This is a genomic window from Kitasatospora phosalacinea (assembly GCF_030268885.1).
In the GTDB taxonomy this organism is placed as follows: Bacteria; Actinomycetota; Actinomycetes; order Streptomycetales; family Streptomycetaceae; genus Kitasatospora; species Kitasatospora phosalacinea_C.
Genome location: NZ_BSSA01000014.1, coordinates 168608 through 211445, shown reverse-complemented (window position 1 = coordinate 211445; position 42838 = coordinate 168608). Strand labels below are relative to the sequence as shown.

At 73.8% G+C, this 42838-nt stretch carries 46 protein-coding genes (1 of these 46 only partly in view); 37 read left to right on the top strand and 9 right to left on the bottom strand.

Annotated elements, in window-relative coordinates; all coding sequences use genetic code 11:
- The 3 genes from QSK52_RS21535 to QSK52_RS21525 form a co-directional block, all read left to right on the top strand.
- Positions 1-311, top strand: a 311-nt coding sequence (locus tag QSK52_RS21535; RefSeq protein ID WP_285737751.1) for a vitamin B12 dependent-methionine synthase activation domain-containing protein, incomplete at its 5' end; no start/stop codon positions are given.
- A 168-nt stretch (positions 312-479) separates the two neighbouring features.
- Positions 480-1184: an HAD family hydrolase gene (locus QSK52_RS21530; protein WP_285737750.1), complete on the top strand. Its 705-nt coding sequence runs from the start codon at positions 480-482 to the stop codon at positions 1182-1184.
- Positions 1185-1530: 346 nt separating this feature from the next.
- Entirely contained in the window at positions 1531-3123 is a 1593-nt protein-coding gene (locus QSK52_RS21525) for an ABC transporter substrate-binding protein (RefSeq protein ID WP_285737749.1), read from the top strand.
- Positions 3124-3190: 67 nt separating this feature from the next.
- Here QSK52_RS21525 and QSK52_RS21520 read toward each other — a convergent pair whose 3' ends face one another.
- Both QSK52_RS21520 and QSK52_RS21515 read right to left on the bottom strand, forming a co-directional pair.
- The gene (locus QSK52_RS21520; RefSeq protein ID WP_285737748.1) at positions 3191-3862 is read right to left on the bottom strand and encodes a response regulator; all 672 of its coding nucleotides are present in this window, start codon (positions 3860-3862) and stop codon (positions 3191-3193) included.
- Between the two features lies 1 nt (position 3863).
- On the bottom strand, positions 3864-4730 hold the full coding sequence (locus QSK52_RS21515) for a RecB family exonuclease (protein ID WP_285737747.1): 867 nt from the start codon (positions 4728-4730) through the stop codon (positions 3864-3866).
- Positions 4731-4881: 151 nt separating this feature from the next.
- On the opposite strand from QSK52_RS21515, the gene QSK52_RS21510 reads away from it, so the two are divergent.
- The 3 genes from QSK52_RS21510 to QSK52_RS21500 all read left to right on the top strand — a co-directional run bounded on the left by QSK52_RS21510 (position 4882) and on the right by QSK52_RS21500 (position 7844).
- Complete coding sequence (locus QSK52_RS21510) at positions 4882-6078, top strand: site-2 protease family protein (RefSeq protein ID WP_285737746.1); 1197 nt, start codon at positions 4882-4884, stop codon at positions 6076-6078.
- A gap of 45 nt (positions 6079-6123) precedes the next feature.
- Positions 6124-7092 carry a tRNA (adenine-N1)-methyltransferase gene (locus QSK52_RS21505; protein WP_285737745.1) on the top strand — a complete coding sequence of 323 codons (969 nt, stop codon included), beginning with the start codon at positions 6124-6126 and terminating at the stop codon, positions 7090-7092.
- A gap of 179 nt (positions 7093-7271) precedes the next feature.
- Positions 7272-7844, top strand: a complete 573-nt coding sequence (locus QSK52_RS21500) for a hypothetical protein (RefSeq protein ID WP_285737744.1) — start codon at positions 7272-7274, stop codon at positions 7842-7844.
- A gap of 34 nt (positions 7845-7878) precedes the next feature.
- On the opposite strand, the gene QSK52_RS21495 is transcribed toward QSK52_RS21500, so the two are convergent.
- A complete protein-coding gene (locus tag QSK52_RS21495; RefSeq protein WP_285737743.1) occupies positions 7879-8166 on the bottom strand; it encodes a ferredoxin in 288 nt (95 codons plus the stop codon).
- Positions 8167-8398: 232 nt separating this feature from the next.
- On the opposite strand from QSK52_RS21495, the gene arc reads away from it, so the two are divergent.
- From arc to QSK52_RS21375, 24 genes are all read left to right on the top strand, one after another.
- Positions 8399-10165, top strand: a complete 1767-nt coding sequence (gene arc / locus QSK52_RS21490) for a proteasome ATPase (RefSeq protein WP_285737742.1) — start codon at positions 8399-8401, stop codon at positions 10163-10165.
- A gap of 115 nt (positions 10166-10280) precedes the next feature.
- Positions 10281-11792, top strand: coding sequence for a depupylase/deamidase Dop (dop, locus tag QSK52_RS21485; protein WP_285737741.1), 1512 nt, complete (start codon positions 10281-10283; stop codon positions 11790-11792).
- Between the two features lie 97 nt (positions 11793-11889).
- Positions 11890-12108, top strand: a complete 219-nt coding sequence (locus QSK52_RS21480) for a ubiquitin-like protein Pup (RefSeq protein ID WP_285737740.1) — start codon at positions 11890-11892, stop codon at positions 12106-12108.
- 178 nt (positions 12109-12286) lie between these two features.
- The gene (gene prcB, locus QSK52_RS21475; RefSeq protein ID WP_285737739.1) at positions 12287-13132 is read left to right on the top strand and encodes a proteasome subunit beta; all 846 of its coding nucleotides are present in this window, start codon (positions 12287-12289) and stop codon (positions 13130-13132) included.
- A gap of 32 nt (positions 13133-13164) precedes the next feature.
- Positions 13165-13917 carry a proteasome subunit alpha gene (gene prcA, locus QSK52_RS21470; protein ID WP_285737738.1) on the top strand — a complete coding sequence of 251 codons (753 nt, stop codon included), beginning with the start codon at positions 13165-13167 and terminating at the stop codon, positions 13915-13917.
- 97 nt (positions 13918-14014) lie between these two features.
- The gene (gene pafA, locus QSK52_RS21465) at positions 14015-15376 is read left to right on the top strand and encodes a Pup--protein ligase (protein WP_285737737.1); all 1362 of its coding nucleotides are present in this window, start codon (positions 14015-14017) and stop codon (positions 15374-15376) included.
- Between the two features lie 79 nt (positions 15377-15455).
- Positions 15456-16451: an FKBP-type peptidyl-prolyl cis-trans isomerase gene (locus QSK52_RS21460; protein WP_285737736.1), complete on the top strand. Its 996-nt coding sequence runs from the start codon at positions 15456-15458 to the stop codon at positions 16449-16451.
- A 113-nt stretch (positions 16452-16564) separates the two neighbouring features.
- Complete coding sequence (locus QSK52_RS21455) at positions 16565-17851, top strand: FKBP-type peptidyl-prolyl cis-trans isomerase (RefSeq protein WP_285737735.1); 1287 nt, start codon at positions 16565-16567, stop codon at positions 17849-17851.
- 59 nt (positions 17852-17910) lie between these two features.
- Entirely contained in the window at positions 17911-18282 is a 372-nt protein-coding gene (locus QSK52_RS21450) for an FKBP-type peptidyl-prolyl cis-trans isomerase (protein WP_285737734.1), read from the top strand.
- A gap of 117 nt (positions 18283-18399) precedes the next feature.
- Positions 18400-19374, top strand: coding sequence for a helix-turn-helix transcriptional regulator (locus QSK52_RS21445; protein ID WP_285737733.1), 975 nt, complete (start codon positions 18400-18402; stop codon positions 19372-19374).
- On the top strand, positions 19371-20327 hold the full coding sequence (locus QSK52_RS21440; protein WP_285737732.1) for a helix-turn-helix transcriptional regulator: 957 nt from the start codon (positions 19371-19373) through the stop codon (positions 20325-20327). Before QSK52_RS21445 ends, QSK52_RS21440 begins: the two co-directional genes overlap by 4 nt.
- Before the next feature lie 5 nt (positions 20328-20332).
- Positions 20333-20563, top strand: a complete 231-nt coding sequence (locus QSK52_RS21435) for a hypothetical protein (RefSeq protein ID WP_285737731.1) — start codon at positions 20333-20335, stop codon at positions 20561-20563.
- 14 nt (positions 20564-20577) lie between these two features.
- Positions 20578-20733 carry a hypothetical protein gene (locus QSK52_RS21430; RefSeq protein WP_285737730.1) on the top strand — a complete coding sequence of 52 codons (156 nt, stop codon included), beginning with the start codon at positions 20578-20580 and terminating at the stop codon, positions 20731-20733.
- A 132-nt stretch (positions 20734-20865) separates the two neighbouring features.
- The gene (locus QSK52_RS21425; protein ID WP_285737729.1) at positions 20866-21135 is read left to right on the top strand and encodes a twin-arginine translocase TatA/TatE family subunit; all 270 of its coding nucleotides are present in this window, start codon (positions 20866-20868) and stop codon (positions 21133-21135) included.
- A gap of 103 nt (positions 21136-21238) precedes the next feature.
- On the top strand, positions 21239-22135 hold the full coding sequence (gene tatC, locus QSK52_RS21420; RefSeq protein ID WP_435053312.1) for a twin-arginine translocase subunit TatC: 897 nt from the start codon (positions 21239-21241) through the stop codon (positions 22133-22135).
- Between the two features lie 131 nt (positions 22136-22266).
- Entirely contained in the window at positions 22267-23442 is a 1176-nt protein-coding gene (locus QSK52_RS21415; RefSeq protein ID WP_285737727.1) for an NAD(P)/FAD-dependent oxidoreductase, read from the top strand.
- Between the two features lie 67 nt (positions 23443-23509).
- Positions 23510-23818: a (2Fe-2S)-binding protein gene (locus QSK52_RS21410; protein ID WP_285737726.1), complete on the top strand. Its 309-nt coding sequence runs from the start codon at positions 23510-23512 to the stop codon at positions 23816-23818.
- Positions 23799-25235 (top strand): NAD(P)/FAD-dependent oxidoreductase, encoded by a 1437-nt coding sequence (locus QSK52_RS21405; protein WP_285737725.1) that lies wholly within the window; start codon positions 23799-23801, stop codon positions 25233-25235. Before QSK52_RS21410 ends, QSK52_RS21405 begins: the two co-directional genes overlap by 20 nt.
- 194 nt (positions 25236-25429) lie before the next feature.
- The gene (locus QSK52_RS21400) at positions 25430-26338 is read left to right on the top strand and encodes a dihydrodipicolinate synthase family protein (protein WP_285737724.1); all 909 of its coding nucleotides are present in this window, start codon (positions 25430-25432) and stop codon (positions 26336-26338) included.
- Between the two features lie 98 nt (positions 26339-26436).
- Positions 26437-27444 carry a proline racemase family protein gene (locus tag QSK52_RS21395; RefSeq protein ID WP_285737723.1) on the top strand — a complete coding sequence of 336 codons (1008 nt, stop codon included), beginning with the start codon at positions 26437-26439 and terminating at the stop codon, positions 27442-27444.
- Between the two features lie 49 nt (positions 27445-27493).
- Entirely contained in the window at positions 27494-28873 is a 1380-nt protein-coding gene (locus QSK52_RS21390) for an aldehyde dehydrogenase family protein (protein WP_285737722.1), read from the top strand.
- On the top strand, positions 28873-29883 hold the full coding sequence (locus QSK52_RS21385; RefSeq protein WP_285737721.1) for a proline racemase family protein: 1011 nt from the start codon (positions 28873-28875) through the stop codon (positions 29881-29883). Before QSK52_RS21390 ends, QSK52_RS21385 begins: the two co-directional genes overlap by 1 nt.
- Complete coding sequence (locus QSK52_RS21380; protein ID WP_285737720.1) at positions 29880-30776, top strand: ornithine cyclodeaminase family protein; 897 nt, start codon at positions 29880-29882, stop codon at positions 30774-30776. Before QSK52_RS21385 ends, QSK52_RS21380 begins: the two co-directional genes overlap by 4 nt.
- A 105-nt stretch (positions 30777-30881) precedes the next feature.
- Positions 30882-31565: a GntR family transcriptional regulator gene (locus QSK52_RS21375; RefSeq protein WP_285737719.1), complete on the top strand. Its 684-nt coding sequence runs from the start codon at positions 30882-30884 to the stop codon at positions 31563-31565.
- Between the two features lie 38 nt (positions 31566-31603).
- Here QSK52_RS21375 and QSK52_RS21370 read toward each other — a convergent pair whose 3' ends face one another.
- Positions 31604-32173 carry a TetR/AcrR family transcriptional regulator gene (locus tag QSK52_RS21370; RefSeq protein WP_285737718.1) on the bottom strand — a complete coding sequence of 190 codons (570 nt, stop codon included), beginning with the start codon at positions 32171-32173 and terminating at the stop codon, positions 31604-31606.
- A 102-nt stretch (positions 32174-32275) separates the two neighbouring features.
- Between QSK52_RS21370 and QSK52_RS21365 the strand changes: the two genes are divergently transcribed.
- A complete protein-coding gene (locus QSK52_RS21365) occupies positions 32276-33202 on the top strand; it encodes an alpha/beta hydrolase family protein (protein WP_285737717.1) in 927 nt (308 codons plus the stop codon).
- An 82-nt stretch (positions 33203-33284) separates the two neighbouring features.
- Here QSK52_RS21365 and QSK52_RS21360 read toward each other — a convergent pair whose 3' ends face one another.
- A complete protein-coding gene (locus QSK52_RS21360) occupies positions 33285-33998 on the bottom strand; it encodes an ABC transporter ATP-binding protein (protein WP_435053309.1) in 714 nt (237 codons plus the stop codon).
- Between the two features lie 29 nt (positions 33999-34027).
- Positions 34028-35080, bottom strand: coding sequence for an FtsX-like permease family protein (locus QSK52_RS21355; protein WP_285737716.1), 1053 nt, complete (start codon positions 35078-35080; stop codon positions 34028-34030).
- A 180-nt stretch (positions 35081-35260) separates the two neighbouring features.
- Between QSK52_RS21355 and QSK52_RS21350 the strand changes: the two genes are divergently transcribed.
- The 5 genes from QSK52_RS21350 to QSK52_RS21330 all read left to right on the top strand — a co-directional run bounded on the left by QSK52_RS21350 (position 35261) and on the right by QSK52_RS21330 (position 39134).
- Positions 35261-36502 carry a sensor histidine kinase gene (locus QSK52_RS21350; protein WP_285737715.1) on the top strand — a complete coding sequence of 414 codons (1242 nt, stop codon included), beginning with the start codon at positions 35261-35263 and terminating at the stop codon, positions 36500-36502.
- Positions 36499-37143, top strand: a complete 645-nt coding sequence (locus tag QSK52_RS21345; protein WP_285737714.1) for a response regulator — start codon at positions 36499-36501, stop codon at positions 37141-37143. Before QSK52_RS21350 ends, QSK52_RS21345 begins: the two co-directional genes overlap by 4 nt.
- A 13-nt stretch (positions 37144-37156) precedes the next feature.
- The gene (locus QSK52_RS21340; RefSeq protein WP_285737713.1) at positions 37157-37279 is read left to right on the top strand and encodes a hypothetical protein; all 123 of its coding nucleotides are present in this window, start codon (positions 37157-37159) and stop codon (positions 37277-37279) included.
- A gap of 141 nt (positions 37280-37420) precedes the next feature.
- Positions 37421-38359 carry an AraC family transcriptional regulator gene (locus QSK52_RS21335; protein WP_285737712.1) on the top strand — a complete coding sequence of 313 codons (939 nt, stop codon included), beginning with the start codon at positions 37421-37423 and terminating at the stop codon, positions 38357-38359.
- A gap of 70 nt (positions 38360-38429) precedes the next feature.
- Positions 38430-39134, top strand: a complete 705-nt coding sequence (locus tag QSK52_RS21330; RefSeq protein ID WP_285737711.1) for a TetR/AcrR family transcriptional regulator — start codon at positions 38430-38432, stop codon at positions 39132-39134.
- 75 nt (positions 39135-39209) lie between these two features.
- On the opposite strand, the gene QSK52_RS21325 is transcribed toward QSK52_RS21330, so the two are convergent.
- Both QSK52_RS21325 and QSK52_RS21320 read right to left on the bottom strand, forming a co-directional pair.
- On the bottom strand, positions 39210-39683 hold the full coding sequence (locus QSK52_RS21325; RefSeq protein WP_285737710.1) for a carboxymuconolactone decarboxylase family protein: 474 nt from the start codon (positions 39681-39683) through the stop codon (positions 39210-39212).
- A 244-nt stretch (positions 39684-39927) separates the two neighbouring features.
- Positions 39928-40434, bottom strand: coding sequence for a hypothetical protein (locus QSK52_RS21320; RefSeq protein WP_285737709.1), 507 nt, complete (start codon positions 40432-40434; stop codon positions 39928-39930).
- Between the two features lie 134 nt (positions 40435-40568).
- On the opposite strand from QSK52_RS21320, the gene QSK52_RS21315 reads away from it, so the two are divergent.
- Positions 40569-41591: a nitronate monooxygenase gene (locus QSK52_RS21315; RefSeq protein ID WP_285737708.1), complete on the top strand. Its 1023-nt coding sequence runs from the start codon at positions 40569-40571 to the stop codon at positions 41589-41591.
- Positions 41592-41727: 136 nt separating this feature from the next.
- On the opposite strand, the gene QSK52_RS21310 is transcribed toward QSK52_RS21315, so the two are convergent.
- Positions 41728-42838, bottom strand: partial view of an aminopeptidase P family protein gene (locus QSK52_RS21310; RefSeq protein WP_285737707.1) — the 3' portion only. It continues 335 nt past the right edge of the window; the window shows 1111 of its 1446 coding nt (coding positions 336-1446); its start codon lies beyond the right edge, outside the window — the gene reads right to left on this strand; it ends in the stop codon at positions 41728-41730.

The following is a 42838-nucleotide window of genomic DNA, read 5'->3' as shown; positions in this document are numbered from 1 at the left end:
ACGGCCTGTCCGTCCAGCTCGCCGAGGCGCTGGCCGAGTTCTGGCACGCCCGGGTCCGCTACGAGCTCGGCTTCGGCGACGAGGACCCGCAGGACGTCCGGGACATGTTCGCGCTCAAGTACCGCGGTGCGCGCTTCTCGCTCGGCTACGGCGCCTGCCCCGAGCTGGAGGACCGGGCCAAGATCGCCGAGCTGCTCAAGCCCGAGCGGGTCGGCGTGATCCTCTCCGAGGAGTACCAGCTGCACCCCGAGCAGTCGACCGACGCCATCGTGGTCCACCACCCCGAGGCGAAGTACTTCAACGCCAGGTAGACCTTCAACCGGGGATCATCCGTTCGCCGCACCGCCGCCCGGTGCAATTCCACCGGGCGGGCGTATTCTTGATGATCCTGAAACGGGCCGGTCCGCTGACCAGCGGGCCGGCCCGTGCCATCCCCGGACGCACCCGCGCCCGGGCAGTCCAACAGGAAGGCGGCGCGCATGACGACGGTCTCGACCCCGGTCCGCATCGGCGGGGACGGCGAGGACAGCGGCCTGCACGCCGTCCTGCTCGACATGGACGGCACCCTGGTGGACACCGAGGACTTCTGGTGGCAGGCCGAGGTCGACCTGTTCGCCGAGCTCGGCCACCGGCTCACCGCCGAGGACCGCACCCACGTGGTCGGCGGCCCGATGACCCGGGTGATCGACTACCTGATCACCCGCACCGGCGTCACCCTCAGCCCCGCCGAGCTGACCGTCCTGATCAACCAGCGCTTCGTCGACCTGCTGGCCGGGGGCGTCCCGCTGATGCCCGGCGCCGAGCGGCTGCTCAACACCCTGGGCGCGCACGGCGTCCCGGCCGCGCTGGTGTCCGCCTCGCACCGGCACATCATCGACATCGTGCTGCGCAGCCTGGGCGCCCAGCACTTCGCCTTCACCGTCGCGGGCGACGAGGTCGCCCGGACCAAGCCGCACCCCGACCCCTACCTGACCGCCGCCGCCCGGCTCGGCGCCGACCCGGCCCGCTGCGTGGTCGTCGAGGACACCCCCACCGGCGTCGCCGCCGCGGAGGCCGCGGGCTGCCCGGTCATCGCCGTCCCGTCCATCGCCGCGATCGACCCCGCCCCCGGCCGCCTGGTGCTGCCCTCGCTGGAGCACGTCGACCTGGACCTGCTGCGCACCCTGGCCGCCGCCCGGGTGTGAGCTTCGTCTCCCTCGCACCCTTTGCCGGTTTCGTTCCGCGTCCGGTGGTACGCGGAACGTGTCCGCCGGTGCGGGTGAAAACGGGCATTGGCTGACAACTCGTCGACTGCCGGGGCAAGATCCTCCGAACCCGCCGGGACCACCGTCCGAACCCTCGGTGACCCCCCGGAGGCGATATGGCACGCTAAGGCGCGTTCGAGTCCCCGTGCCGTGCCGCCGCCCACCCCGGAAACCCGGGAGGACGGGCGTGCGCGGCCGTAGCAGTCCCGCGGCCCCGCCCCACCCCGGCGCCGGGCGGCGGGCACCGGCGACAGCCGGCCGCACGCAGTGAGGAAGACCACCCCGCATGACCACCCCCAACCGCCTGGCCGCGCTCAGCTGCGCCGCTCTCGTCGCCACCACGGCGGCGGGCTGCGCCTCCGTCGAGAAGGCCGCCGGCGGCGGCGGTGACGGCACCATCACCATGGGCACCACCAACGTGACCAGCGTGCTGGACCCGGCCGGTGCGTACGACGCGGGCTCCTGGCTGGTCCTCAACAACGCCTTCCAGTCGCTGCTGAGCTTCCCCTCCGGCGCGACCGTCCCGCAGCCCGACGCCGCCGAGTCCTGCCAGTTCACCGGCGCCGACGCGCTCACCTACACCTGCACGCTGCGCAGCGGCCTGAAGTTCTCCAACGGGCACCCGCTGACCGCCCAGGACGTCAAGTTCTCCATCGACCGGGTCAAGAAGATCGCCGACCCGTCCGGCCCCGGCCCGCTGCTGTCCACCATCGCCTCGGTGGACGTCTCCGGCGACCGCCAGGTCACCTTCCACCTGGAGAGCCCCGACGCGGTGCTCCCGGCCAAGCTGGCCTCCGCGGCCGGCGCCATCGTCGACCACCAGGTCTTCCCGGCCGACAAGCTGCTCGGCAACACCTCCCTGGTCGGCTCCGGCCCGTACAAGATCGACTCGGTCGAGATGAACGGCAAGGCCCCGAGCAAGATCCAGCTCAGCGCCAACACCGGCTACCAGGGCACCGCCGAGCGCAAGAACGACAAGTTCACGGTGCGCTACTTCGACAAGCCCGAGCAGCTGAAGTCGGCCCTCGACAGCGGCGCCGTCGACCTCACCGACAACAGCCTCGACCCCTCCGTGGCCGCCAAGATCAAGTCCGACGACATGGCCGGCACCGGCACCCTCCGGGTCGCCGAGGGCGCCTCCGGCGAGACCCGCTACCTGGTGTTCAACACCAAGGACGAGACCGGCGGCAACCAGGCCGTCCGGCAGGCCGCCGCCCAGCTGATCGACCGCAAGGCGATCTCCCAGGACGTGTACGCGGGCACCGTGCAGCCGCTGTACTCGGTCGTCCCGGCGGGCCTGGCCGGCCACAACACCGCCTTCTTCGACAAGTACGGCGAGCCCGACCCGGCCAAGGCCAAGCGCATCCTGAACAACGCGCACGTCACCACCCCGGTCAAGCTCACCCTGACCTGGTCCCGCGCCCGGGCCGGCGCCGCCGAGCTGGAGGCCGTCAAGCAGGAGCTGGAGAACGGCGGCCTGTTCCAGGTCACCGTCCAGCAGGAGCCCGACTGGACCGCCTACCAGGCCGGCTGGAAGAACGGCAGCTACCAGGCGTACACCGTCGGCTGGACCCCCGACTACGCCGACGCCGACGACTACATCAGCCCGCTGGTGGTCGACGGCGGCGCCTACCACAACGGCTGGAACAACCCCCAGATCAGCGACAAGCTGGTCCCGGAGTCGATCAAGCTCACCGACCGCTCCGGCGGCGGCGCCTACGACCAGATCCAGAAGATCCTGGCCGACGCCGTCCCGATGGTGCCGCTGTTCCAGAACAAGTCCTTCTACGTCTACCGCCCCGGCGTCACCGGCGTGGACAGCACCATGGACAACACCGGCGTGTTCCGGTTCTGGGAGATCGGCCGCACCGCGAAGTGACCCCCGCGGACGCGGAACGGCCCGCCACCCCCTCGGGGGCGGCGGGCCGTTCCGCGTCCGCGGCGGGCTACAGCGAGCCCGGGCGCACCAGGCCGCTCTCGTAGGCGTACACCGCCGCCTGCACCCGGTCGCGCAGCTGCAGCTTGGTCAGCACGTGGCCGACGTGCGTCTTCACCGTGGTCTCCGAGACGAACAGCTCGGCGGCGATCTCCGCGTTCGACAGGCCCCGCGCCACTAGCCGCAGCACCTCCACCTCGCGCTCGGTCAGCACCGTCAGCGCCTGCGGCGGCGTCTCGTCGCCCGAGGGCAGCTTGGTGGCGTACATGTCCAGCAGGCGGCGGGTCACCGACGGGGCCAGCATCGCCGCGCCGTCCGCCACCACCCGGATCGCCTGCACCAGCTCCTCGGCCGGCACGTCCTTCAGCAGGAAGCCGCTGGCGCCCGCGCGCAGCGCCTCCACCACGTACTCGTCCAGGTCGAAGGTGGTCAGCACCAGCACCTTGGCCGGGCCGTCCCGGTCCGGACCGGCGATCCGCCGGGTGGCCTCCACGCCGTCCATCCGCGGCATCCGGATGTCCATCAGCACCACGTCCGGCTGCAGGGCGCGGACCTGGTCCAGCGCCTGCTGCCCGTCGCCCGCCTCGCCGACCACCGCCAGGTCGGGCTCGGCCTCCAGGATCATCCGGAAACCGGTACGCAGCAGCGGCTGGTCGTCCACCAGCAGCACACGGATCGTCAACCTACGACTCCTTGCCGGGATTGGTCACAGTGGTCAGTGGCAGCGGGTACGGCGGGGGAGTGCCGCCGAACTCCGGGCAGGACGCCTGGTGGTCGCACCAGTCGCACAGCCGGTTGCGCGTCGCCGGGAAGTCACCGGTGGCCACCGCCGCCGAGATCGCCTCCCACAGCGCCTCCAGCTTCCGCTCCACCGAGAGCAGGTCCGCCTCGTCCGGGTCGTACGTCACCACGTCCCCGCCGCCGCCCAGGTAGACCAGCTGCAGGCGCTTGGGGACCACGCCCTTCCAGCGCCACACCACCAGGGCGTAGAACTTCATCTGGAACATCGCCTTGCCCTCGAAGTCCCGCGAGGGCGCCCGGCCGGTCTTGTAGTCCACCAGCCGCACCTCGCCGGACGGGGCGACGTCCACCCGGTCGATGTACCCGCGCAGCAGCAGGCCCGAGGGCAGCGCCGTCTCCACGTACAGCTCCCGCTCCACCGGGTGCAGCCGGGTCGGGTCCTCCAGCCGGAACCACTTCTCCACCAGCTTCTCGGCGTCCCCCAGCCAGCCGGCCAACTTCTCCGGCTCGCCCGGGAACAGCTCCGCCAGCTCCGGCCGTTCCCCCAGCAACCGCTCCCACTGCGGGCCCAGCAGCCCGAGCGCCCGCTCCGGCGTCCGCTCGGCCGGCGGGTGGTCGAACAGCCGCTCCAGCACCGCGTGCACCAGCGTGCCCCTGGTCGCGGCCGCGGACGGCGGCTCCGGCAGCCGGTCGATCACCCGCAGCCGGTACAGCAGCGGGCAGGTCATGAAGTCACCCGCCCGCGACGGCGACAGCCCGGTCGGCCGGGCGGCCGGACGCGGGGCGGGCGAGGGGTCGGTCTGCTGCATGCCACGACCCTATTGCACCGGACCGACACCGGAGGCGAACGGGTCGGAGCCGCTGGGTATAGGAGAAGGGAGGGCGGGGTGCGCCGCCGTTCCCGGGGCGAGATCACGTAGCGTACGAGGCACCAGCGGACGGCGGGACGGAAGGAGCACGGTGAACGACACCGAGGGGCGGGCACCGGAGAAGCCGAAGCCCGACGACCAGCCGCGCGGCGGCATCCTGATGGGCCGTCCGTTCGGCGTGCCCGTCTACGTCACCCCGTCCTGGTTCCTGGTCGCCGCGCTGATCACCTGGATCTTCGGCAGCCGCCTCGCCGACGTGCTGCCCGACCTCGGCGGCGCCCGCTACCTGCTCGCCTTCTCCTTCGCCGTCGCCTTCTACGGCTCGGTGCTGGTCCACGAACTCGCCCACACCGTGGTCGGACTCCACTACCGGCTCGGCGTCCGCCGGATCCAGCTCCAGTTCCTCGGCGGCGTCTCCGAGATCGAGAAGGAGGCCGACCGCCCCTGGCGCGAGTTCTGGCTCGCCTTCGTCGGCCCGCTGCTCTCGCTGCTGCTCGGCGGCGCCTTCTGGCTCGGCCTGCGCGCCGTCGAACCCGCCACCGTCCCCGGCGTGCTGCTCGCCGGGCTGATGGTCTCCAACCTGGTCGTCGCCGCCTTCAACCTGCTCCCCGGCCTCCCGCTGGACGGCGGCCGGATGCTGCGCGCCGTGGTCTGGGCGCTCACCGGCAACCCGATGAAGGGCACCCTGGCCGCGGTCTGGGTCGGCCGCGCCCTCGCCGTCGCGGTCGTCCTCGGCCTGCCGATCTTCAGCTCCTCCCAGGACGTCGAGCGCTCCGCCACCGAGGCCATGGTCGACGGCGTGCTCGCCGCGGTCCTCGGCTTCATCATCTGGCAGGGCGCCGGCAACTCGCTGCGCAACGCCCGCCTCAAGGAGGTGCTGCCCCGGCTCAAGGTCCGCGAGATGGCCCGCCGCAGCATCGACGTCCCCGCCGACACCCCCCTGGGCGAAGCCATGCGCCGGGCCCGCGAGGTGCACGCCGGGGCGATCGTGGTGGTCGACGGGCGCGGCGAGCCGATCGCCGTGGTCAAGGAGTCCGCGGTCAGCGCCGTCCCCGAGCACCGCCGCCCCTGGATCGCCGTCAGCGCCGTCTCCCGCGACCTCGAACCCGGCCTGACCGTCCCGGTCGACCTGGCCGGCGAGCAGATCCTCGACACCCTGCGCCGCGCCCCCGCCACCGAGTACCTGGTGGTCCGCCCGGACGGCTCGGTCTACGGTGTCCTCTCCCTCACCGACCTGGAGCGGAAGCTCACCGCCGCGCTCCAGGGCCGGGCCGCCGGGGTGGAGTGATCATGTGGTCGGGGGCAGCCCTCCGGCTCCCGTAGGATGGCCCCCATGTCCGAACCGACCGGTGCCACCCGCCGACGCGGGCCCTTCCAGGTCGGGGACCAGGTCCAGCTGACCGACCCCAAGGGCCGCCACTACACGTTCACGCTCCAGGCCGGGAACCAGTTCCACACCCACAAGGGTATGTTCCCGCACGACGAGCTGATCGGCGCTCCCGAGGGCACGGTCGTCCGCACGACGGGCAACGTCCCGTACCTCGCGCTGCGCCCCCTGCTCCCCGACTACGTCCTGTCCATGCCGCGCGGCGCGGCCGTGATCTACCCCAAGGACGCGGGGCAGATCCTGGCCATGGCCGACATCTTCGCCGGTGCGAAGGTGGTCGAGGCGGGCGTCGGCTCCGGCGCCCTCTCCACCTACCTGCTGCGCGCCGTCGGCGACACCGGCTCGCTCGCCTCCTACGAGCGCCGCCAGGACTTCGCCGACATCGCCAGGGGCAACGTCGAGCGCTACTTCGGCGGCCCGCACCCGGCCTGGAAGCTCACCGTCGGCGACCTCCAGGACAACCTGGTCGAGACCGACGTCGACCGCGTCATCCTCGACATGCTCGCCCCCTGGGAGTGCCTGGACGTCGCCTCCAAGGCGCTCGTCCCCGGCGGCCTGATCTGCTGCTACGTGGCCACCACCACCCAGATGTCGCGCACCGTCGAGGCGCTGCGCGAGCACGGCACCTTCACCGAGCCGCAGGCCTGGGAGACCATGGTCCGCACCTGGCACCTGGAGGGCCTCGCCGTCCGCCCGGACCACCGGATGATCGGCCACACCGGCTTCCTGCTCACCGCCCGCCGCCTCGCCGACGGCGTCGAGCCCCCGCTGCGCCGCCGCCGCCCCGCGAAGGGCTCCTACGGCGAGGACTACGAGACCGGCCCCGAGACCGAGCTCTCGCTCGCCGAGCGCGCGGCCGTCCGCAAGGCGCAGCGCCAGGCGGCCTCGCACGACGCCCGGGAACTCCCGGAGTAGCACCGGGAACCGCGCGAGCGACCACGCACCGACGGCCGGGGCGCGAGGGAACGGCAGGTCACTGCCCTCCTCGCGACCCGGCCGTCGGCGTCTCCCGCCCCGCGCGGCTCCCCGCCCCCGGCAGCCCGCTCCGGAGCCGGGTGTGGAAGGATGCGCGGACCGGAAAGGGGAGTCTCGTGGTGACGGAGCGTCGGATACCCGGGCACGCGCGGTCGGGGTTGAAGCACTGGGTGCTGGTCGCGGCCGGCTGCGCGGCCGTGGTGGGCGGGGCGCTGGGGGCGACCTCGGCGACCGGGGCGGTGACGGGCGGTCAGCAGGCGGCCGACGGACCGGTCGCGGAGCCGGTGCCCACGGCCTCGCCGCTGCCGGAGGCGGACCTGGCGAAGGTCCGGCTGCCGCTGGAGTGCGGGCCCTTCCCGGTCACGGTGAGCCTGAAGGCGTCCGCGCTGCTGGACGGGAAGCCGGTGACCGTCGCCGCCGCGCACTGCCAGGCGGACATGGGCACTCCGCCGGACGGGGTGTTCCTGGTCGGCGCCGACGGCGCCCCCGTGCCGCTGCTGCCCGACGCCGAGGGCCTGACCGTCACCGAGCTGGCGGTCCGCAGCGACGGCTCGATCCGCGGGAGGGCCCGCGGCTACTCCTCCCCGGACGTGCCCCGCTTCTCGCCCGACCTGCAGGTCGAACTGGTCTGGACGCGCTCCGGCGGGGCCTGGACGAAGACCGAGACCAGGACGCCGGTGCACGGCGCCTGAGCGCCCGAGCACCCGTCAGGGGGCCGAACGGGCGTCAGTCCGCGTCCGGCCCGTAGACCTCGACGCCGTCCGCCGCCCGGCGGACGTGGATGCAGTCGCCGGGGCAGTCCTTGACGGAGTCGACCACGTCCTGAAGGAGCGTCAGCGGCACGGGGACGGTCTCGCCCGGCTGCTGGCGCAACTCGTCGTCCTCGCCCTTGACGTAGGCGAGCCCGTCGATGTCGAGCTCGAAGACCTCGGGCGCGTACTGCGCGCAGATGCCGTCGCCGGTGCACAGATCCTGGTCGATCCAGACTTCGAGTGCCTCGCCCGTCCCCGCCATTGCCCCTGCCGTTTCTGCTCTCGTCGCCCCGTATTCGGGGACATTCCTGTCACGATACATCCGCGCTGCTTTGAACCGTTGAGCGGTGGGCATCTCCTCTACCAAGAGGGGAAGCACGCAGGGCGAACAACCGGACACGCCCGACCCGCCTTTCTGATCACTAAGGGGTTTACATCGCCCTGGTCCCAGGTAGGTTTGGGTCGTCCAGCTCCCCCAGGAGGAGGTGAGGACCGTGGCAGCCCACGATGACGAGTACGACCGCAGCGCCGGCAGGCCCGCACGGGGGTCCGACGAGGCCGCGCAGGTCTCCTACCTCGAACAGGAGATTGCCGTCCTTCGGCGCAGGCTCGCCGATTCGCCCCGCAGTTCGAGGGTGCTCGAGGAGCGGATCGTCGAGCTGCAGACCAACCTGGCCGGTGTGACCGCCCAGAACGAGAGGCTCGTCGCGACCCTGCGCGAGGCCCGCGACCAGATCGTGGCCCTCAAGGAGGAGGTCGACCGGCTCGCCCAGCCGCCGGCCGGATTCGGCACCTTCCTCGAGAAGAACGAGGACGGGACGGCCGACATCTTCACCGGGGGCCGAAAGCTCCGGGTCAACGTCAGCCCCAACGTCGAGTTGGACGAGCTGCGCCGCGGCCAGGAGGTGATGCTCAACGAGGCGCTGAACGTCGTCGAGGCGATGGCGTTCGAGCGGATCGGCGAGATCGTCACGCTCAAGGAGGTGCTGGAGGGCGGCGACCGCGCGCTGGTCACCGGCCACACCGACGAGGAGCGCGTGGTGCGCCTCGCCGAGCCGCTCCAGGGCGTCACGCTCCGCCCGGGCGACGCCCTGCTGCTGGAGCCCCGCTCCGGCTACGTGTACGAGGTGGTGCCGAAGTCCGAGGTCGAGGAGCTGGTCCTCGAGGAGGTCCCGGACATCGACTACCGGCAGATCGGCGGCCTCTCCGGCCAGATCGAGCAGATCCGGGACGCGGTGGAGCTCCCGTACCTGCACGCCGACCTGTTCAAGGAGTACGAACTCCGGCCGCCCAAGGGCGTCCTGCTCTACGGCCCGCCCGGCTGCGGCAAGACGCTGATCGCCAAGGCGGTGGCCAACTCGCTGGCCAAGAAGGTCGCCGAGGTGACCGGCCGTCCGCAGGGCAAGAGCTACTTCCTCAACATCAAGGGCCCCGAGCTGCTCAACAAGTACGTGGGCGAGACCGAGCGGCAGATCCGCCTGGTCTTCCAGCGGGCCCGGGAGAAGGCGAGCGAGGGCACGCCCGTCATCGTCTTCTTCGACGAGATGGAGTCGCTCTTCCGCACCCGCGGCTCCGGCGTCAGCTCGGACGTGGAGAACACCATCGTCCCGCAGCTGCTGGCGGAGATCGACGGCGTGGAGGGCCTGGAGAACGTCATCGTCATCGGCGCCTCCAACCGCGAGGACATGATCGACCCGGCGATCCTGCGGCCCGGCCGCCTGGACGTCAAGATCAAGATCGAGCGGCCGGACGCCGAGGCGGCCAAGGACATCTTCTCCAAGTACCTCAAGGACACCCTCCCGTTCCACCCGGACGACCTCAAGGAGCACGACGGCTCGGTGTCGGTCACCGTCGCCGCCATGATCCAGTCGGTGGTGGAGCGGATGTACTCGGAGACCGAGGAGAACCGCTTCCTGGAGGTCACCTACGCCAACGGTGACAAGGAGGTCCTGTACTTCAAGGACTTCAACTCCGGCGCCATGATCCAGAACATCGTGGACCGGGCGAAGAAGATGGCCATCAAGGACTACCTCGACCACGGCCAGCGCGGTCTGCGCGTCTCCCACCTGCTCGCCGCCTGCGTGGACGAGTTCAAGGAGAACGAGGACCTGCCCAACACCACCAACCCGGACGACTGGGCCCGCATCTCCGGCAAGAAGGGCGAGCGGATCGTCTTCATCCGCACCCTCGTCACCGGCAAGCAGGGTGCCGAGTCCGGCCGCTCCATCGACACCGTCGCCAACACGGGGCAGTACCTGTAGCACCCGCACGACCCCGTCCGGCTGCGGCGCTCGGCAGGGCTCCGCAGCCGGACGGCGCGTCTGCACCGGCAGTACCCAGCAGGACCCAGCAGGACCCACAGGTCAGGAGGGCCGCATGACCGTACGGCGCGTGATGGGGATCGAGACCGAGTACGGCATCTCCGTGCCCGGCCACCCCAACGCCAACGCCATGCTCACCTCGTCCCAGGTCGTCAACGCGTACGCCGCGGCGATGCACCGGGCGCGTCGCGCCCGCTGGGACTTCGAGGAGGAGAATCCGCTGCGCGACGCCCGGGGCTTCGACCTGGCCCGGGACGTGGCGGACGCCAGCCAGCTCACCGACGAGGACATCGGCCTGGCCAACGTCATCCTCACCAACGGCGCCCGCTTCTACGTCGACCACGCGCACCCCGAGTACTCCTCGCCCGAGGTCACCAACCCGCGCGACGCGGTGCTCTGGGACAAGGCGGGCGAGCGGATCATGGCGGCGGCCGCCGAGCGGGCCCTGGAGCTGCCCAACGGGCAGCGGATCCTGCTCTACAAGAACAACACCGACAACAAGGGCGCCTCCTACGGCACCCATGAGAACTACCTGATGCAGCGGGCCACCCCGTTCGCCGACATCGTCCGCCACCTCACCCCGTTCTTCGTCTCCCGCCAGGTGGTGTGCGGCGCGGGCCGGGTGGGCATCGGTCAGGAGGGCGGCGGGCACGGCTTCCAGATCAGCCAGCGCGCCGACTACTTCGAGGTCGAGGTCGGCCTGGAGACCACCCTCAAGCGGCCCATCATCAACACCCGCGACGAACCGCACGCCGACGCCGAGAAGTACCGCCGGCTGCACGTCATCATCGGCGACGCCAACCTCTCCGAGATCTCCACCTACCTCAAGCTCGGCACCACCGCCCTGGTCCTGTCGATGATCGAGGACGGCTTCATCGCCGTCGACCTCGCCGTCGACCAGCCCGTGCGCACCCTGCACCGGATCTCCCACGACCCCGACCTCAAGCAGCTGGTCCAGCTGCGCAGCGGCCGCCGCCTGACGGCCGTCCAGCTCCAGATGGAGTACTGCGAGCTGGCCCGCAAGTACGTCGAGGACCGCCACGGGCAGGACGCCGACGACCAGACCCTGGACGTGCTGGCCCGCTGGGAGGACGTGCTGGGCCGCCTGGAGCGCGACCCGATGAGCCTGTCCCGGCAGCTCGACTGGATCGCCAAGAAGGAGCTCCTGGAGGGCTACCGGCAGCGCGACGGCCTGGACTGGGACAGCCCCCGGCTCCAGCTGGTCGACCTCCAGTACAGCGACGTGCGGGCCGACAAGGGCCTGTACAACCGGCTGGAGGCGCGCGGCCGGTTCGAGCGGCTCTTCGACGAGGAGGCGGTCCGCCGGGCCGTCCACCAGCCCCCCGAGGACACCCGGGCCTACTTCCGCGGTCGCTGCCTGGAGCAGTACGCCGACCACGTGGCCGCGGCCTCCTGGGACTCCGTGATCTTCGACCTGCCCGGCCACGACAGCCTGCAGCGCGTGCCGACCATGGAGCCGCTGCGCGGCACCCGGGAGCACGTCAAGGACCTGCTCGACCGGTGCCGCACCGCCGAGGACCTGGTGCGCGTCCTCTCCGGCGGGTAACTTTTCGATCACCGGGGGTGAACATTTCCCCGACGGGGAATCATTCCGGTGAGCAGCCAGCGTTGAACGAGAACACCGAACGAGCGGGGTGAGGGAAATGGCGGAGAAGGACACCGGCGGCGGTCAGCAGCGGGCCAACCGCTCCTCCGAGGAGGTGGAGGAGCAGGCCGCGGAAACTCAGGCCTCGGACGACCTCAAGGAGCGCCAGGAAAAGCTCAGCGACGACGTCGACTCGGTACTCGACGAAATCGACGAGGTCCTGGAATCCAACGCGGAGGATTTCGTGCGCGGATTCGTCCAGAAGGGCGGCGAGTAGCCGGGGGAACCCCCCGCGCACGCCGACAACAGCAGCACGAGCGCCGCAGGTGTGCCCTGAGCGCGCCTGCGGCCTCGCGTTCCCGCAGATCTCCCGAAGGAAGCGTGGAACCGGCCCCCGAAGCGGGTAGGGTCCGGGGCACCAACCAACTTTCGATCTTCGATCCGGAAGGACACGTGTGGAAGCCAACCTCAGTGGCACCGGGCGTCTGCCGGCCGCCTTCCTCACCCCCGGCTCCTCCTCGTTCCTCGACTTCCTCGACAGCCACGCGCCCCAGCTGCTCCCCGGTCGGCGCGCCCTCCCCGAGGGGATGACCGTCGAGGCGCCGCACGGCACCACCATCGTCTCCGCGGTGTTCGACGGCGGCGTGGTGCTGGCCGGTGACCGGCGCGCCACCATGGGCAACGTCATCGCCCAGCGGGACATCGAGAAGGTCTTCCCGGCGGACGAGTACAGCGCCGTCGGCATCGCCGGCACGGCCGGCCTCGCGGTCGAGATGGTCCGGCTGTTCCAGCTGGAGCTGGAGCACTACGAGAAGATCGAGGGCACCGTGCTCTCGTTCGAGGGCAAGGCCAACCGGCTCACCACGATGATCCGCTCCAACCTGGCGATGGCCATGCAGGGCCTCGCGGTCGTCCCGGTGTTCGCCGGGTACGACCTCGACCTCGGCCGCGGCCGGATCTTCACCTACGACGTGACCGGCGGCCGCTCCGAGGAGCGGGCCGGCTTCGCCGCCACCGGCTCCGGCTCGGTCTTCGCCCGCGGTGCGATGAAGAAGCTCTACCGGCCGGGGCTGACCGGCGAGCAGGCCGCCACCCTGGCCGTCCAGGCGCTGTACGACGCCGCCGACGACGACTCGGCGACCGGCGGGCCCGACCTGGCCCGCAAGATCTTCCCGATCGTCACGCTGATCACCGAGGACGGCTTCCGCCGGCTCGACGAGGACGAGGTCGCCGCGATCGCGGTCTCCATCACCGACCAGCGCCGCGAGCACCCGAACGGCCCGCAGGCCCCGCTCCTCTGAGTCCGCCCCAACCACCCGAAGGGAGACCGGCGGTGTCCACGCCGTTCTACGTCTCGCCCCAGCAGGCCATGGCGGACCGCGCGGAGTACGCCCGCAAGGGCATCGCCCGCGGCCGCAGCGTGGTCGTGCTCACCTACGCCGACGGCATCGTCTTCGTCGCGGAGAACACCTCCCGCGCCCTGCACAAGGTCTCCGAGATCTACGACAAGATCGCCTTCGCCGCGGTCGGCCGCTACAACGAGTTCGAGAACCTGCGGATCGGCGGCGTCCGCTACGCCGACCTGCGCGGCTACTCCTACGACCGGGCCGACGTCACCGCCCGCGGCCTGGCCAACGTGTACGCGCAGACCCTCGGCACCATCTTCTCCTCGGTCGGGGAGAAGCCGTACGAGGTCGAGCTGATCGTCGCCGAGGTCGGCCGGACCGACGCCGACGACCAGATCTACCGGCTCACCCCCGACGGCTCGGTGGTGGACGAGAAGAACGCGGTGGTGGTCGGCGGCAACGCCGACTCCATCGGCAACTACCTCGGCCAGCGCCACCGTTCCGGCCTGAGCCTGGCGGAGGCGCTCAAGCTCGCGGTCGACGGCCTGGCCCGCGACCCCAACGGCGGCAGCCCGCGCACCCTGACGCCGGAGCAGCTGGAGGTCGCCGTGCTGGACCGCAAGCGCCCCCGGCAGCGCAAGTTCAAGCGCGTCCTGGGCGGTCAGCTGGCCCGGCTGCTCAGCGGCGACGAGTCGGCCGCCGCCGAGGACGAGGGCGACGCGAGCACCGACACCGAATGACCGGCCCGGGCGGCCCGCCGGACCCGGCGGGCCGCCCGACGGTCCACCCACCGCCACCGAGGGGTTCCACCGAGCTTCGAACAGAGAAGAGTCGCACATGGACCGTCGAATTTTCGGGCTGGAGAACGAGTACGGCGTCACCTGCACCTTCCGGGGCCAGCGCCGCCTGTCGCCGGACGAGGTGGCCCGCTACCTCTTCCGCCGGGTCGTCTCCTGGGGCCGCAGCAGCAACGTCTTCCTGAAGAACGGCGCCCGCCTCTACCTCGACGTCGGCTCCCACCCCGAGTACGCGACCCCCGAGTGCGACGACGTCACCGAGCTGGTCACGCACGACAAGTCCGGCGAGCGGATCCTCGAGGGCCTGCTGGTGGACGCGGAGCGGCGGCTGCACGAGGAGGGCATCGCCGGGGACGTCTACCTGTTCAAGAACAACACCGACTCGGCCGGCAACTCCTACGGCTGCCACGAGAACTACCTGGTGGCCCGGCACGGCGAGTTCTCCCGGCTGGCGGACGTGCTGATCCCGTTCCTGGTGACCCGGCAGCTGATCTGCGGGGCGGGGAAGGTGCTGCAGACCCCGCGCGGCGCGGTGTACTGCGTCAGCCAGCGGGCCGAGCACATCTGGGAGGGCGTCAGCTCGGCGACCACCCGCTCCCGTCCGATCATCAACACCCGCGACGAGCCGCACGCCGACGCCGAGCGCTACCGGCGGCTGCACGTCATCGTCGGCGACTCCAACATGTCGGAGACCACCACGCTGCTCAAGGTCGGCGCCACGGACCTGGTGCTGCGGCTGATCGAGGCCGGGGTGGTGATGCGGGACCTCACGCTGGAGAACCCGATCCGGGCGATCCGCGAGGTCAGCCACGACCTGACCGGCACCCACCAGGTCCGGCTGGCCAACGGCCGGGAGGCCTCCGCGCTGGAGATCCAGGAGGAGTACTACACCAAGGCGCTGGAGTTCGCCGACCGCAAGGGCCTCAACGAGGGCACCGTGGCCCGGGTGCTGGACCTGTGGGGCCGCACCCTGGAGGCGGTGCGCAGCGAGGACCTGGCCAAGGTCGGCACCGAGATCGACTGGATCATGAAGTACCAGCTGATCGAGAAGTACCGGGCCAAGCACCAGATGACCATGTCCAACCCGCGGGTCGCCCAGATCGACCTGGCCTACCACGACATCCACCGCCGCCGCGGCCTGTTCTACCTGCTGCAGAAGAACGGCCAGGCCCAGCGGGTCACCACCGACCTGCTGACCTTCCAGGGCAAGTCGGTGCCCCCGCAGACCACCCGGGCCCGGCTGCGCGGCGACTTCATCCGCCGCGCCCAGGAGCAGCGCCGCGACTTCACCGTCGACTGGGTGCACCTGAAGCTGAACGACCAGGCGCAGCGCACCGTGCTGTGCAAGGACCCGTTCCGTTCGGTCGACGAGCGGGTGGAGAAGCTGATCGCCGGGATGTGACCGGCCGGCCGTGACGGTCCGTCGGAGGCGCGCCGAGCGCCTCCGACGGACCGGACGAATCGGGTCATAGGCTGACGCCATGCGTCGAACCGCCTGCCTGCTCACCGTTCCCCTGACCGCCGTGCTGATCGCCGGATGCAGCAGTTCGGACGGGTCCGGGAAGTCCGCCGCGACGACGCCCCCCGCCTCCTCGGCCTCCGCGGTCCAGGTGCCGAGCCCGGTGGCGTCCGCCTCGCCGATGCCGACCGTCAGCGGCGACTTCGGCTCGAAGGCGACGATCACGCTGCCGCCCGGGCAGCCGAGCGGCGCCTTCGTGGTGAGCACCGTGAGCGAGGGCTCCGGGGCGGAGGTCAAGAAGGGCGACTGGGTGACGGTCAACTACACCGTCAAGGACTGGACCAGCGGCAAGGACCTCTCCAGCTCCTACGACTCCGGCGGCAAGCCGCAGCTGTACCAGGCGGGCAGCGGGCAGTTGGTGCCCGCGTTCGACCAGAGCGTGGTCGGCAAGAAGGTGGGCTCCCGGCTGCTGGTGGTCGCCCCGCCCGCGGCGGGGTTCGGCAGCCAGGGGTCGAGCGCGCTGGGCGTCGGCAAGGACGACACCGTGGTGTTCGTGCTGGACGTGGTGAGCGCGACGCCGCCGGACACCACCATCCCCGGGGAGCTCACCCAGCCGCCCGCGAACGCCCCGCAGGTGAAGGACAACGGCAAGGCCGCGCCCACCATCACCGTCCCCTCCGGCCAGCAGCCGCCCACCGACCTGCAGCAGTACGTGCTGGTCAAGGGCACCGGCCCGGAGGTGCAGAGCGGGCAGACGCTGCTGGTCCAGTACACCGGCGTGACCTGGGCCGACGGCAAGCAGTTCGACTCCTCGTGGAACCACGGCGGCGCGCAGGCGCTGCAGGTCGGCACCGGCAGCCTGATCAAGGGGTGGGACCAGGGGCTGGTCGGCAAGACCGTCGGCAGCCGGGTGATGCTGGTGGTGCCGCCCGCGCTGGGCTACGGCGACCAGGCCAGCGGGTCGATCCCGGCGAACTCCACCCTGGTGTTCGTGATCGACATCCTGGAAGCCGTCTGAGAACCGCCTGACAGCGGGGCGCGGACCGGTTCGAACGGCTCTCATGCCGACCTGGCATACTGCTGCCCCGCACCAGTGGTACACGCGTCGTCGGGCGAGTCGAATGGGGAGTCATGTCTGAGAAAGCGTCGAGCCCGGGCGAGGCCGACAACACCGGGAACAAGCCTCCCCTGGACCGCGAGTCGATCGTCGTCCCCGCGGAGATCCTGACCCAGGCGGGCTGGGCGCCGCCGACCAACCCGGTCAACCCGGACGCCAAGGGCGAGCAGGCCCCGCAGGTCTTCGCGTCCAACCAGCGCAAGGTCCCGCTCTCCGAGGCCGGGTACGACCAGGACCCGGGCGGGGTGGGCCGGCTCGGCGTCATCCTGGGTTCGGTCCTGGCGGTCCTGCTGATCGCCTCCGGCGTGACGCTGTACTACGTCAACAAGGACGGCGGCAGCAAGCCCGCCGCCAAGGCGGACTCCGCGACGGCCAGCCCCAGTGCGGGCGCCTCGGACGCGCCGACCCAGCAGCCGGTGCCGCCGATCAAGGACAGCGCCAAGGTGCTGCCCACCGTCTCCGGCGACTTCGGCTCCAAGGCCACCATCACGCTGCCCAAGGAGGCGCCCGACGGCACCTTCGTGGTCAAGGAGCTGACCGCGGGCAACGGCGCGAAGGTCGAGAAGGGCAACTGGGTCTCCGTCGACTACACCGCGATGGACTGGCAGACCGGCAAGGAGATCCCCGGTTCGTACGGGGAGCAGAACGGCAAGCCGCAGCTCTACCAGGCCGGTGCCGGGTCGCTGATCGCGGCGCTGGACAACGCCGTCGAGGGCCACAAGGCGGGCAGCCGCCTGCTGGTGGTCGCCCCGCCCGCGGCCGCGTTCGGCCCGCAGGGCAGCCAGCAACTGGGCATCGGGGGCACCGACAGCCTGGTGTTCGTGCTGGACATCCGGCAGTCCACCGCGCCGAACGCGGTGGTCTCCGGTGACGTGACCCCGCCGCCCGCGGACTTCCCGCAGGTCAAGGACAACGGCAACAAGCCCGCCGAGATCACCCCCGTCCCGGGCGCCGCGGACCCGACCGACCTGAAGAGCCACGTGCTCATCCAGGGCAAGGGCCGCAAGATCGAGTCCGGCGAGAAGGTGCTGGTGCAGTACACCGGCGTGCTCTACAAGGACGGCAAGAAGTTCGACTCCTCGCTCGACCGCGGGCAGGCGTTCACCTTCACCACCGGCGCCGGCAGCGTCATCGAGGGCTGGGACAAGGGCATCGTCGGCCAGAACATCGGCAGCCGGGTCGAGCTGGTCATCCCCGCCTCGCTGGGCTACAAGGACAAGGCCAGCGACAGCATCCCGGCCAACTCCACCCTGGTGTTCGTGGTGGACATCCTGGACGCGGGCGTCGGCGGCGACAGCTGACGCGCCGTCGGTGCGCCTAGGATGAACCCCGTTCACGCAACCGAACGAGAAGAGCAATCGTGAGCCTGACCAAGCCGGAGATCGACTTCCCGGGCGGCGACGCCCCGAGCGAGCTCCAGATCCGCGACATCGTGGTCGGCGACGGCGCCGAGGCCAAGGCCGGGGCGACCGTCGAGGTCCACTACGTGGGTGTCACCTTCGCCTCCGGCGAGGAGTTCGACGCCTCGTGGAACCGCGGCCAGACCTTCAAGTTCCCGCTCGGCAAGGGACGGGTCATCAAGGGCTGGGACCAGGGCGTCGAGGGCATGCGCGTCGGCGGCCGCCGCGAGCTGGTCATCCCGCCGCACCTGGCCTACGGCAACCAGTCGCCGAGCCCGCTCATCCCGGCCGGCTCCACCCTGATCTTCGTGGTGGACCTGCTGGGCGTCTGACCTCGGACGCACCACCGGACCCCCGGCTCCGCCAGGAGCCGGGGGTCCGGCTTTCTCTGAACGTGCCCGTACCGGTACGGTCAGGCAGGTCACCCCCGATCGGAGGAAGGGTCAGCGATGGCGATCGCCAAGGCAGAGCGGCTGATGAACCTCGCCCTGTGCCTGATGAACACCCGGCGTCCGCTCTCCAAGAAAGAGCTGCGCGAATCCGTCGAGGCGTACCGGGAGGCCTGGCAGCAGGGCTCCGAGGACGCCTTCAACCGGATGTTCGAGCGCGACAAGGACGACCTGCGGGAACTCGGACTGATCATCGACGTGGACGAGAACGCGCTCGACGGCGAGATCGGCTACCTCGCCCGGCGCGACCGCAACCGCCTCCCGGAGATCGCCCTGGACGCCGAGGAGGCCGCCGCGCTGGCGCTGGCCGCCCGGGTCTGGCAGCAGGCCAAGATGTCCGGCGCCGCCAGCGGCGCCCTGCAGAAGCTGCGCGCCGCCGGCGTCCCGTTCGCCGAGGACCGCGAGCACGGTGCGCTGGAGCCGCGGATCCCCGGCCGGGAGGCCGCGTTCGAGCCGCTGCTCACCGCCGCCCGCGACCGGCGCCCGGTCACCTTCGACTACCGCAAGGCCGGGGCCGCGACCGCCGAGCCGCGCTCGGTCGAGCCCTGGGCGCTGGAGTGCTGGCGCGGCCACTGGTACCTGGCGGGCTACGACCGCGACCGCGGCTCGGCCCGGGTGTTCCGGCTCTCCCGGATCACCGGCAAGGTCCGCTCCCGGGCGGGCGCGTTCACCGGCGAGGTGCCCGAGCACGTGGACGTCCGGGCCGTGGTCGCCCGGTTCGCGGGCGAGGGCGCGACCGCCGTCGCGCGGGTCAAGGTGCGCTCCGGCGCCGCCTACCCGCTGCGCCAGCGCGCGCTGGAGACCCGGCCGGTGGACGCCGACTGGGACGAGCTGGACATCCCGTACGGCAACGGCCTGGGCGCCGACCTGGCCGAGTACGGCCCCGACGTCATCGTGATCGGCCCCGAGGACCTGCGGGCCGACGTCATCGACCGGCTGCGCGCCGTCGCCGGTCTCGCGGAGGTGCAGGCATGAGCAACGCGATCGACCAGACGCGGCGGATGCTGTCGCTGGTGACCTACCTGCGCGAGCGGCCCGGGGCCGAGGTGGCCGAGGTGGCGCGGGCGTTCGGGATCACCGAGCGGGAGCTGATCGGCGACCTGAACGTGCTGCCGATGTGCGGGACGTCCTTCCGCGGCGGCGACCTGCTCGACATCGACACCGACGGCGAGCGGATCTGGTGGCACAACGTGGACGACGTCGCCCAGCCGCTGCGGCTGGCCGCCGACGAGGCCACCGCGCTGCTGGTCGCCGCCCGCGCCGTGGCGGGCCTGCCCGGGCTGCGCGAGCGCGACCGGCAGGCGCTCACCCGGGCCGTCGCCAAGATCGAGGACGCGGCGGGCGAGAACGCCGAGTCCGCCGCCCGGATCGGCGTCACCTTCGAGGCCGAGGGCACCGTCTTCGCCGACATCGACCGCGCCCTCAGCGAGGGCCGGCTGATCTGGCTGCGCTACTGGTCGCACGGCCGCGGCGAGCTGACCGAGCGCGAGGTCGACCCGATCCGGCTGGTCACCGAGGGCCACACCTACCTGGAGGGCTGGTGCCGGACCTCCGAGGACCGGCGCACCTTCCGGCTCGACCGGATCGCCGAGATCAAGGTGCTGGACGAGCCCGCCAACCCGCCCCGGCTGCAGCCCCGCGACCTGTCCGCCGGGCTGGTCGCCCCCACCGCGGACGACCCGCAGGTGGTGGTCGAGGTCGGCCCCGGCGGCCGCTGGGTCGCCGAGTACTACACCCACGACAGCGCCGAGGAGCTCCCCGACGGCGGCCTGCGGATCACCCTGCGCTCCGCCGAACCGGCCGGGCTGCGCACCCTCGCCCTGCGGCTGGGCCGGGACGGCCGGATCACGGCCCCCGCCCAGCTCGCCGAACAGGCCCGCACCGCCGCGCTGGCCGCGCTGGAGCACTACCGGGACGGACAGGTCTGAACCACGTGACCGACGGCACCAGATTCAAGGTGTACTGCTCGCAGTGCCGGGAGAAGGTCGAGCTCCCGGCCGCCGAGTTCCGGCTGGCGCTCGGCGCCAGCAAGGAGCGGACCTTCTACGGCTTCACCTGCCCGGCCTGCGGGGCGTCCGTCCGCAAGATCGCCGGGGAGAAGATCGTCGCCGCGCTCACCGAGGCGGGCGTGCACACCATGCGGCTGCTGCCGGTGGACGGATAGGGAAGGCGCCGCACGTGAACTGGACCCTGGTCGGGGCCGTCCTGCTGTCCACCGCCGGACTGCTGGTGCTCGGCGTGCTCGCGCTGCGGCTGTGGCTGGACGCCCGGGCGCTGGCCCGCGAGGTGGACGGCGCGGTCGCCGCGCTGCAGCGGGCGGGCGAGGCGGGCTGAGAGCGGGGGAGGACCGGTACCCGATCGTTGGGGACCGGGTTCCCGCGGCGACACCCCGAGCGGCTACCATCGCCCGCAGAGGGGGAGCCCTGCCTCCCGGACCTCCCGGACAAGGAAGGCGGTGCTCCGGAGATGCGTCTCCTGTCGCCCGGCTCGCTGCTGCTGGTCACGGTCTTCGCGGTGCTGCTGTTCGGCGGCAAGCGGCTGCCGGACGCGGCGCGGGCGCTGGGCCGGTCGTTGCGGATCCTCAAGAGCGAGGGCAGGGCGCTGCGCCGGGAGTTCGACTCCGGCCGCGAGGGCGCCGCGCCCGCGTCCGCCGACCCGGCCGCGCGGCCCGCCGCCGAACCGGAACGGGTGGTCAAGGCCGCCCCGGGCGCGTCCCGCACCGACCGGGCCGCCTGAACGACCGCGTCGGGCTCCCGCACCACTCCGACTACGACGAGCGCACGATTCGAGGACCGGGTTGAGCAAGACGACCAAGGCGGCCAAGGACCCTGAGGGGCGGATGGCGCTCGCCGACCATCTCCGCGAACTGCGCAACCGGCTGGTCAAGTCGCTGCTGGCGATCATCTTCTTCACGATCGTCGCGGCGTTCTTCAACAAGCGGCTGCTGGACTTCCTGATCGCCCCGCTGCCGGCCTGCGGTCCGGACGGGCACCCGGTACCGGGCGACGAGCACTGCGCGCAGGTCTCCAACATCGGTCTGCTGACGCCGTTCACCCTGGTGCTGAAGGTCAGCCTCACCGCGGGCGTGGTGGCCGCCACCCCGGTCTGGCTGTACCAGCTGTGGAAGTTCGTGGCGCCCGGTCTGCACCAGCACGAGAAGCGCTACTCGATCTCCTTCCTGGCCATCGGCACCCCGCTGTTCCTCGCCGGTGCGGCGTTCGCCTACCTGGTCATGCCGATGACCGCGCAGATGCTGATCAGCTTCGTCGCGGACGGCGTCACCTCGATCGTGCCGGTGGAGGACTACCTCGACCTGGTCACCCGCATGGTGCTGGTGTTCGGGGCGGGCTTCGAACTGCCGCTGTTCCTGGTGATGCTGAACCTGGTCGGGGTGCTCACCGGCAAGCGGATGCTGGGCTGGTGGCGCGCCATGGTCATGGGCATCACCGTGTTCGCGGCCTTCGCCACCCCGTCCGCCGACCCGGTGTCGATGCTGGCGCTGGCCGCGCCGATCTGGGCGCTGTACTTCATCGCGGTCGGCATCTCGCTGGTGAACGACAAGCGCAAGGCCGCCCGCAACCCCGACGCCGGGCTGAGCGACGAGGAAGCCTCCCAGGTCGACCTGACGGTCGAGAGCGTGGCGGGCGCGGAGTCGGTCGGCGGGGTGGAGCCGGTGGAGGCCCCGGCGCCGATCCCGGCCGCGCGCCGCGACCAGATCGACGACGACATCACCTGACGACCCGTCGAGCGGTCGAACGGCCCCGGACCCCTGTGGTCCGGGGCCGTTCGCGTTCCCGGGCCCGGTGGGGGAGATCGGTGCTGGTGGGGGGCTTGCCCGAGATTCAAGCCATGTGACATATTACTGACGTGCTCAAGCGAACCCCCTACGACGTCGTGGTGGTCGGCGCCGGTGTCGTCGGCGCCGCCTGCGCCTACTACGCGGCCCGCTCCGGCCTGAAGGTCGCCGTGGTGGACCGCGGGCCGGTGGCCGGCGGGACCACCGGCGCGGGCGAGGGCAACCTGCTGGTCTCCGACAAGGAGCCCGGCCCCGAACTCGACCTCGCCCTGCTCTCCACCCGGCTGTGGCGCGAGCTCGCCGAGGAGTTCGGCGCCCGCGTCGAGTACGAGCCCAAGGGCGGCCTGGTGGTCGCCACCCGGCCCGCCGGGACCGACCTGCTGCACGGCCTCGCCGCGCAGCAGCGCGCCGTCGGCGTGGAGGCCCTCCCGGTCGCCGCCGACGAACTGCGCACCCTCGAACCCCACCTGGCCGAGGGCCTGCCCGGCGGCTACCTGTACCCGCAGGACGCCCAGGTGCAGCCCGCCCTCGCCGCCGCCCACCTGCTGCGCGCCTCCGGCGCCGACCGCTACCTCGGCGAGGCCGTCACCGGCCTGCTGCGCGGCCCCGGCGGCAGCGTCACCGGCGTCGTCACCGGGCGCCGCGAGCTCGCCGCGCCCGCCGTGGTCAACGCCGCGGGCACCTGGGGCGGCGAACTCGCCGCACTGGCCGGCGTCCGGCTGCCGGTGCTGCCCCGGCGCGGCTTCGTCCTCGTCACCGAACCGCTGCCGCGGATCGTCCGGCACAAGGTCTACGCCGCCGACTACGTCGCCGACGTCGCCTCCGGCTCGGCCGACCTGCAGTCCTCCGCCGTGGTCGAGGGCACCCCCGCCGGGCCGGTGCTGATCGGCGCCAGCCGCGAGCGGGTCGGCTTCGACCGCACCCTCGACCCCGGGGTGCTGCACCGGCTCGCCGCCCAGGCCGCCGCGCTCTTCCCGGTGCTGCGCACCGTCCAGGTCCAGCGCGCCTACCGCGGCTTCCGCCCCTACCTGCCCGACCACCTGCCCGCGATCGGCCCGGACGCCCGCGTCCCCGGCCTGCACCACGCCTGCGGGCACGAGGGCGCGGGCATCGGCCTGGCGCCCGCCACCGGGCTGCTGGTCAGCCGCCGCCTGCTCGGGGAGGAACCGGAGCTGGACCTCGCGCCGTTCCGCCCCGAGCGGTTCGAGGGCGCGGAGCGCCTCGAGGACGCCGAGGGGGAGTCGTGAGCGGGGCCGGGGCCCCGGGGCGGGGCCGGACCGCACGGTACGAGACAGCCGAAGGCGAGGAGTAGCCATGGACCCGCTCGACCTGGTGGGTGCCGAACCCGGCCCCGCCCGCACCATCCTGTTCGACGGGCGCGCGGTGTCCGCGCTGCCCGGGCAGACGCTGGCCGCCGCGCTGTGGGCCGACGGCGTGCTCGCCTGGCGCACCACCCGCCGCGGGGGCCGCCCGCGCGGCGCGTTCTGCGGGATCGGACAGTGCTTCGACTGCCTGGCCACCGTCAACGGCCGCCCCAACCAGCGCCTGTGCCTGCTGCCCGCCGAGCACGGCGACACCGTCACCACCCAGGAGGGCCACGGCCGTGCCGACCTCGAAGTCTGAGCCGTCCGGCGGCCGCCGGGGGCGCTGCTACGACCTCGCGGTGATCGGCGCGGGCCCCGCCGGACTGGCCGCGGCCGACGCCGCCGCCGGGCTCGGCCTGCGGGTCGCGCTGGTGGACGCGGGCAGCCGCCCCGGCGGCCAGTACTACCGGCACCCCGCACCCGAACTGGGCGCGGCCCGGCCGGAGAAGCTGCACCACGGCTGGGCGGCGTTCGCCCGGCTGCGGGCCCGGCTGGCCGCCCGGCCGCTGGTCGACCACCTGCCCGGCCACCACGTGTGGGCGGCCGAGGCGGGCGTCCCCGGCGACGAGGAGCGCCCCTGGCGCCTGCACGCCACCCGCGGTCCCGGGGCCGGCGACCGGGCCACCGTCCTGGCCCGCGCCGTCCTGCTGGCCACCGGCGCCCACGAGCGGCACCTGCCCTTCCCCGGCTGGACGCTGCCCGGGGTGGTGACCGCGGGCGGCGCGCAGGCGGTGCTCAAGTCCTCCCTGGCGCTGCCCGGCCGGCGGATCGTGGTCGCCGGCAGCGGCCCGCTGCTGCTGGCCGCCGCCTCCTCGCTGGTCTCGGCCGGTGCGGAGGTCCCCGCGATCGTGGAGGCCACCTCGTACCTCGGCTACGCCCGCGGGCTGCCGGTGCTGGCCGGCAACCCCGGGAAGCTCGCCGAGGGCGCCGCGCACGGCGCCCGGCTGCTGCGGCACGGCGTGCGGCTGCGCCGCAGCAGCGCCGTGGTCGAGGCGCACGGCACCGACCGGGTCACCGCCGTCACGGTGGCCCGGCTGGACGCCCGGTGGAAGCCGGTGCCCGGCAGCGAGCGGCGGATCGCGTGCGACGCGCTGGCGATCGGGCACGGGCTCGTCCCGCAGATCGAACTGGCCACCGAGCTCGGCGCCGCGACGGTCACCGGGCCGGACGGCGCGGTCGCCCTCGCGGTCGACGCCGAGCAGCGCACCAGCGTGCCCGGGCTGTGGGCCGCGGGGGAGACCTGCGGCGTCGGCGGCGCCGACCTGGCGCTCGCCGAGGGCGTGCTGGCCGCCCACGCGGTGGCCGGGCGCCCCGCGCCCGCCCGGGAGCGCGCCGTCCGGCGGCGACGGCGCGCGTTCGCCGCGCTGATGGCCGCCGCGCACGCGCCCGGGCCGGACTGGACCGGCTGGGTCACCGACGACACCGACGTCTGCCGGTGCGAGGAGGTCCCGGCGGGCGAGGTCCGGGCGGCCGTGGCGGAGCTCGGCGCCGGTGACGCCCGGACGGTCAAGCTGCTCACCCGGGCCGGGATGGGATGGTGCCAGGGCCGGATGTGCGGGCCCGCGGTGGCCTGCCTGTCCGGTGGCGGGGCCGGGCGGCCGGACGGCCGGCCGCTCTCCTGCCCGGTGCCGCTGGCGCAACTGGCCGATCCCGGGCCGGAGTCGGGCCCGGCCTAGCGGTCGGCGGGCCGGGCCCGGCGGGCGCCCTTCCGGCCGGTGCTGCCGGTGCGACCGGCGCCGCGCGTGCCGTCGGCGTGTCCGGTGTTCCGGTCGGGAGGCCGGGGCCGGACGTCGGTCCGGGTGGGCGGGGCCCTTGTGGACCCGGCTCGCCCACTTGTAAAATGTCACACATCATATCGAGGGAGACCCCCATGACCCGCACCCCCCACGACTCCGCCCGACCCTGGCGCGGCATCATGGTCGCCACCACCCTGCCCTTCCGCGACGACCTCACGGTGGACTACGACGCCTACGCCGAGCACGTCCGCTGGCTGATCGACAACGGCTGCGACGGCGTCGTCCCCAACGGCTCGCTCGGCGAGTACCAGACGCTCACGCCGGAGGAGCGCGCCAAGGTCGTCACCACCGCCGTCGAGGCGGCCGGGGACGGGGCCCGGGTGATGCCCGGGGTCGCCGCGTACGGCAGCGCGGAGTCGCGCCGCTGGGCCGAGCAGGCTGCCGAGGCCGGGGCCGGTTCGGTGCTGCTGCTGCCGCCGAACGCCTACCGGGCCGACCACGCCGCGGTCCGGGCCCACTACGCCGAGGTCGCGAAGGTCGGGGTGCCGGTCGTCGCGTACAACAACCCGATCGACACCAAGGTCGACCTCGTCCCCGCGCTGCTGGCGCAGCTGCACGCGGAGGGCTCGATCGTCGCGGTCAAGGAGTTCTCCGGCGACGTCCGCCGCGCCTACGAGATCGGCGAGCTGGCCCCGGGCCTGGACCTGCTGATCGGCGCCGACGACGTGCTGCTGGAGCTGGCGATCGCCGGGGCGGTCGGCTGGATCGCGGGCTACCCGAACGCGCTGCCCGCGGCCAGCTCCGCGTTGTACCACGCCGCCGTCTCCGGCGACCTGGCCACCGCCGTCCCGCTCTACAAGTCGCTGCACCCGCTGCTGCGCTGGGACTCCAGGACCGAGTTCGTGCAGTCCATCAAGCTCTCGATGGACATCGCGGGCCGCCCCGGCGGTCCGACCCGCGCCCCGCGCCTGCCGCTGGTGCCGGAGATCGAGGCCGCGGTGCGCGCCGCGACCGAGAAGGCGCTCGCCGAGGGCCACAAGTAACCACCCGGCGAGGGGAGTCCGGACCGGCCCCGGGGGGAGCCGGTCCGGACCCCGCACGCCCCGGACCGACCCCTGCCAGCTGACTGGAGAGCACCGCGATGCGGACCCGTCACGTCTTCCACGCCGTCGACTCGCACACCGAGGGCATGCCCACCCGGGTGGTCACCGGCGGCTTCGGCACGATCCCCGGCGCCACCATGGCCGAGCGGCGCACCCACTTCCAGCAGCACCTGGACGGCTTCCGCACGCTGCTGATGTACGAACCCCGCGGCCACTCCGCGATGAGCGGCGCGATCCTGCAGCCGCCCACCCGGCCGGACGCCGACTTCGGGGTGCTGTACATCGAGGTCTCCGGGCTGCTGCCGATGTGCGGCCACGGCACCATCGGCGTGGCCACCGTGCTGGTGGAGACCGGCATGGTGCCGGTGGTCGAACCGGTCACCACCGTGCGGCTGGACACCCCCGCCGGGCTGGTGGTCGCTGACGTCCGGGTGCAGGACGGGGCCGCGGTCGCCGTCACCATCCGCAACGTGCCCTCGTACGCGGTCGCGCTGGGACGGGAGTTGGCGGTGCCCGGCCACGGGACGGTCGGCTACGACCTGGCGTACGGCGGCAACTTCTACGCGATCCTGCCGCTGGAGCAGTTCGGGCTGCCGTTCGAACGCGGGCGCAAGGACGAGATCCTGGCCGCCGGGCTGGCGGTGATGGACGCGATCAACGCCTCGGAGGAGCACCGGCCGGTGCACCCGGAGGACCCGACCATCCAGGGCTGCCACCACGTCCAACTGCTCGCGCCCGGCTCGGACGCGGTGCACTCGCGGCACGCGATGGCCATCCACCCCGGCTGGTTCGACCGCTCGCCGTGCGGGACGGGCACCTCCGCGCGGATGGCGCAGCTGCACGCGCGCGGCGAACTGGCGATCGGCGCCGACTTCCGCAACGACTCCTTCATCGGGACGACCTTCACCGGCCGCCTGGTCGAGGAGACCACCGTGGCCGGACTGCCCGCCGTCGTCCCGACCGTCACCGGCCGGGCCTGGGTCACCGGCACCGCGCAGTACTTCCTCGACCCGACGGACCCGTTCCCGACCGGCTTCCTGCTGTAGCGCGGCCACCCGCGCCCCCGGTTCCCCCTCTGCGAAAGGCTCTGATCCGATGACCACGATCGACTCGTACAACCCCGCCGACCCCGACGACCTGGTCGTCTCGGTGCCGTCGACCGGGGCCGAGGGCGTCGCGGCGGCGCTCGCGGGCGCACGCGGGGCGCAGCGCGGCTGGTGGGCGCTGGGGGCGGCCGGGCGGTCGCTCGCACTCACCGCCGCCGCCGCGGCGATCGAGGGGGCCGCCGACGAACTGGTCGAGCTGGTCGTCCGGGAGGTCGGCAAGCCGGTCGCCGAGGCCCGCGGCGAGGTCGCCCGCACGGTGGCGATCTGGCGCTACTACGCGCAGGCGCCGTTCGCCCCCTCCGGCGAGGTGCACGAGCCCGCCGCCGGGCCGGGCCTGCTGCTGACCCGCCGCCGCCCGTACGGGGTGGCCGGGCTGATCACGCCGTGGAACTTCCCGCTGGCGATCCCCAGTTGGAAGGCCGCGCCCGCGCTGGCGGTCGGCAACGCGGTGGTGCTCAAGCCGTCCTCGGAGGCGGTCGCGGTGGCGCTGCGGCTGGCCGAGCTGGCGGCCCTGCCCGAGGGCGTGCTGACGGTGGTGCCGGGCGGTGCCGAGGCGGGGACGGCACTGATCGACGGCGCCGACGTGGTCTCCTTCACCGGCTCGACCGCGGTGGGCCGCTCGGTGATCGCGGGGGCGACCGGGCGCGGCGTCCCGGTGCAGGCCGAGATGGGCGGCCTGAACGCCGCCCTCGTCCTGCCCGACGCCGACATCGCGCAGGCCGCCGCGCACCTGGCGAACGCCGTCGCGGGCTACGCGGGCCAGAAGTGCACCGCCACCAGCCGGGTGATCGCCGTCGGCGACGCGTACGAGCCGCTGGCCGAGGCGCTGGCGAAGGCGCTGGAGCGGACCCCGGCCGCCGACCCGTCCGCGCCGGGCACCTCCTGCGGCCCGGTGATCAACCGGCAGGCGCTGGAGCGGCTGACCGACGCGATCGACACCGCCCGCGCGGGCGGCGCGACCGTGCTGGCGGGCGGGACGCGGGCCGAGCGGGCGGGCTGGTTCCTGGAACCGACCCTGGTGGAGGGCGTCCCGGCCGGGCACCCGCTGCTGACCGAGGAGTTCTTCGGCCCCGTCGCCGTGCTGCTGCCCGCCGCCGACCTGGACGAGGCCGTCGCGCTGGCCAACGACACCCGGCACAGCCTCTCCACCTCCGTCCACTCGCGCAGCCTGGACGCGGCGCTGGCCGCCGCGGACCGGCTGGACGCGGGCATGATCCGGATCAATGCGCCCTCCAGCGGCGTCGACTTCCACCTGCCGTTCGGCGGCGCCAAGGGCGCCTCGTACGGCTCCCGCGAGCAGGGCCGGGCCGCGCTCGACTTCTACACCGCCTCGCGCACCGTCAGCGTGCTGCCCGCCGGGGAGCACTGATGCAGCAGATCTCGACCACCGACTACCACACCGCGGGCGAGCCGTTCCGGATCGTCGTCGCGGGCCTGCCGCCGGTGCCCGGCGACACCGTCGCCGAACGCCGCTCGATCGCGATCGGCGCGGGCGGCACCGCGACCTCGCCGCGCCCCAGCGCGCTGGACGACGTGCGCCGCCTGCTGACCCGCGAACCGCGCGGGCACGCCGGCATGTACGGCGGGTTCGTCGTCCCCGCGGACGACGGCGGGGCGCACTTCGGCGTCCTGTTCTGGCACAAGGACGGCTACTCGACCGCGTGCGGCCACGGCACCATGGCGCTCGGCGCCTGGGCGGTGGACACCGGCCTGGTCGGCGCCCCCGAGGACGGCACCGCGCTGGTGCGCATCGACGTCCCCTCCGGCCGGGTCAGCGCCACCGTGCACCGCAGCGGGGGCCGCACCACCGCCGTGACCTTCCGCAACGTGCCGACCCGGGTGCTGGCCCGCAAGGTCGAACTGGCCGTCGGCGGACGCCCGGTGGCCGTCGACCTGGCGCACTCCGGCGCGGTGTACGCCTCGCTGCCCGCCGCCGCGCTCGGCCTGTCCGTCGTCCCCGACCGGCTGGCCGAACTCACCGCCGCCGGACGGGAGGTCCGCGCGGCGCTGGAGGGCCACGAGGCGCTCGCCGGGCACCGCGACGGCGTCTACGGCGTCATCCTGTACGACGAGCTGCCCGACACGCCGACCGGCCCGCACCAGCGCAACGTCACCGTCTTCGCCGACGGCCAGATCGACCGCTCCCCGTGCGGCTCCGGCACCTCCGCCCGGCTCGCCCTGCTCGCCGACGAGGGCGCCCTCGGCGGCGACCGCGCCCTGCGCCACGACTCGATCATCGGCACCGTCTTCACCGGCCGGGTCCGCGAACGGCAGGACGGCGGGGTGGTCACCGAGGTCACCGGCACCGCCCACCGCACCGGCGAGCACCGCTTCGTCCTCGACGGCGAGGACGTCCTCGGCGCGGGGTTCCTGCTGTGACCGTCCCGGAGCTGGAGCTGACGCTCGACTTCCCGGCCGCCGTGGGCGCGCTGGAGCGGACCCTGCTGGACGGGCTGGACGTGGAGGGCTGCCCGGCGCGGACGGGGGTGCCCGTCCCGGCCGGGGAGCTGCTGCTGATGCCCGCCGCGGCCGGGCGGTACGCCGGGGTGAAGGTCGCCGGGGTGGCACCCGCCAACCCGGCGGCCGGGCTGCCCCGGATCACCGGCTCGTACCTGCTGCTCGACGGCCCCACCCTGCAGCCGCTCGCCCTGCTGGACGGGGCCGCGCTCACCGCGCTGCGCACCCCCGCCGTCACCGCGTTGGCCCTGCGGGCGCTGGCCGCGCCCGGCGCCCGGCACCTGGTGCTGTTCGGTGCCGGGCCGCAGGCGCTCGGCCACGCGGCGGCGCTGCGGGCCGTGCTGCCCGGACTGGAGCGCGTCACGGTGGTGGCCCGTCGGCCGGGGCCGGCCGCCGAACTGGTCGTCCGGGCCGCCGGGTTCGGCCTGGACGCGGCCGTCGGCACGCCCGGGGCGGTCGCCGGCGCCGACCTCGTGGTGTGCTGCACCACCGCCCGCACCCCGCTGTTCGACGGCGCCCTGGTGCCCGACCGGGCGGTGGTCGCCGCGGTCGGCTCGCACGAGCCGGGGGCCCGCGAGGTGGACGCCCACCTGGTCGGCCGCGCCGACCTGTTCGTCGAGGCCCGGGAGGTCGCGCTGCGCGAGGCCGGGGACCTGCTGATGGCCGGGGCCGGGGTCGAGCGGCTCACCAATCTGGCCGAACTGGTCACCGGGAGGGCCGTCGTCCGCCATGATCGACCCAGGTTCTTCAAGAGCGTGGGCATGGCGTGGCAGGATCTGGCGGTGGCGGCGGCGCAGCACGCGGCGGCGGGGTAGCGCCCCGGCGGGCGGACACGGACGGCGACGACCGCACGCAGGGCATTCACTCTCCGCAACGTGACATTGTACAATGGGGCCCTATTGGACCTCCGGAGGAACACCATGGCCGACCTCAAGCCCCGCAACCTCATCTCCGTCCAGGAGCGGCTGCGCGACCAGGTCGCCCACGCCCTGCGTGCGGCACTCATCTCGGGCGAGCTGCGCCCCGGCGTGGTCTACTCCGCCCCGACCCTGGCCACCGACTTCGGGGTCTCCGCGACCCCCGTCCGCGAGGCGATGCTCGACCTGGCCCGGGAGGGCCTGGTCGAGGCCGTCCGCAACAAGGGCTTCCGGGTCACCGAGCTCTCCGACCGGGACCTCGACGAGTACACCGAGATCCGCGCCCTCATCGAGGTCCCCACCGTCGGCCAGGTCGCCCGGACCGCCACCGCCGAACAGCTGGAGGCGCTGCGCCCGCAGGCCGAGGCCATCGTCACGGCCGCCCGCAGGCACGACCTGATCGGCTACCTGGAGGCCGACCGGCAGTTCCACCTCGACCTGCTCGCCCTGGCCGGCAACGCCCGGCTGGTCGAGACCGTGGGCGACCTGCGCAAGCGCTCGCGCCTCTACGGCCTCAACCGGCTCGACCAGCAGGGCGAGCTCGTCACCTCCGCCGAGGAGCACCTCGAACTGCTCGACGTGCTGCTGACCGGCGACGCCGAGGCCGCGCAGGAGTGCATGACCCGCCACCTCGGCCACATCCGCCACCTGTGGGCGGTCGGGGACCGGGCCGCCGTGCAGCAGTAGCCCGCAGCCGGGCCGGGGGGTGCGGTCGGGGGTGTGGATCAGGCCGGGGTGCGGCACCCGGCGAGGAGGAGCGCGACCATGTGCCGGGCGTCGGCCTGGTCGTAGTCGGGGCCGGTGATGCAGAGGTTCCCGACGGCGCGCATGAGCCGGTAGGCGGTGACGTCGGGGCGGAGCCCGCCCTCGGCGGTGCACGCGTCCAGCAGCGTGGTGCAGGCCGGGACCAGGGTGTCGAGCATGAGGGCGTGGAGGTTCTCCAGCCCCGCCTCCCCGGAGCCCAGGGCCGCGCCGAGGCCGTGCTTGGTGACCAGGAAGTCCACGAACGCGTCCGTCCACCGCGTCAGCGCGGTGAACGCCGAGGCGGACTCCTCCAGGAGCTGCGGGGCGAGGGCGGCGCAGGCGTCGATCTGGTGCCGGTAGACGGCGGTGACGAGGTCCGCGCGGGTCGGGAAGTTCCGGTAGAGCGTGCCGACGCCGACGCCGGCGCGCACGGCGATGTCGCGGACCGGCGCCTGGACGCCCTGCTCGACGAAGACCGCCGCGGCCGCCTCCAGCAGGCCGCGGCGCGTGCGTTGCGCCTGTGCTTGGCGTACCCCGACCGACTCCGGCACGGATGGCTCCCTTTACTCGCGGAACAATGTTCCGCTAAGTTGGCGGAACGTTGCTCCGCCAAAGTATGGCAGAGCCGTCCCGTAGAGAGCACAGGTCCCCCCATGTCCTCCCGCGCCCACGCCCACACCCGCGACCGGCAGATCGTCTCGGTCAAGCCCGTCCCCGTCCCCGCGCCCGGCCGCGGCACCGACCTGCAGGTCAGGGTCACCGCCCCCCGGTCGGGCGAGGACCTGCCCGTGATCGTCTTCTCCCACGGCAACGCCTGGTCCCTGGACGGGTACGGGCCCCTCGTCGACCGGTGGGCCGCCGCCGGGTTCGTCGTGGTGCAGCCCACCCACCTGGACTCCCGCCGCCACGCCATCGGCTGGGACGACCCGCGCTTCGCCACCATCTGGCGGGTGCGGATAGCCGACCTCCACGCCGTCCTCGACCACCTCGGCGAGATCCTGGCCCGAGCCGACCTGGCGACCCGCGCCGACCCCGGACGCACCGCCGTGGTCGGCCACTCCTGGGGGGCCCAGACCGCGGGCGCCCTGCTCGGCGCCCGGGTGCTCGACGCCGACGGCGTCCCCGGCGAGGACTTCTCCCACCCCGCGGTGTCGGCCGGCGCGCTGATCGCCGCGGCCGGGACCGGCGACAGCCTCACCCCGTTCGCCGCCGAGCACCTCCCGTTCATGAGGCCGGACTTCTCCACCATGACCACCCCGGCCCTGATCGTCGCCGGGGACGAGGACCGGTCGCAGCTCACCACCCGCGGGCCGGAGTGGTTCACCGACGCCTACCACCTCGGCCCGGCCCCCAAGAGCCTGCTCACCCTCGCCGGGGCCGAGCACACCATGGGCGGCATCGCCGGGGAGAAGGTCGCGGAGACCACCGACGAGGACCCCGAGCGCGTCGCACTCCTCGCCGACGCGGTCTCCGCCTACCTCCGCGCGGCCCTCGGCCTCGGCGACGCCGAGTGGGCCGCACTGGCTCCGGGCGGCAGCGGCGGGGCAGCGGACGGCGCGTGGAGCATCACCGGCAAGTGAGTCCGGGAGGGGTTCGGCTCGGTGCAGCCGGCTCGGAGCGCCCGGTGCTCCCCGGGGCGGGTCCGGACGGGGTCGGCCGGGATCAGCCGGACAGGCGGCCGTCGTGCATCTCCAGGACGCGGTCGGCCCGGCCCAGCAGTTCGCGGTCGTGGGTGACCATCACGGTCGCGGTGCGGTGGGTGCGGGTCACCTCGGCGAGGAGCTCGACGACCTGGGCGCCGCGCTCGTGGTCCAGGGCCGAGGTCGGCTCGTCCACCAGCAGGACGGACGGGCTGCCGAAGAGGGCGCGGGCGATGTTCACCCGCTGGCGCTCGCCGCCCGAGAGCTGGTGCGGGCGACGGCGCTGCTTGGCGCCCGCCAGGCCGACCGACTCCAGCAGCTCCTCGGCCCGGCGGCGGGAGCGGGCCGGGCGGCGGCCGCGCACCGACTCCAGCACCAGCAGCTGCTCGACGGCGGTCAGCGAGGCCAGCAGGTTCGACTGCTGGAAGACGATGCCCAGGCGCTCGCGGCGCAGCGCGGTGCGCTCGCGCTCGCCCAGCGCGCCCGCGTCCACGCCGTCGACCAGCACCTCGCCGCGGTCCGGGCGCAGCAGCGTCGCGGCCACCGCCAGCAGACTGGACTTGCCGGAGCCGGACGGACCCGCGACGGCCGTGAACTCGCCCGGGGCGACGGTCAGTTCGACCTCGTCCAGGGCGGTCAGCCGACTCTCGCCGTCCGGGTAGCTGAGCGTCACGGCGCGCAGGGCGAGGCCGGTGCCGGTGCGCGGGGAAGCGGTGGTGGGGGTCGGGGTGGTCACGGCGGGGCCTTCCGGGGTCGGGTGGGTGGTCATCGGTTGGCGCCCAGGGCGGCCAGCGGGTCGACGGCGGTGATCCGGCGCACCGCGAGGGCCGCGCCCAGCAGGCCCAGCAGCACCATCGCCGCCACCGGGACGGCCACCGTCAGGCCGCCCGCGTCGAACGGCACCGCGGCGGAGGCGAACACCCCGCCGAGCGCGCCCAGCGCCCCGCCCAGCAGCGCACCCGCCAGCAGGACGGTCGCCGCCTGCGCCAGCGCGTCCCGCACCAGGTAGCCGCTGGACGCGCCGACGGCCTTGAGCACCGCGATGTCCGGACGGCGCTGCACCGTCCACACCGTGAAGAACGCGCCCACCACCAGGGCGCTCACAGCGAACAGGAAGCCCTGGATCAGCTGCAGGCTGCCCTGCTCCGCCGCGTACCCGTTGATGCCCGCCAGCGCGTCGTCCAGCGACACCGCCCTCAGGTCGGCGGGCAGGCCGTGCGGGAGGCCGCGCAGCGCGAGGGCGGTGGGCTGCTGCTGGCCGGAGACCCGCTGCCAGGTCGACGGGGTGGTCCACACGCTCGGGGCGTGCGAGAGCGAACGCTCCGCGGTGACCGCCGAGACCGTCAGCTCCTGCGCGCCGAGCGTCACCCGGCTGCCCGGGACGAGGTGGTGCGCGGCGGCCGTGTCGGCGCCCACCGCGAGCTCGCCGTCCGCCGGGGCCGCACCCCGGACCAGCGGCGGCAGCAGCTCCGCGTCGGTGCCCAGCACGCTCACCGAGGCCGCGCCGCCGTCCGCCGTCAGCCGGGACATCGCCACCCCCAGCGGGTGCACCTCGCCCGCACCCGCCGCGGCCACCGCCGCCCGCTGGCTCGGCGACACCGTGCTGGAGGCGAACGACACCTCGGCCTCCGCACCCGCCGGGGCGCCGAACACCACGCCGTCCGCCGGGAGTCCGGCGATCGTCGAGGACGCCGCCGAGGCCAGGCCGCCGGTCAGGCCGTACAGGAACACCACCAGGGTCGTGATCAGGGTGACCACCGCGCCCATCAGGGCGAACCGCCCACGGGCGAAGCGGATGTCACGCAGGGCGACGAACACGGGAGACCTTTCGGAGGGGGCGGGAGGGGAGGGCGGTTCCAGCGTGGACCGGCGCGGCCCCGCTGCCATCGGGGAGACGGACGGAGCCCGCACCCGCCGAGGGGTGCACCCGGAAATCCATCGAACGGTTGATGCCGCGGCGGCACCCGGGCCGACCGGCGCCCCGTACCCTCGGAAGGCGTGCCCCGTACCGAACCGCATGCCGCACCGGCCGGCCCGACGCCCGCGCTGCGCCTGGCCAACCTCGCCGTGCACGGCCTGTTCCTCACCCTGCTCGCCGTCCTGCTCGCCCGCGCCGCCGCCGACGGGGCGCTCGGCCCGGCCGGGTGGGCCACCGCCGGGGCCCTCGCCGCCGGGTACGCCGCCGGGGGCGTCCTGCGCGGGATCCGCACCTCGCGCGCCCTCGGCGCCGCCTGGCTGCTCGCCGTCGCCGCGCTGTGGATCGCCCTCACCCTCCAGCACCCCGAGTTCAGCTACCTCGCCTTCCCGCTGTACTTCGTCTGCCTGCACGTCCTGCCGCCGCGCTACGCCCTGCCCGCCGTCGCCGCCCTCACCGCCGCCGTCCTCGCCGCCCAGGCCACCACCCCCGGCGGCCTCACCACCGCCAAGGTCATCGGCCCGCTCGCCGGACTCGCCGTCGCCCTGCTCACCGCGTACGGCTACGCCGCCCTCTACCGGGAGAGCCGCGCCCGCCAGCAGCTCATCGACGACCTGGTCCGCACCCGCGACGAACTCGCCGCCAGCCAGCGCGAAGCCGGGCGCCTCGCCGAACGCCAGCGCCTCGCCCGCGAGATCCACGACACCCTCGCCCAGGGGCTGGCCGGCATCGTCCTGCTCGCCCGCGAGGCCCGCGGCGCCGACGGCGGCGGCGCGGACGCCGCACCGCTGCTCGACGAGATCGAACGCACCGCCTCCGCCAACCTCGCCGAGGCCCGCCGCTTCGTCCACGCCCACACCCCGCCCGCGCTCGACGGCACCACCCTCACCGACGCCCTGCGCCGCCTCGCCGACGGCGCGGACGCCGCCTTCCACCGCGACGGCGACCCGTACCCGCTGCCCGTCGAGGCCGAGGTCGCGCTGCTGCGCCTCACCCAGGAGGCCCTCGCCAACGCCGTCCGGCACGCCCACGCCGCGCACGTCGCCGTCACCCTCGCCTACCTCGACGACGCCGTCACCCTCGACGTCTACGACGACGGCACCGGCTTCGACCCCGCCACCGCACCCGCCCCCGGCTCCTTCGGACTGCACGGCATGCACGAACGCATCGCCGCCCTCGGGGGCACCCTCACCGTCGAGTCCGCCCCCGGCGAGGGCACCGCCGTCGCCGCGACGCTCCCGCTGCGCGCCGACCGGCCCGACGGGGTGCCGGGCGGGGTGCGGTCGGGGGCCGGGCGGTCCTCCTCCGCGGGGGTGCGACGGTGATCCGGGTGATGGTGGTGGACGACCACCCCGTGGTGCGGCGCGGCCTGCGCGCCGTGGTGGAGGACCTGCCGGAGGTCACCGCCGTCGGCGAGGCCGCGGACGGCGCCGCCGCCCTCGACCTGCTCGCCGCGCTGCCCGCCGACCGGCGCCCCCACGTCGTCCTGATGGACCTCCAGATGGGCACCGGCATGCACGGCGTCGAAGCCACCCGCCGGATCACCGCCCTGCCCGACCCGCCCGCCGTCCTGGTCCTCACCACCTACTCCACCGACGCCGACATCCTCGCCGCCGTCGAGGCCGGGGCGACCGGCTACCTCCTCAAGGACGCCCCGCCCGAGGACCTCGCCGCCGCCGTCCACGCCACCGCCCGCGGCGAGACCGTCCTCGCCCCGCCCGTCGCCGCCCGCCTCCTCGGCCGCGTCCGGGCCGGGCGCCCCTCGCTCTCCCCGCGCGAGACGGAGATCCTGCAACTCCTCGCCGAGGGCCTGCCGAACCGGCAGATCTCCAGACGGCTCTTCATCAGCGAGGCCACGGTCAAGACCCACCTGGTGCACATCTACGACAAACTCGGCGTGGACTCCCGCACCTCGGCCATCGCGGCGGGCCTCTCGGCCGGCCTGGTCCGCACCGCGCAACGCTGAGGCCGCGCACGACGTGCTGAGCGAGACCGGCGGACTCGTCGCGGGCCTGCACCTCCTCACGGACGGACACCGGCTGTGGTTCTCCGACCTGGCCCACTACGTGGGGCGTTACCAGGTGGAGCTCGACCCGGAGTGATGCCGCCGCCCTGCCCCGCCACCGGGGCGACACCGGGTGGGAGCCGCGGGCGGGGACCCGACCGGAGCGGGCAGGGGATGTCGGGTGCGGCGGGGGCGGTGGTTCCTAGGGTCGAGGGCAAGGAAAGGGAAGGGGAGCCGGGTGCTGGAGCGGTTGAACCAGGCGATGGACCACGTCGAGGAGCACCTCGACGGGCGGCTGGAGGTGGCCGAGCTGGCGCGGATCACCGCGACGTCGGAGTACCACTTCCGGCGGCTGTTCTCGTCGCTGGCGGGGATGCCGCTGTCGGAGTACGTGCGGCGCAGGCGGCTGACCGTCGCGGCGGCCGAGGTGCTGGCCGGGCAGCCGTCGCTGCTGGACGTCGCGGTGCGCTACGGGTACGGCTCGGGCGAGTCCTTCGCCCGGGCGTTCCGGGCCCTGCACGGGGTCGGCCCCGGTGAGGCGCGGCGCAGCGGCGCGGTGCTGAACGCGCAGCCCCGGCTGTCCTTCCGACTCGTCGTCGAAGGGAGCACCACCATGCGGTACCGCATCGTGGAGAAGGAAGCGTTCCGGGTCGTGGGCAGGAAGGCCCGGGTCCCGTTGATCCACGAGGGGGTCAACCCGCACATCGTCGAGCACGTGCGGAGCATCCCGGCGGAGACCTCGCAGCGGATCGCCGCGCTCTCCGACCAGGAGCCGGAGGGCGTGGTGTCGGCGACCGTGCGACTGCCCGGGGTCGGACCGGACGGGTCGGACGGGCCGGACGGTTTCGCGGAGGGCAGCCTGCTGGACTACTACCACGCGGCGGTGAGCGGGGCCGCCGACCTCCCCGCGGACCTCGACGTGCTGGAGTGCCCGGCGGGCAGTTGGGCGGTGTTCGAGAACACCGGGCCGTTCCCGCAGGCGCTGCAGCAGATGTGGGCCGAGGTGGCGGCCCGGTGGATCCCGTCCAACCCCTACGAGTACCGGCCCGGCCCGGAGATCCTGCGCGTCCGGCCCGCGCAGGACGACCCGGAGCAGTCGCAGGCGCAGCTGTGGATCCCGGTCGTCCGGACGGGGGCGGCGGGGGGAACGGGGGCGCGCGGTGCAGCGGGTGCGTGAACCCGCCCCGGGGCGGGCCGCCGGGAGGTGAGGGGGAGCGGAGGGGCGGGGGTGTGGAAGGATTCGGGGCATGGTTGCCCAGCATCCCCGCCCGTCCGCGCGGGTCGGGCGGCCCCGTGCGTTGGGGCCCTCGGAGAGTCAACTGTCGCCGCGCGACGAGGTGTTGGCCGCGGCCGCGGAGCTGTTCACCGAGAACGGCTACGCGGCGACCACCACCCGGGCGGTGGCGGAGCGGGCCGGGCTGCGGCAGGCGTCGATGTACCACTACTTCGCGCGCAAGGAGGACATCCTCGCCACCCTGCTGGAGTCCACCGTCGAACCCTCGCTGCAGCTCGCCACCGCGCTGCTCGCCCGCTCCGAGGCCGACCCGGCCGCCCGGCTGTGGGCGCTGGCCGCGGCCGACGCGGCGCTGCTGCACCGCGGTCTGTACAACCTCGGCGCGCTCTACCAACTGCCCGAGGTGCGCGGCGAACGCTTCGCCGGGTTCCGCGGTGCCCGCGCCGAACTCCGCGCCGCGTACGGCGAGTTGCTGCACCTGATCGCCCCGGACGAGCCCGGCCGCGAGCTGCGCTGCGACCTGCTGCTGGGCCTGGTGGAGGGCGGCGTCGCGGTGGTCCGCGACCGGGGGCGGGGGAACGGGGACGGAGACGGGGCCGGGGGCGGGTACGGGACCGCGGAGGTCGGTGCGGCCGTCGCCGACGCGGTGCTGCGGCTGGCCGGGTGCGACCGGGCCGCCCGGGAGGCCGCTGCCCTGGCCGGTCGCGAACTGGCCTGAACCCGGGGGAGGAGGGGCGGGGCGGACGTCCCGGCCCGTGCTTCGGGCGGGCCCGGACGTCCGGCTGCCGGTGGATCAGGCGAACTGGCCCGGGACGTAGTCGCCGGCGGGCTGCCGGATCAGCACGTTGATCCGGTTGTACGCGTTGATCAGCGCGATCAGGCCGACCAGCGCGGCCAGTTGCTCCTCGTCGTAGTGCTTGGCGGCCTCGGCCCAGGCCGCGTCGCTGACGCCGCCCGCGGCGTCGGCGATCCGGGTGCCCTGCTCGGTGAGCTCCAGGGCGGCCCGCTCGGCCTCGGTGAAGACGTTGGCCTCGCGCCAGGTGGCGACCAGGTTGAGCCGCAGCTGGGTCTCCCCGGCGTGCGCGGCGTCCTTGGTGTGCATGTCGGTGCAGAAGCCGCACCCGTTGATCTGGCTGGCGCGGATCTTCACCAGCTCCTGGGTGCTCATCGGCAGCGCGGACAGGCCCAGGGCGTGGCCGGCCGAGTTGAGGTGCTTGAGGAACTTCGCGCCGAGCGGGTTGCCGAAGTAGTTGAGACGTGCGTCCACGGTGGTGGCTCCTTGTGGTGTGTTCCGTGCTTCTACAAGGTCTGACCCCGCAGCCACCCCAGGTGTGACAGGCGGTCGGTGTGACCCCCGTCACGCTACCGGCGGGGCGACGTTCCACCGCGCAGGCAGGTCGGAATCGCAGAAGACGCACACGAAGAACCCTTCCCGCACCACGGAAACCTCCCCGCAGGCGGTGCACCGGGCGGGCCGACGTAGTGGTAGGTGCGGTGGTGGGCGGGAGGGGTCACCGGGGGAGGGGGTCGGCGGTGGCGGGGGGTGCGGGCACGGGCGTGGAGCTCTCGGGGAAGGGTGCGAGGAAGGCGACCAGGACGGTCCCGGCCAGGCCGACCGCCAGCAGGAGGCGCGAGAGGCGGGACGCGGTGCGGCCGCAGAGGTGGGCGGCTGCGGCGAAGCAGGCCGCCAGGTACGGGGAGGCCAGCAGCCACGGGTGCGGCAGGTCGAAGGTCACCAGGGTCAGCGGGCGCAGCAGCAGGACGGACAGCGCGCCCGCGACGTACACCGTGCTCCACACCCGTTCCACCCCGGCGCGGCCCAGCAGCAGGCGGCCGAGCACGACGAACACCAGCGGTGCCGTCACGGCGAGCCACAACTCGGTGTCCGGCAGGCAGCGGGGGTACTCGCAGCTGCGTTCCGAGAGCACCGCCGCCCATGCTTCCAGCAGGGCGACCACCCCCAGCGCCGCGCCCGCCAGCGCCGCCCGCGCCCTCGGTCCGAACCGGTCGATCCCCACTCGCACCCCTCCTGCACTCCGAACGGCCGCGCCACCGTGACAGGCCGTCGTACCGCGGACGGTTCGGCCGCGGACGTAGGGTGGACGCGCAGCGGGACCGGTTGGGTTGCGGTGGGGAGAGGCGGAGGAACGCGATGGGCTTCGACTGGACGGTGCCACTGGTCGCCGCTCCGATGGCGGGCGGGGCGAGCACCCCCGCGCTGGTCGCCGCCGTCAACGGCGCGGGCGGCCTCGGCTTCCTCGCCGCGGGCTACCGCAGCGCGCAGGAGATGAGCCGACAGGTCGCCGAGACGCGGGAGTCGACCGACCGGCCGATCGGCGTCAACCTCTTCGTCCCCGGCCCGCCCGCCGCGCCCGGGGCGGTGGACGCCTACCGCGAACGGCTGCGGCCCGAGGCGGTGCGGCGGGGCGTCGAACTGCCCGCCGTGATCCCGCCCGACCGCGACGACTGGGACGCCAAGCTCGACGCGCTGCTGCACGGACCGGCCCGGGGCGTCGCGTGGCTGTCGTACACCTTCGGCCTGCCCGAACCCGCTGAGGCCGCCGCCGTCCGCGCGGCCGGCATCCGCCAACTCGGCACCGTCACCAGCCCCGAGGAGGCCCGTGCCGCGACCGCGCTCGGCCTCGACGCCCTGGTCGTCCAGGGCCCCGAAGCCGGCGGGCACCGCGCCACCCACCGCGCCGAGGACCGGCCCGGGCCCCTCCCGCTGCTGCAACTCCTGGGCGCGGTACGGGAGGTGACGCCGCTGCCGCTCGTCGCCGCGGGCGGGCTGGGCAGCGGGGCGGCGATCGCCGCGGCCCTCGCGGCGGGTGCGACGGGCGTCCAGCTCGGCACCGCGTACCTGCGCACCGACGAGTCCGGGGCCTCCGCCGCGCACCGCCGGGCCCTCGTCGAGCTGGACGCCACCACCGTCACCCGCGCGTTCACCGGGCGTCCGGCCCGCGGGCTGCGCAACGCCTTCATCGAGCGGCACGAGGGGTACGCCCCGGCGGCGTACCCGGAGGTGCACCACCTCACCCAGCCGCTCAGGGCTGCCGCGAGCCGGGCGGAGGACCTGACGGCGATGCACCTCTGGGCGGGGACCGCCCACCGCGAGGCCCGCGAGGGCCGGGCGGCGGACGTCACGCGGGAGTTGTGGCGGGACGCGCTGCGGTAGTCGCACGTCAGCGGGGCGCAGGACGGTGCAAGTGATCGTCCTGCGACGCGATCCGGCTGCGGGGGGTCGGTTGGCCGCGCAGTTCCCCGCGCCCCTGGTGGTGCGCTTCCTGGTGTTGCGTTCGCCGCCAGGGGTTTCAGCTCAGGAGGTCGGCCATCCAGGATTCGACGGCGGTGGCCTCGCGGGGGAGGGCGGCGGACATCAGGCGGGCTCCGTCGGCGGTGATGACGAGGTCGTCCTCGATGCGGACGCCGATGCCGCGGAGTTCGGGGGGCAGGGTGAGGTCGTCGGGCTGGAGGTAGAGGCCGGGTTCGACGGTGAGGACCATGCCCTCCTCCAGGACGCCGTCCAGGTAGGTCCCGGCGCGGGCCTTGGCGCAGTCGTGGACGTCGAGGCCGAGCATGTGGCCGCTGCCGCAGAGGGTGTAGCGGCGGTAGAGGCCGGAGTCCTCGCGGAGGGCTTCTTCGGCGGAGACCGGGAGCAGGCCCCACTCGGCGAGGCCCTCGGCGATGACGCGCATGCCGGCGCGGTGGAACTCGCGGAAGGAGGCGCCGGGGCGGAGGGTGGCGATGCCGGCGTTCTGGGCGGCGAGGACGAGGTCGTAGACGTCGCGCTGGGCGGGGGTGAAGGTGCCGGAGAGGGGGAGGGTGCGGGTGATGTCGGCGGTGTAGAGGGTGTCGGTCTCGACCCCGGCGTCGAGGAGCAGCAGGTCGGTGGGGCGGAGCGGGCCGTCGTTGCGGATCCAGTGCAGGACGCAGGCGTGGGCGCCGGAGGCGACGATGGTCTCGTAGCCGGTGCCGTTGCCCTCGGCGCGGGCGCGGGCGTTGAAGGCGCCTTCGAGCAGGCGTTCGCCGCGGTGGTGGCGCAGGGCGGCGGGCAGGGCGCGGACGACGTCGGCGAAGCCCGCGGTGGTGTGGTCGACGGAGAGCTGGAGCTGTTCGATCTCCCAGGCGTCCTTGACCAGCCGCAGTTCGGCCAGGGCGGCGGCCAACTGGCCGTCTCCCAGGGCGTGTTCGGCCCGGGGGCGGCCGGCCAGGGCGTCGAGGACCGGGTCGACGCCGGCCAGGACGCGGGTGGGGACGGAGCCGGTGAACAGCTTGGGCAGGTCGTCGAGGTGGGCGGTGCGCAGGCCGGTGAGCTGGGCGGCCTCGCGGAGGTCGGCGCGGCGGCCGACCCAGAACTCGCCGTAGCGGCGGTCGCGGTAGAACTCGCCGGAGCCGTCGGAACGGTCCGAGCGGGGGCGCAGG

What these genes read in the sequence shown, in the direction of transcription:
- QSK52_RS21505 (WP_285737745.1), top strand. Translation starts at nt 6,124, where the DNA reads ATGTCCGAACCGACCGGTGCCACCCGCCGACGCGGGCCCTTCCAGGTC.
- QSK52_RS21480 (WP_285737740.1), top strand. Translation starts at nt 11,890, where the DNA reads ATGGCGGAGAAGGACACCGGCGGCGGTCAGCAGCGGGCCAACCGCTCC.
- QSK52_RS21400 (WP_285737724.1), top strand. Translation starts at nt 25,430, where the DNA reads ATGACCCGCACCCCCCACGACTCCGCCCGACCCTGGCGCGGCATCATG.
- QSK52_RS21330 (WP_285737711.1), top strand. Translation starts at nt 38,430, where the DNA reads ATGGTTGCCCAGCATCCCCGCCCGTCCGCGCGGGTCGGGCGGCCCCGT.
- QSK52_RS21460 (WP_285737736.1), top strand. Translation starts at nt 15,456, where the DNA reads ATGCGTCGAACCGCCTGCCTGCTCACCGTTCCCCTGACCGCCGTGCTG.
- QSK52_RS21440 (WP_285737732.1), top strand. Translation starts at nt 19,371, where the DNA reads ATGAGCAACGCGATCGACCAGACGCGGCGGATGCTGTCGCTGGTGACC.
- QSK52_RS21530 (WP_285737750.1), top strand. Translation starts at nt 480, where the DNA reads ATGACGACGGTCTCGACCCCGGTCCGCATCGGCGGGGACGGCGAGGAC.
- QSK52_RS21410 (WP_285737726.1), top strand. Translation starts at nt 23,510, where the DNA reads ATGGACCCGCTCGACCTGGTGGGTGCCGAACCCGGCCCCGCCCGCACC.
- QSK52_RS21425 (WP_285737729.1), top strand. Translation starts at nt 20,866, where the DNA reads ATGCGTCTCCTGTCGCCCGGCTCGCTGCTGCTGGTCACGGTCTTCGCG.
- QSK52_RS21445 (WP_285737733.1), top strand. Translation starts at nt 18,400, where the DNA reads ATGGCGATCGCCAAGGCAGAGCGGCTGATGAACCTCGCCCTGTGCCTG.
- QSK52_RS21395 (WP_285737723.1), top strand. Translation starts at nt 26,437, where the DNA reads ATGCGGACCCGTCACGTCTTCCACGCCGTCGACTCGCACACCGAGGGC.
- QSK52_RS21375 (WP_285737719.1), top strand. Translation starts at nt 30,882, where the DNA reads ATGGCCGACCTCAAGCCCCGCAACCTCATCTCCGTCCAGGAGCGGCTG.
- QSK52_RS21515 (WP_285737747.1), bottom strand. Translation starts at nt 4,730, where the DNA reads ATGCAGCAGACCGACCCCTCGCCCGCCCCGCGTCCGGCCGCCCGGCCG.
- QSK52_RS21455 (WP_285737735.1), top strand. Translation starts at nt 16,565, where the DNA reads ATGTCTGAGAAAGCGTCGAGCCCGGGCGAGGCCGACAACACCGGGAAC.
- QSK52_RS21365 (WP_285737717.1), top strand. Translation starts at nt 32,276, where the DNA reads ATGTCCTCCCGCGCCCACGCCCACACCCGCGACCGGCAGATCGTCTCG.
- dop (WP_285737741.1), top strand. Translation starts at nt 10,281, where the DNA reads ATGACCGTACGGCGCGTGATGGGGATCGAGACCGAGTACGGCATCTCC.
- QSK52_RS21315 (WP_285737708.1), top strand. Translation starts at nt 40,569, where the DNA reads ATGGGCTTCGACTGGACGGTGCCACTGGTCGCCGCTCCGATGGCGGGC.
- QSK52_RS21390 (WP_285737722.1), top strand. Translation starts at nt 27,494, where the DNA reads ATGACCACGATCGACTCGTACAACCCCGCCGACCCCGACGACCTGGTC.
- pafA (WP_285737737.1), top strand. Translation starts at nt 14,015, where the DNA reads ATGGACCGTCGAATTTTCGGGCTGGAGAACGAGTACGGCGTCACCTGC.
- tatC (WP_435053312.1), top strand. Translation starts at nt 21,239, where the DNA reads ATGGCGCTCGCCGACCATCTCCGCGAACTGCGCAACCGGCTGGTCAAG.
- QSK52_RS21495 (WP_285737743.1), bottom strand. Translation starts at nt 8,166, where the DNA reads ATGGCGGGGACGGGCGAGGCACTCGAAGTCTGGATCGACCAGGATCTG.
- QSK52_RS21385 (WP_285737721.1), top strand. Translation starts at nt 28,873, where the DNA reads ATGCAGCAGATCTCGACCACCGACTACCACACCGCGGGCGAGCCGTTC.
- QSK52_RS21525 (WP_285737749.1), top strand. Translation starts at nt 1,531, where the DNA reads ATGACCACCCCCAACCGCCTGGCCGCGCTCAGCTGCGCCGCTCTCGTC.